Here is a 57671-nt window from a genome sequence, read left to right as displayed (position 1 = left end):
GCACTGGAATTCATGAAGCATTCGAAAAGGAGGAGTCGTTAGATGGCAGATACCTTGAAGGCGAGCCAGGGTGGGAGAAGCCGCGCCCGCGCGTCCGCCCCCGCGACGAACAACTCGGATGACGAGGATCGCGAGCAGCAGTTCGATCTTCTGACTGCGGCGCTTATCGGCGCAGCAGTCGGCGCGGCAGTGACACTCCTCTTTCGAACGGGCCCGAGCGGCCGGCGTCCGATTGCCCCGATGATTGGCGCTGCGGGGCGCGGCGCGCGCTACGCGGGAATCGCGGGGCTCGAAGGCGCACGCTGGGCGGGCGAGCAGGCCGCGCCCGGAGCACGATGGATGGCCGAGCACGGGCGCGAAGGCGCACGATGGGCCGGCAAGCGTACCGCTCGCGGCTTTCGCGTGGCACGCGACCGGGGTGCCGAGCTCATCGACGACCTTCCGCTGGACGACGTTACCGACTCCGTGCGCGAGTACGTCGACTCTGCACGGGAAGCGATCAACAATGTCGTCCGCGAAGAGATGACGGATCTGCGGAAAGCCGTACGCCGCCAACGAAAACGGATCGGGATCTAGCGAGATGGAGCGGCTGTCCATGAGACAGCCGCTCGTCTTCCTGCTCGCCGCTCTCTGCGTCGCGATAGTGTTACTCGCCGCGACGCCCACCGCGGCTTATGCATGGACGCCGGGCACTCACATCTTCCTCGGCGAAGCAGTCATGCGCTCGCTCACGCTCCTGCCTGCGTCGGTCGCCGAGCTCATCGCCGCGTTTCCGCATGATTTTCTTTACGGCAACATTGCGGCTGACACCAGCATGGCCAAGAAGTACGCCGCCGCCGGAAGGCACTGCCACTCGTGGAATGTCGGGCTCGAGATATTCGGGCACGCACGGGCGGATCGAATGCGCGCGTTCGGGCTCGGATACCTGTCGCACCTGGCCGCAGACGTAGTCGCCCACAACTATTTCGTCCCGCACCAGCTGGCGATAACCTCCACTACTACTGCCCTGGGCCACAGCTACTGGGAAAGCCGGTTCGACACGCACATCGGCGAGCGTTACAGTCGCCGCGCGCGCGAGGTGATACTGCGCGATCATTCCGCCTCTGACGAGCACCTCGATCGCATCCTGAGTCCGACCATCTTCAGCACACCCACCAACCGCCGAATCTTTCGCGGAATGGTCTATGTGGCAGACACGGAATCATGGCAGCGAATCTTCCACATGGTTTCGGAAAAGAGCAGATGGGATCTGCGCGAGCAGGATGTCTCGTTGTACATGACCAGGGCGTACGACTACATCATCGATCTCCTGAACCATTTCGAGCGCGCGGAGCCTTACGCTCTCGACCCCGCGGGTACGCGGGCACTAAGAGCCGCGAAGCGCGTGCGGCGCGCGGCGCTCAGACGAGGAGGTGACGACGATGAGATTGCCAGAGAAGCCACAACCCATTTCGGGCTGCCAAGCTCACAGCTCGCCTACGCGAAGCAGCTTGCCGAGCCGCTCTATCCCCCGCCTGCGCGCGACGCCAATAGCTGATTCACCCGCTTCGGATCGGCGCGTCCGCCCGATTTCTTCATGACAAATCCCACCAGCACGCCCTGAAGCTTCCGCTCTCCCGCGAGATAGCGCCCGGACTCCTCGGGGTGCTCGGCCAGGACCTCATCGATCCATCCCGCGAGTGCGGCATCATCGCCAACCTTGAGCAGCCCCTGCTCGTGCGCGATTTGCGCAGGCGGCTGGCCGCTCTCGACCATTGCGGCAAAGACACGCTTCGCCGCCGCGTGGCTCACCAGGCCGTCCCGTATCATGTTGATCAGCTGAGCCAGATCCGCCGGCCTCACCGAGAACTCCGATAGATCACCAGAGCCTGCGTTGAGCGCCGCCTGAACCTCCCCCATGACCCAGTTCGCCGCCGCCTTCCCATCACCGGTCGCCCGCGCAACGGTCTCGAAGTACTCAGCCACAACCGGGTGCGCTGTAAGCTGGTCGATCTCCTCCGGCGTGAGCTTGAAATCCGCCGCGATGCGTTTCTTTCGCGCAGGAGGAAGCTCGGGGATGCTCGCCTTGATGGAAGAGATCCATTCCCTGTCGAGGATGAGTGGTCCGAGGTCCGGCTCGGGGAAATACCGGTAGTCGTGGCTCTCTTCCTTGCTGCGGCTGATTCGCGCTTCACCTTTTGCGGCATCCCAGAGAAGCGTCTGCTGGCTCACCCGCTCTCCGCGGTCGAGCAGCTCACACTGCCTCGCGAACTCGAACGTGAGCGCGCGCTCTACACCGGAAAACGAATTCATGTTCTTGACCTCGGTTTTCGTGCCGAGGCGTGTCTCTCCTTTTCTGCGGGCGCTGACATTCGCGTCGACACGGAGGCTCCCTTCCTCCATGCTCACGTCGCTCACGTCGAGATACTGGAGCACCTGCCGAAGAGTTCTCAGGTACGTTCCCGCTTCCGCAGCCGAGCTGATGTCCGGCTCGCTCACAATTTCGACGAGAGGCACACCAGCGCGATTCAAGTCGATTGCGGTGATGCCCGGATACCGGTCGTGGATTGATTTGCCGGCGTCTTCTTCCATGTGAAGACGCGTGATGCCAATGACCTTTTCCTCACCGTCCGCCGCTGTGATGGCCAGTCCGCCGCCAGTCGCCAGCGGACAATCGTACTGGGATATCTGAAAGCCTTTGGGCAAATCGGGATAAAAGTAATTCTTGCGGGCGAAAATGGATGTCTCGTTGATCTTGCATCCAAGAGCGACTGCAGCTCGCGTTGCGAGCGTTACCGCCTCTGCGTTGAGAACCGGGAGCGCTCCCGGCAGCGCGAGGCAAACGGGGCAGGTGTTGGCGTTCGGTGACGCGCCAAAATCCGTCGAGCAGCCGCAAAACGCCTTGCTGCTCGTCTTGAGCTGCACGTGTACCTCGAGCCCGACCACCATCTCGTACATGTCGCTGCTCATTCGCTTGCGAAGTCGAGGGTTGCTGCAGCCCGCGTCACCGGTGCGCTTCCTCGCCGAGTGCCTGCTCGAGGGCGTAGGCAACGCGAAACATCGTCGGCTCATCGAAATGGTCCGCGAGAAGCTGCCCGCCGACCGGAAGATTGTCGGCACGACCAATGGGCATCGACATCGCGGGTATGCCGGCGAGGTTCGCTGTGGCCGTGAAGATATCGCTCAGGTACATCTCGTACGGATCGCTGATCGAGCCGATTGGAAACGCTGTCGTAGGCGTGGTCGGCGTGAAAAGTACGTCCACACCGTCGGCAAACACGTTGGTGAAATCGCGCGTGATGAGCTTGCGGACTTCCTGCGCCTTCTTGTAGTAGGCGTCGTAGTAGCCCGCGGAAAGCACGTACGTACCTAGAAGCACGCGCCGCGTAACCTCGGGGCCGAACCCCGCGGAACGAGTGGCCTCGTACATCCCGCGTAAGCTATCGCCGGAGGCGACACGCGCGCCGTACCTCACCCCGTCGAACCGAGCGAGGTTGGACGACGCCTCCGCTGGAGCGATGATGTAGTAGACAGGAATCGCCAGTGATGTGTGAGGCAGCGACACGTCGCGGACTGTTGCACCAAGCTCCCGCAGATAATCGAGAGCTCGGTCGCAGTAATGCCGGATGCCGGCGTCGAGTTGCTCGGGGAAGTATTCGCGAGGCACGCCCACCGTGACACCGGTGAGCGGTGCAGACACGGTGGCGCGCGAAACGAACTGCTCGCGATACGACGGAACGGGGACGTCGACTGACGTCGAGTCGCGGGGATCGACGCCGGCCATTACCTCGAGGGCAAGCGCGGCGTCATCGACATTTCGCGCGAACGCGCTGATGTGGTCGAGTGACGAAGCAAAGGCTACAAGGCCATAGCGACTGATACGACCGTAAGTCGGCTTCGCACCGACTATTCCGCAAAAAGCGGCCGGCTGCCTCACGGAGCCACCGGTCTCCGAGCCAAGCGCGATGGGAACGATCCCGGCAGCGACTGCAGCGGCCGATCCGCCGGAAGATCCTCCCGGCACGCGCCTGATGTCGACAGGATTCCGCGTCGGGCCATACGCGCTGTTCTCTGTCGAAGAGCCCATGGCGAATTCATCGCAGTTCGTCTTGGCGACGATAATCGCTCCCTCTTCGCGCAATCTCGTTATTGCAGTTGCCTCATAGGGACTTATGTATCCGGCCAGAATCTTCGACGCGCAGGTCGTCGGCAGGCCGAGCGTCGCGATGTTGTCCTTGACGGCAATCGGTACTCCGGAAAGGACGCCACCGATTGCCGCTCCAGCCAGCTGAGTGGCGAGAACCTCGGCCTCCTTGAGCGCCGCATCCTCGTCGCTCCAGAGGATGATATTGAGCTGGTCCCGGCCCGCGCCTACACCGCGGGCGCGTGCAAAGCTCGCGCGAACGATGTCGGCCGGGCTCGTCGTTCCGTCCCGCACCCGAGCCGCGATCATGTCAGCGGTGAGCGTCGGAAAGTCGGCCGCGCTCACGGTGCGCCGTCGATGGGATCGTCGTGCGACGCGAGCCGCGGCACAATTATGAATCCGTCGCGAGTCAACGGGGCGAACGATTCGAGCGGAAGGAGCATTGGTATTGGCCCGCTGGAATCCGCACGGAGTGGTGTGGACGTCGGTGGCTGGCCGGACGGCGGTGACTCCTCTTCGCCATTGCCCGTATCGACCTGAGCGAGCACCTCCATGTGCGTCAGGATGCCGTTGAGCTCGCGTACCAGATCATCGAGGCGCTCGGGACTCACGCCAAGCCGGGCCAGCTCGGCGATGTGGCGGACGTCATCGTGCGTTACCGCCACTACTCGTTGCCCCGCTCCAGGGTGGTATACGCCAGCTTGATCGTCTTCCGCCCGACGCCTTCATCATCGAAATCGATGACGGCTTTCACGTCTCTCCCGCGGCCGCTTACCTCCACGATCGCGCCGCCGCCGAAGAGCCGGTGCTTGATTCTTTCGCCGGGCCTGTACAGCGGCTCGTCCTGTGAGACGTCAGCTTCCACCGGCACGGCCCCGCCGCGCCACGCCGGCACCTGATGCATGCTCCGCGCGGTGTTCGCGCGCCATGCACTCGTGCTCTGGTATGCAGGTCCGTCAGCGAACCGATCGCGTGAATAGGTGCGCCCCGCCGAGCGGAGCTTGATGGTCTTGCGCCCCTCGAGCATGCCTTCCGGAATCTCGCGAAGAAAGCGTGACATGATCGACGGCATGAATTCACCGTTTCGCCGGCGGCTCTCGGCGTACGAGAAGTAGAGCTTCCGCTCCGCCCGAGTGATGCCAACGTAGAACAGTCGTCGCTCTTCCTCGAGCATGGGCGGCTGGTCGAATGACTGCGACAGCGGAAACAGGCCGTCCTCGAGTCCCGTGATGAAGACGATCGGAAACTCGAGTCCTTTCGCGTTGTGAAGCGTCATGAGGGTCACTCCGTCGGCGTCCGCATCGAGCGTATCGATACCTGCAACGAGCATCGCGCGCTGAAGGAAATGATCGAGCGGCGTGAGCCCCACCAATCCTCCCTCGTCCACCACCGTCTCCGCAGCGCCATCGATGAGGGCGGCGACATTTTCGAGGCGGTCGCGGGCACTTTCCGGCGCATCGGCCTGGAGATAGTCGGCATATCTGATTCCTTCAACGAGCTCGCGGAGCAGATCGTCCACGCTGGTGTCCTGCGCGCGCTCGCGAAGTCGGCCAATGAGAGCGGCGAATTCCTGAAGCGCTGCGCGCGCAGCGGAGCGAACATTCGGCAATAGCTCCGGCTTCGACGCCACGTCGAGCATCGGGAGCTTCGCCTTGCGAGCCGCGGTTGCAACGGCCTCGATGGTCGTCTCCCCCAGCTTTCGTTTGGGGATCGCAACAGAGCGGCGAAACGCCTCGTCGTCGGCTGGATTGGCGATCAGCTTGAGGTAGCTCATGAGATCGCGAATCTCCCGGCGATCGTAGAATCTCACCGCACCGACAAGACGATACGGAATCGCATTCTTGCGGAGTGAATCCTCCAGCGCGCGGCTCTGCGAGTTCGTCCGGTACAGAATCGCGAAATCGCGAAGCTCCCTTTGCTCCGTTGACTGCCGCGTGTGAATCTCGTCGGCGACGAAATCGGCTTCATCCCGCTCGTCGAGTGCGGCAACGAGAGTGACGGCATCGCCGCCAGGGCGCGTTGCCCTGAGCGTCTTGCCGCGCCGCGCAACGTTGGCGCTGATCGCGGCGTTGGCGACCTCGAGAATTCCCGGAGTAGAACGGTAGTTCTCCTCCAGCCGAACGACTTTCGCCGACGCAAACTCCTTCTCGAAATCGAGGATGTTACGGATGTCCGCGCCACGCCATCCATAGATGGATTGATCGTCGTCACCGACTACGGCGACGTTGCCATGGCTGCTGCCAAGAAGCTTGATGAACTGAAACTGCGCACGATTGGTATCCTGGTACTCGTCCACGAGGATGAACTTGAAGCGATCGCGGTAATACTCCAGCACCTCGGGGTTCTCGCGGAGGACCTGGACCGGAAGAACGAGCAGGTCATCGAAAGTCACCGCATTCGCCGAGCGGAGTGCGCCCTCGAGCTCGTTGTAAACCGCAGCCGCCGCACGCGACAACGGATCGAACGCAGTCGCCTGATACTCGGCAGGCGTGACGAGAGCGTTCTTGGCGTCGGAGACCAGCGATGAAATGGATTTCGGCGTCCACTGCTTCGGCGAGACTCCGACTCGCTCCATCACTCTTCTGATGAGACCGAGTGTATCGTCTTCATCGTAGATCGTGAAGTTCGACGTGCGGCCAACGCGAGCCGCGTTTGTGCGAAGCATTCTCGCGCCAATCGCGTGGAATGTGCCGCACCACATCTTGCGGATGTCGTCCGGGGACGGAGACGGCGCAGCGGTCCCCTCGCCCGGTTCGGACAGAAGCCGCGCAATTCGCTCGCGCATCTCACCGGCTGCCTTGTTGGTGAACGTGACGGCCAGGATGCGTATCGGATCAACACCGTGGTGGCGAATGAGGCGCGCAATCCGCGTCGTGAGGACGCGCGTCTTCCCCGACCCGGCGCCGGCGATCACCAGTAGTGGGCCTTCGTGATGGAGAACTGCTTCGCGCTGTGCGGGGTTGAGCCGGGCGAGGGGCTCGGCATCGCCGGCGACCGACTCGGGCGCGGCGGTGTCGCTCACTCTGTTCATCAACTCAAGATAATGTCGAACGTCGCTCCGCGTTCGGAGGGGGTGAGCAGCAGCTCGCCGCCATGGTTGTCGCGAATGATGCGCCGCGCGAGGGGCAAGCCGATGCCCCAGCCGTGGTCTTTCGTGCTGAAGCCCGGCTCGAAGATGCGCCGTCCAAGCTCTCGCGGGACGCCGGGGCCGGTGTCGGACACTCGCACGCGCACGCGGCCCTCGGGCAGCGCCGTTGCCGACATGTCCACCCGCCCATCGCGGCCGGCAAGCGCATCGATTGCGTTCTTCGCGAGGGATTCGATCGCCCATTCCAGAAGTACGGGATCGCCATGGACGACAAGCGGTTCGTCCCCGCGCGTCGAGTTCACCGTCACGCGCTGCGCCAGCGTTGGCACGCGGGCGCGGAAGTACGCTGCGACCCGGTCCACCAGCTCACCGATATCGACCTTCTCTTTTTTCGGCGGGCGTCCGATGCGCTCGAAGCGATTCGCAACGCGCTTCAGGCGCTCGAGGTCGGCATCCATGTGGTCGAGGGCGCTCAGTGTCATTTCGTCGCCACCGGCTTCACGAAGGAGCTCGATCCACCCGCTCATGCTCGAGAGCGGGGTACCGAGCTGATGCGCGGACTCGCGCGCCATTCCCGCCCAGATCTGCTCGCGGTCAGCCCGGCCGCGCGTGCGAATCGCGTACGCTCCTGCAAGCAGGAACATGCCGATGAGCAGAGACTGGAGGAGGGGGATGATTCGAAGGCCGCGAACCAGCGGGGTGTTCCCGTAATGAACCGTCCCAACATCGCCTTCGACGATGGGTCGGTTTTGCAGGTCGAGCGTTTTGACGTACTCCTTCAGCTGAGGCGAATTTAGGGGCGCTGTCATCGGGAGATTCGCCGTATCGGTGGGATTCCCGCGACTGTCGGTGAGTATCAGTGGGACACCTGACTCACGAATGTGCCTCGCGAGATCGAGCAGCGTGGTGTTGGCAGCATCGGGGTTGGGATCGTTCAGACCGTCGTACACGCGCGCGTACATCAATCCGACCCGTGACGCTTCACGACGCAGCTCGCGAACAACCCCCTGCGTGTAGATGACGTACCAGACAAGCAGCGCGGCAACGCAGACTGTGGCGATTGTGACCGGAGCCGGCCGGCGCACGCTCAGCTCAGCCGGTCGGACCCGACGTAAGGCTTCAGCGCGTCGGGGAGTGTGACGCTGCCATCCGGATTCTGGTGGTGCTCGAGAATCGAAGCGATCACTCGCGGGAACGCGAGGGCTGAGCCGTTCAACGTATGCACGAAGCGCGGCTTCCCACCTTCCGCCGGTCGATATCGGATATTTCCGCGGCGAGCCTGATACTCCGTGAAAGAGCTGCAGGACGAGACCTCGAGCCACGCGCCGACCCCTGGCGCGAACACCTCGAGATCGAATGTCTTGGCGCTGCTGAAGCCCGTATCCCCCGCCGCGAGAAGCACTCGGCGGTAGGGCAGCTCGAGAAGCTGAAGCACTTTTTCGGCGTGCGCCGTGAGAAGCTCCAGCTCGTCCAGCGAGGACTCGGGCGTCGCGTATCGCACGAGCTCGACCTTGTCGAATTCGTGAACGCGCAGAAGTCCACGCGTATCCTTTCCGGCAGCGCCCGCTTCCCGGCGAAAACATCGCGAGCACGTTGCGAAGCTCTTGGGAAGTTCGGCGGCGTTGAGAATCTCATCACGATAAATGTTCGTCACCGGCACTTCCGCTGTCGGGATCAGGAAGAGCTCGTCGTCCCGCAGCGCGTACATGTCGTCCTCGAATTTCGGAAGCTGGCCGGTCGCGGTCATCGACGTGCGATTGACGACGACCGGAACCCACAGCTCTTCGTAACCGTGGTCGCGCACGTGAAGATCGAGCTCCATGTTCATGAGCCCGCGTACGAGACGGGCACCGAGCCCGCGGTACAGGATGAATCCCGAGCCCGCGACTTTGGCGCCGCGGTCGAAATCGATCAGGCCGAGCTTTGCGCCAACCTCCCAATGCGGCGAGACACTTCCCTTTTCTCTTGGCTTGCCCCACGAAGCAACGACAGCGTTGAATTCCTCGCCTCCCTCGGGCACCTCCGCCAGTGTGAGGTTGGGTATTTCCATGAGGGCGACTGTCAGATCCGACTCGAGCGAAGCGAGCTCATCCTCGAGGCGGGCGATCTCTTCGCCAAGATTTCTCGACTGTCCGAGCAGCTCGTCCGCGCTCTCGCCGGCTTTCTTTCGGCGGGCCACCTCCTGACTGATCCTGTTGCGGGCGGCTTTGCGCTCTTCAGCAGCCTGGATCATCCCACGCCTGTCGGCGTCGATTGCCTGCGCCCGGTCTATGACGGGCGCGAGCGAATCCAGCTTCCCCCGGCGGCGCATGCCTTCGCGAAGCGTGTCCACCTGCTCCCGAAACATGCGCAGGTCATGCATTCCTACTGTCCGGGAATTCCCGGTTCGAAGGATCTAAACCCGCAGTTCGGATCCATCACGGTCCTGATGTTGATGGTCCGGCCGGGGACATCGACCGAATCGATCACGATCTTCGTGTAGATGTTCTGAGAGAGGTGAAAGGCGCAGATGTCGCCGCTTGAGCCACGATAAGCTTCGACGACAATCACCTGACCTCTGCCGGCGACAACGGCGGCGCTGTCGGGGTAAGTGCCGGTCGGGGCGATCTTCACCGAGTCGAATGGAGCGTCGACCTTCCGGAGTCCGACTGGCCTGTCGCCGCCAATCGAGGTCACGACCAGCTTCACGGGATACACGACCGCAGCGCCTTCGGCGTTGATGTCGAATGCAACATCGAAGTTGGCGTTCCCGTCCACGCGCGTGGCCGCGCGCGCAGCCGTATTGAGGCCGCTCGGATAGGCCGGTGGAGTCCCGCTCAGGGCAAAGATCGTATAGGAGTCTTCTACCGTTGGCAGTGTCGCCGCAAACGGGTCCGTGTCGTCACAGGCTGAAAGCGCGAGCACAGTGAGTGCGGCGCCGGCGATGGATTTTCTGAGGTTCATTCGTCAGGAAAAAGAGATGTCGGCGGCTGCGCCGCAACTTTCGATAATACCCTGTAAATCGTGGCAGTTCAAGCAATTGGCCGCTTGACTTCACCCTCTGCGCAATCTAGCTTCGCAACACTTTCGACGGATTTACCGATGCCGAGCATTCGCGACCTTACAGTCGCCATCCGACAGCGGCCCGGCATCGAAGCAGTGGTTGTGCTCGGCCGCGATGGGCTGCTGATCGACGCCCAATCAAAGATTCCAGTGAACGCAGAGGATTTGGCAGCACGAATCCCCGGACTGGTTGCTTCTGCGGACGAAATCGGACACACCACCCAGCGCGGCGAGATGCGCCTCGCTCTCGTCGAGCACGAGTTCGGGTATGCCATCGTTTCCTCGGTCGGCGACGACGCCCTGCTCTGTGTCCTCACCGATCAGTCCGCCGACCTCGGTATGCTGCTGTATGATGTCAGACGGCATCGGCAGGCGATTGCGTCAATCCTTTAGAGCAGACGGATGACGAGCCAGCAGCCACCCGAAGAGCGCCACATCCTTGTCGCCGACGACGAAGCGCACATTGGCCGAATCATCAAGATCAAGCTCGAGCAAGGGCCATTTCGCGTCTCGCTCGCCTACGACGGCCAGGAAGCAATAGAGATCCTCGAGCGCGAGAAGGGGGCCGACCTCGTTGTCCTCGATCTGATGATGCCGCGTCTCTCGGGGCTGGACGTTCTGGATCATATGCGGGGCCGGCCGGAGTGGAGTGCCATTCCGATCATCATTCTCACCGCCGCCGGCGAGGCCAGATACGAGCAGGATGCTCGCGAAGGCGGCGCAACCGAATTTCTCACGAAGCCCTTCAGCCCGAAAAAGCTGTACACGCTCATAGCGCGCCTTACCGGCGTTGCTCCGGACGACGGAGCGGAACTTCCCGAGGGAAGCGATTGAGCCGCTGGGGAGTCATTCTCGCCGGCGGCATCGGCTCCCGCTTCTGGCCGCTCAGCACTCAGGCACGCCCAAAACAACTCCTGCCTCTCGTTGACTCAGACCCGCTGCTGGTGAACACTCTCCGGCGTCTGTCTCCGATTATTCCCGCCGAGCAGACACTCGTTCTGACGACGCGACCTCTGCGCGAGGCAATAGCGGCTGCGGCGCCTGACCTGCCCGTGAAAAACATCATTGCAGAGCCGCGTCCGGTGGGAACCGCGGGAGCGCTCGCGTGGGCAGCCGTTCAGATCGCGCGCAGAGATGGTGAAAACGCCGTGATGATCTGCGTCCATTCCGACTGGGCGATAGGAGACGACAACGCATTCCGCGAGTCGCTGCTTGCCGCGGAGAGAGTGGCGATCGAGGAAGGCGCGCTCGTGACCGTTGGCGTGGTTCCAACTCGCGCCGATCCCGGCTTCGGCTACATCCAGACGGGAGCGGCAACGGAGACTGGAGCGCTTGCGGTGAGTCGCTTCGTTGAAAAGCCTACGCGGGAGCGCGCCGAGCGGATGCTCCATCAGGGATACCTCTGGAACTCGGGAATCTTTGTCTGGAGAGTCGCGGACTTTCTCGCCGAGGTTCGAGCGCTCACGCCCGAGGTGTCCGGAGCGCTTGCCGACGCCGGCGGCGCCGGCGACGTCGGCGGCCACGATGCGGGCGACCGGTTTTTCAGGGCGGTGACGCCAGTCTCTGTCGATGTCGGCGTGCTGGAGCGAAGCAGCAAGGTCAGAGTCCTGCCGGGAGATTTTGGGTGGGATGACGTTGGGACGTGGGGATCGCTGCGACGTGTGAAGGCGGAAGACGAGACGGGCAACGTGTCTTCCGGGAGCGTGTATGCGGTCGAGGCCGTCGGGAATGTCGTCCACGCCGAGGAGGGCACCGTCGTCCTCTATGGTGTGAATGACCTGGTGGTGGTCACTAAGGCGGGTGTGACACTGGTGACAACGACCGATCGGTCCGCGGATTTGAAGGCACTGGTGGACTCTCTTCCGGAAGACCTGAGGGATCCTGCGTGAGCGCGCTCTATCTCTACGATGACGCTCGCGCGCGGACCTTCGAGCCGTTCGCCCTCACCCGACCTGTGTCGGAGCTGATGGCCGGGGCGATGATCATCCGGGAGCGCTGGGAGCTCGCTACGGGACTGAGGGCTGCCGGATTCATCGGTGCAGGTCATCTCGCTCATTTCGACGAGGCGAATGCACCGCGGGCGGTTCCGGCAGACGCAGAGATTCCCGCCGGATCGGTGGTCGCGAATTCGAGATTCGTAACGGCCCTCGGGACTGATCTGGCCGACCCGACCTCCGGGCCGGATATCGCGGGTGCCTACCACTCAGCCGACCAGATCTGCGCAGTCAGACTTCGTGAGGCAGTCCGTGTGTCTGACCTGGCGGACGGAGCACTGGATCTGGGATCGCTGGCTCCCGAATCCCGCGACCCAAGGAAAAGGATTACGGGCCGCTGGCTGGAATATGTATGGGACCCCATAGATCAGCTCTCGCCTCAGCTCACCGCCGATATCCGGGACCTCGCCTTGAAGCTCACCCTTTCGACCGCCGGGAACGCAACTGTAGTAGGAACCAACGGGGTGTACTGCGAGGCGGGCGCCCACATCGAGTCTTTCGTTGTGCTCGACGCTTCTGCCGGGCCGATTCTCATATGCAGGGGCGCGACGATTTCATCCTTCACGCGGATTGTGGGCCCGTGCTACATCGGTGAAAACACAATAGTCGTTGGCGATGCGATCAGATCGTGCTCGATTGGCGAGACCTGCAAGGTCAGAGGCGAGATAAGCAACTCGATCATGCTGGGGCACTCGAACAAGGGACATACGGGATTTGTGGGGCACTCCTACCTCGGCCGCTGGGTGAACCTCGGGGCGGTCACGACGACGAGCAACCTCAAGAACACCTATGGTAACGTTCAGATGTGGACTCCAGAGGGCATGCGCGATACCGGCTGCCAGTTTCTGGGGACGTTGTTCGGCGATCATGTGAAGACGGGCATCGGAACGATGCTGACGACAGGAGCGGTTCTGGGTGCCGGCGCAAACGTCTACGGCGGCCACGTTGGATCGAAGTTCGTGCCTCCCTTCGCCTGGGGAGACGGCGAGCCTTACGGGACGTTCGACCTCGACAAATTCATCGAGGTCGCCGAGCGGATGATGGCGCGCCGTCACGTCGAGCTGAGCGAGAGCGGCAAGCAGCATCTCGCCGACGCATTCTACAAGAGCAGAGGAAGCACAGAGTGATAGTTCGAGTTCTTGGAAGTGGAAGCAAGGGGAACTCCGTAGTAATCGAAGCCGGCAAGACGCGCATCCTGATCGACGCCGGTTTCTCCCCACGCGGGATGGAAAAGCGTCTGGAATTCATGGACGTGCCGCCGTCGTCGATCGAAGCCGTGATAGTCACTCACGAGCATGGCGATCACGTGAAGGGAGTGGCCTCGGGGGCGAAACGCTGGGGATGGCGGATTCTCGCGACTGCGGGCACCCGCACCGGATGCGCATCTCTCGCCCGCGCATCAGTGGAAACCGTTTCGGCCAGAGGAAGGTTCACGATCGGAGATATCGATATCGCGACAATCGCTACCTCGCACGACGCGAACGAGCCGCTGGCCGTTGTTGCAACGTCACGCGAGACTGGTGCGCGCGCCGGAATCGTCTACGACCTGGGAGTCTGTACCGAAGCAGTGATGCGCGCCGTGCACGATGTCGAGATCCTGATGATCGAAGCGAACCACGACGTCGAGATGCTTCGTCGCGGTCCGTATCCGCCGGTATTGCAGAACCGCATCAGAAGCCGCTACGGACACCTTAGCAACGATGATGCAGCAGCCGTCGCGCGAAAATGCGAGCATAGGGGCCTGACTCATCTGGTGCTAGCTCACCTGAGCCAGAAGAACAACCGGCCGCAAATTGCGCTCGAAACCGTACGCGCCGCCCTCGACGGGACTGCTTTTTCGGGGCTGATCACTGCGGCGTCGCAGGGACGGCCGAGCGGGCCGTTTGAAGTCGCCGGCGCTCGCGCCGCCCGGCAGCTGGAGCTCGCGATCTAACCCGGTTCTTCCTTGCAAAGGAAGCGACCACGAAGCGCATGAAGCACAGCATTTTTTGGGGAACAGCTTCCGCGAAGACGCCTTGCACCCCAAGGTGAGTTAACCCGAAGAAAAAGTTGATTCGGTCGTAGCATTGATTTAGCCGGTAGTCTGCTTCGTGCCCTTCGTGTGCTTCGTGGTCGCTTCCTTTTCAGTGGAGAGAGCGTTCTCGACAGAGACGAAGAGAGCGCGGATGTCGTCCGTTGTCGTACGAAACCCGAGTGTGCACATCCGAAGAGAGTAGCCGCCCCGCAGACGAGTTGGAGAGATTATGAATCGTCCCTCCGCAACGACGCGCGCGTTTATTCTCTCGTTCAGTGCGTCAAGCTCGCCAGGGTCGCAGCCAGCCGGTCTCGCACGGAAGCACACTATTCCGAACTGCGCCGGCGAAAGAATCTCGAAATCAGCTGATGCGCGGACGAGCTCGTCGAGAAGACGCGCTCGATCCATAGCATCTTCGATTGCCTGCGCGATTGCGGCAGTCCCGAAGTAGCTTACCGACAGCCACACCTTCAGCGCTCGTGAATAGCGCGTGAGCTGCTCCCCCCGATCCGCGAAGTTCACCTCCTGCTCGGCAGGCTGCACGTCCTTCAGATACTCCGGGTATATCCGGAACGCCGACTCGAGCGTCGTGGGGTCGCGCACGAGAAGGCAGCCACACTCGAATGGCACGAAGAGCCACTTGTGTGGATCGATCGTGAGACTGTCGGCGCGCTCGAGCCCCCCGAGCATGCGCTTACCCTCCGGCGTGAGCACCGCAAATCCGGCGTAGGCCGCGTCGACGTGCAACCACAGCTTCTCGGCGAGACAAAAGTCCGCGATCTCGTGCAGGGGATCGACCGCGCCGGTGTTGGTAGTGCCCGCGCTCGCGACTACCATGAACGGAGAGCATCCCGATGCACGATCTGCGGCGACGGCGCGCTCGAGATCGTCGGTGAGCATCCGGTACTGGTTGTCCATGGCAACGGTTCTGAAGTTCGCGCGAGGAATTCCCGCGATCCAACCTGCGCGCGTCACGGATGAATGCGCCTGCGCCGACGTGTAGACCGTCAGGTTGGAGATGTCGGCGCCGCTCTCGACGGCGCGATGACGTGCTGCGACAACAGCCGTGAGATTAGCCGCGGACCCACCGGTCGTGAGAATGCCTCCGCTGCCGGCCGGCATGCCCATCCATTCCCTGAACCAGTCGAGCACGACGATCTCGAGCTCGTTCGGACCCGCGGCCACCGGCCACACACCGGCAAAAAAATTGTAGCCGCTCGCGATCCAGTCGCCGAGCACCGCCGGAAATGTGGGACAGCTGGGGATGTATGCGAGAAATCCGGGATGCGGCTCGCGCGCGTGATACGGGAACACGCTGCGTTGGAGCGTCGCAATAAGGTCCTCGAACTCGATGCCCTCGGCGGGCGCACTGCGCTGAAGCACCTTCCCGAGCTCCGACCGCGGGAGCGAAGCCATGACGCGCTCCCCGCGAATCGTGCCCAGATGCTCGGCGACGATGTCCGCGACCCGATGGCCGAGCCGCCGCATCGTTTCCTGGTCGAGGTCGAGCGGAGAGCGGGTCACGTCCGCTCAGAGATTATCGTGCAATCCCGGCGGACGTGGAGCCCCGCTTCAGCTTCCTCATACCGCTCAGCTTACATGACCGTGAACGGGATCGAAAACTCGGTGCGATCCCAGGCGAGCTTCAGCACTCCGCCCTGGCCCGCGGGGTCAACGCGGATCGTGAACTGCTCCGTCGGTGCATCCAGCGTCCTCGCCGTCAGATCGAGCCGGGCGACGTCGCGCTTCGGATCGTACTCCGTTCCCCACTGCCCCGTCTGGCTGTTGATGATGAGCTTTGTTCCGCTCGCCGACGGAAGCGTCCAGAGTGTGTACTTGCCTGCCTTCAGATGAGTGCTTCCGAACATCAAGTCCCGGCTCGTGGTGATCTGCGTTGCGGCGTTTGCGCCCGTTCGCCACACCCGGTCGTATGGCACGACGTTGCTGCCGAAGATCGTGCGGCCCCGGCGGAACGGGCGGCTATATGCGATCTCGATGTTCGCGGCACCGACAGTCGCGCGAACGGTGTCAGGCGGCGAAGCCTGCGCCTGAAGCCCACCTGATGCCGCGAGGCTGGTCCATGCCTGAGCCAGACGATCGAAGTCGAGGTTGCCTGCGCGTCGCGTTACCGTTCCAACCGTCGTTCCCGCGGTCGCATCGACGGAAACGATCTGTCCGCTGGGATCGGTTACAACCTGCTCGGTCCAGCCTCCGAAGAACGTGCTGTGGTACCTGTATCCGCTCGGCGTTCTGACGATCCACGTCGATGGCGCAGGCTGATTGCCGGGGGAAAGGAGCACCACCACGGCCGAGTCGCCGGCGGCTGGATGAGCGGCCATCAGCATCTGCTCATAGATCGCCGCTGAGGGCGGAATGCCAGGGAAACGACCGATTGCAAGGCCGGAGAACGTCCGATTTCCGCTTCGAGCCGTGTCTGCTACACCGCCGCGTTGCACCGCAACCGTGGCGGTTCCGTCACTGATTGTCGTGGTAGTCACTGTCGCTGGCGGTGCGTTCGCGCCGAGGCGTGCCTCCGTGTAGGACACAGATCGCACGCGCCCGTCAGGCGCGAGGTCGGCAACGTAACGAACGGTACGCCCGCCCTGGAATCGCGACACGTAGTCGCCTTCCAGCCGGTTGGCAGTGCGCCTGTAGCGCTCTATTGCGATCGTATCGGTGCCGAGTGTGGTGACGAACATTCCCGATGCGGATGTCCCCGAGCCGGAGGTGGCTGAACCGGTCGTGGCAACAGGCGTCGGTGATGCTGTGGCGCACCCCGCGACGGACAAGACGATCGCGGCGTGCCGTACGGTACAGAGTCTCATCGTGGCGCTCGCTGAATGGTGGAATTGTCTCGCGGATACTGTAGCATGCGGCGGGCCGCGGCAACCTGCCGGGCCGGACCTCGTTACGGAATGCCTTCCCTGCGGCCCCAGAGGGGAGTCGCCTTTCCCACGGAATCGTCGTAGAAGCGGATCGTCCCGGGTGCGCGCTCCTTGGTGATCAGGACAATCTGCCCGGTGTGCATGGCGAAATGCTCGACGACATGATAGATCGCGGCGAGCACGCTGGTCTCACGACCCTGGATCGTACACGATCGCGCGAGGTCTGCCTCCGTCAACCCCGCAATTACCGCATCGGCGTCGCGAACCGCGGACTCGAGATTTTCGAGCAGCGTGGCGGCGTCGGGGCCGTCGCGGGCGGAAAATTCAGCGGGGCGGTCGCGTTGAACAGGAGTTCCGCCCACGCCTCCTACTATCCACTGCCTGATGTTACCCGCCAAATGCAACAGAAGATTGCCGATGCTGTTCGATGATTCGTTGGAGTGCTTCCAGAGCTCGCCGTCAGGGAGCGCCGCGACACATAGGCGGATTTTTTCGGGGTACTCTTCAGCGAGATAGTAGCGTGAGCGCTCGAGAAAGATTTCCGCGGCGCTCACGCGTCACTTCCAGAGTGAGGCCAGTGCCAGCCCGCATTGCTCCAGTACCTTCTGGTCATTCGGGCCGAACGCGTTCAACCGGTCACTCTCGACGTCGATTGTCCCGACGACGCGTGACTGGGTGGGATCGAGAATCGGGACGATTATCTCCGAGCGAGTCCCGGCAAAAGCTGTGAGATAGCTCGGGTTTTTTGAGACGTCGTTCACGACGACAGTCTTGTTGGTCTTGACTGCCTGGCCCGTGAGGCCGGCAGTGACCGGGAACCTTACGAAGGCAGGTGGTCCGATTCCGCTCCAGGCGAAGACGTGGGCGTCCTCGGGCCCGATGTCGTAAATCCCAACCCAGCGATAGGGGCCAATTCGGCAGATTATCTCCGCGGCTCGTGTCGCGAGATATTTCCGGTCCCGCCGCTCGGCAGCAATAATCCTGAGGAGATCCACGACGGCGATGGTTCCGCTCGTGGACAAGAGCGTCTCTTCGCCGGTGGGACGTTTTGGGACGAACTCGTCCTCTGGGTAACCCGTTGATTCAGCCATTGAGCGTCCGGATTGGCGGTCGTGCGCTCCGATTGCTAAACAAATGTGGAACGTGCCTTGCGTTCAAGCAATGCATCGAACGCCGATAACCGTGGAGTGAATGAGTGATGGGCAATAAGGGTAAGATAGTCGGACTGCTTCTGCTCCCGGTCGCGGGGATTCTGATCAATGCGGCTCGTGCCGAATACCTGAAACCGCGAGACGCCGGCGCCCAGCAGCTGGCCCCGATCCGGCTCCGAGCCGACTTGTCGGACAAGATTCTCTACGTCCAGCAAGGTGGAAAAGTCGTCAAGACTTATACCTTCGCGGACGGAAGTGCGAAGTATCCGACACCGCGGGGCACATTCAGGGTCGGCAAGGTAATCTGGCACCCGGCGTGGGTGCCGCCCGAGTCAAAATGGGCAAGGAAGAAAACGGCAAAGGATCCGGGTGAGCCCGGCAACCCGATGAAGCTCGTGAAGATCTTCTTCAAGGAGCCGGACTACTATATCCATGGGACAGACCAGCTCGAGAGCATCGGCAGCTCCGCGTCGCACGGCTGCATACGCATGGACCCTGTCGAAGCGGCCGAGCTCGCTATCCGGCTGATGGAGGGGAGCGGTGCGCGGAAGGATTCGGACTGGTATCGAAACGCGATCGAGAAAGGTGAGACGCGAACGGTCGTCCTGCCGCGCCGAGTCGAGATGGTTATTACGGGCTAGGCTTCTTCGCAGCGGCGGAGGCGAGCTCCGCTCGAAACTTCGCCGCTCCATCCTTGCTGTTCAGTGCGAGCACATCGGCTACGAGCGCGTCGTCGCCGCCGGATTCTTTCTCGAGGAATTGCTGGCGCTCGCTTTCGGGACGATCGACCGTCTCGTGGAAGAGAAACTGAACACTCGCCCAGCGCTCCTGGTCCATTGCGGCTTCTCGATCAGGAAGCTCGAAGCTCGCGCGCGAGCCACGCTCTGGCGGCTCGCCAGTCGCGGAGCACAGTCGCCTCCGACACGTGCAACAGCCGGGCTGTCTCAGCCACGTCGAGTCCCGCGAAGAACCGGGTCTCGACCATCATTGCCTGTCGCGGCTGAAGCTTAGCCAGATCGGAGAGTGCCTGGTCGAGCGCGAGAATCTCGTCAGCGCCGGCATCCGTGCGCTCTGCTCCGTCGTCGAAGGTCACGATCATCGCCTCGCCGCCGCGACGACGCGCATTCCGCCGCCTGGCGGCTTCAACGAGCACTTGCCGCATTGCGCGGGCGGCCAGGCGCTTGAAGTGAAGCTCCGACATCACGGTCAATCCGCGGGATCTGGCGAGCTTCAGCCACGCTTCATTGACGAGCGTGGTGGGCGAGAGCGTGCTGTTCTGGTCCGCGCGCCTCACTGTCGACGCGAGCCTCCGCAGCTCTTCATAAGTGGCGCTGAAAAGAGCGTCAACCGTGCGCTGCTCGGGCGCGGTCAGCGCGTAATCGCCGCTCTCTACTGCTTCGTCTGTCGCCATCCCCTGAGAGTCCATGACGGTTTCTCCACCGGTTCTGCGCAATGCAAAGCGAGGGCGGACCCAGCGACCAGGGCCTGATGCCATCCTGCTGTGTTTTCTTGCCGGCGGTAACTCTACGCCGAACGAGACGGCGATGCAACCGGATCGCTGATCGGAGCCTGGCGAGGTCTAATAGAGCCGTCGAACCAGTCGCTCCGACGGAATGCCACCGTCCGGCTCCTCATGACGCGTTCCTGACGCGGGTCAGCCACCCATGATGAGCTTCGTCAATGCCGGCGTTTCCCCAGAGAGCCGGGCGTAGATCGCGAGCTGACCGCGGTGATATTCCTCGTGCGAAATGCCGTGGTGCAGCCACGCAATTCGCGAAGCGGGCACACCGTTGAACTGGCGGATTGGCTTTGAAAGCTGCGCGGCACCGGCTGCGCGAAGTGAGTGCTCACCTTCGGCATGACTGCGTCGCAGCAGCTCCACAGCTTCCTGTTTGGAAGAGGCGACATCGCTCTCTTTCACGTACTCGCCAATGAGCGCCGCATATGACTTCCGCTGGAAATCGCCGTCCGGGCGACTCAGCTCTCCCGCCATGAGCCTTCCCGATTCAACTATGTGATTCGCCAGATCCAGCGCACTACGACTCAATCCAGCCGGCGGTTCGTTGAGCTTCGATTCCGGGAGATTCACGAGCTCGGCGATTATGCCGTCGCGAGTGTACCGCCAGGCCTCCAACAGCTCCTCAAGAAGTTGCATGTCGCGAATTTCCGGTTTTCGCGGTCAATCCGCAATCCGCGGCTGAGAACAAACGATGAGCAAAAAGAGAGGGGCCGCTTTCGCGACCCCTCTCTTTCCATCCAAAGCGAGCGACTAGTACATCCCGCCCATGCCGCCCGGCGGACCACCTGCCGAAGCGTTGTTCTGCGGCTCCTTCTTCTCGACTATCAAGGCTTCGGTCGTGAGAAGCAGGCCCGCGATCGACGCCGCGTTCTGAAGCGCGGTGCGTGCCACCTTCGTCGGATCGATGACACCGGCCTCGACAAGGTTCTCGTAGTTGTCGGTGAGAGCGTTGTAGCCGAACGAGGGGTCCTTCGAGAGACGGACTTTCTCGACGACGATGCTCCCCTCCGCACCCGCGTTCTGGACGATCATCCGGATCGGCTCCTCGATCGCCTTACGAACGATCTCGACTCCGATCTGCTCGTCAGAATCCTCGAGCTTGAGCTTTTTGAGCGCGGGCTGCGCACGGATGAATGCCACGCCGCCGCCGGGGACGATTCCCTCTTCCACCGCAGCACGCGTTGCGTGCAGCGCGTCCTCGACACGAGCCTTCTTCTCCTTCATCTCGCTCTCGGTCGCCGCCCCGACGTTAATTATCGCAACACCGCCCGCGATCTTCGCCAGGCGCTCCTGCAGCTTCTCCTTGTCGTAATCCGAGGTGGTCTTCTCGATCGCCGCCTTGATCTCCTTGATGCGCCCCTGGATCTTGGCGTCGTCGCCACCGCCATCGATCAGCGTCGTGTTGTCCTTGTCCACCACGATCCGCTTGGCCTTGCCGAGGTCGGTCACGACAACGTTCTCCAGCTTGAAGCCGACTTCCTCGCTGATGACCTGTCCGTTCGTCAGGACCGCGACGTCCTGCAGCATCGCCTTCCGGCGATCGCCGAAGCCTGGCGCCTTCACGGCGCACACGCGGAGCGTTCCGCGCAGCTTGTTGACGACCAGCGTAGCCAGCGCTTCACCTTCTATGTCCTCGGCGATGATGAGCATCGGCTTGCCGAGCTGTGCCACCTTCTCGAGAATCGGGAGGAGATCCTTCATCGACGAGATCTTCTTGTCGTGGATCAGGATCAGCGCGTCCTCGAGGACGGCTTCCATCTTCTCCGGATCGGTCACGAAGTAGGGCGACAGGTAGCCACGGTCGAACTGCATGCCCTCGACGGTCTCCAGAGTCGTCTCGAGGCCCTTGGCTTCCTCGACGGTGATGACGCCGTCCTTGCCGACCTTCTCCATCGCCTCGGCAATGAGGTCACCGATTTCCTTGTCGTTGTTGGCGGAGATGGCGCCGACCTGGGCGATCTCCTTCTTGCCGGTGGTCGGGACGCTCATTCTCTTGAGCTCCTCGACTACGGCGGCGACACCCTTGTCGATGCCGCGCTTGAGCGCCATCGGATTGACGCCCGCGGTGACGTTCTTGAGACCTTCACGGAAGATGGCCTGGGCGAGGATGGTCGCGGTGGTGGTGCCGTCGCCAGCGATATCGGACGTCTTCGTAGCGACTTCCTTTACCATCTGGGCGCCCATGTTCTCGATGGCGTCGGAGAGCTCGATCTCCTTTGCCACGGTGACGCCGTCCTTGGTGATGGTCGGTGCACCGAACTTCTTGTCGATTACGACGTTTCTGCCCTTGGGGCCGAGGGTGACTCTGACCGCCTCGGCGAGCTGATCGACACCGCGCTTCAGGGCTGCGCGGGCGTCAACGTTGAAATGGAGTTCTTTGGCTGCCATGTTGGATTCTCTGTCGTTTCAGGTTAGCTGATGACCGCGAGCACATCGGACTCGCGGAGAATCAGGAGCGATTCATCGTCGATGGTGACCTCGGTGCCGCTGTACTTTCCGTAGAGGACCTTGTCGCCGACCTTGACGGTCATCGGGACGAGCTTGCCGTCCTCATACTTGCCGGGTCCGATGGCGACGATCTCGCCCTGCTGCGGCTTTTCCTTGGCAGTGTCGGGGATGAAGAGTCCGCCGCGCATCTGCTCGGTCTCCTCCATGGCGCGAACCACGACCCGATCGGAGAGCGGAGTTACCTTCGTTGCTGTTTTTGTGGCCATATGGTACAACCCTCCTGCTTGAAATGGCGGTGAACGGGAGACGAAAAAGGGCTGTTAGCACTCCTCAACCGCGAGTGCTAACAGCCCTGAAGCTACCAAGTTCTGCCGGCTAATTCAAGCGGTCAGGCCGCATTCCGCTGCGGCTCGCGCCTGCCGAACCCTCTGAGTCGGAAGCGCCTACCGGACCGGAAACATCACGTGAGCGTGAGGCGTGCCCGCCATCATCACGTATGGCCCCATCTTGCTCGGCCGAACCGGGACGCCGGCCAGCATCTTCGAATCCGGGAAGACCACCATTATGTGGGGGCCCTGGTAATGCCACTGGTTGTCCGGTGTGGGGCCTTTGGCGCCCATCGGATCGGTGTTGCTCCCCCACTCGTCGGCAGTGAGCATGTAGGCGTAGCCAACCTGGCTGATCTTCGGCTCACGAGTCTCCACAGCCGCCGCGAACCATTCCTGCCACTGCGGGTCGAGGCACATCGCGTTGTTCTTCTTGTATTTGGTCGGAGGCTCGCTGGGCAGGCAAACCCATCCATTACTGCCCTCTCGAAGGACGGCCATCTTCCCGTCCTTGCCGGGCCAGTTCTTGACCGTCGCGTTACGGGTGATCGACGCCGGGCCTGCAGCCATCGCCTGGCGGATCTTCGCCGCTTTGGTCAGCTGAGCGGCCGAAACCGAAGGTATGATGGCCGCTACGATCACTCCGACAAGAGCGATGGAAACTGCTTTCCTCCACATGTGCCCCTCCATTTGACGTGCGCCTGGAACACGACGATACCCGATGACATCCCTGCAATACCAGCGCCAGTTGCCGGTCATGCCGTCGCGAGCAGTTCGTAGCCGAGCCGGACCCCCTGCAGCGTGAGGAAAGCGTCCACTTCGTCAAAAGTTTCGCAGTAAGGACGGAGGGTCTCGGCAAGGCCGCCGGTGGCGATCACAAGGGGATTCGGGACCGCCCATTCCTTTTTGATGCGCCTGACCAGCCCGTCGATCGAATCGGCGGCGCCGTAGAGCACACCCGACTTTATGCATTCGTCTGTGCGCGTACCGATGACCTTCTTGGGCGGCGAGATCTCGGTGGCCGCAAGCTGCGCCGTGCGCCGAAAAAGCGTTTCAGCCGATGTGCCGACGCCTGGCTGAATGACGCCTCCGATGAACGACCCGCTCGCAGTGATGCAGTCGTAAGTCGTCGCGGTCCCGAGATCCACCACTATTGTATCGCGCTTGCGCAGGCGACTCACCGCAAGCGTGTTTGCGACGCGATCGGCTCCCACCGTGAACGGCTCGTCCACTTCGAGCTTGATCGGAAGCGGAGAATGAGCGTCGATGATCAACGCTCTCTTTCCGAAACACTCGAGGCAGGCGTGCGCGAGCGTCTGTGTAACCGGAGGGACGACCGAGCAGATCGCCGTGCCGGTCACCGCGGCGATTTCCATCCCCGCAGCCTGAAAGAGCGACCGCAGAAGCAGGACGTATTCGTCAGGCGTCCGCGGGAGATTGGTCGTGAGCCGCCAGTGCGGCCCGACGACGGCGCCGTCGAACATTGCGGCGGTTGTCTCGGTGTTTCCGATGTCGAATGCGAGAATCATGATGTCTGGTCGAGGATGAGGGAGCCTGTGCGGAATCTGGCGACCGAGTCGGCAAGCGCAACGAGCAGCTCCCCCGAAGCATTGATTCCGCGAACGATTCCCTGAGCGGGCTCGCGGCAGTGGTGGCCGCGCGCGAGGTCTCGTGTGTCGAATTCCAGCAGCTCGAGCCGTGTGAGCTCACCGGTGCATGGAACCGCGCTGCGCAGCGCGGGAAGCAGCTCGGTGAGAACGTCAATCCGTCGCGTGCCAGGATCGAGAGCCGCAGCGCCCGGCACATCGGTGGGTCGGGCAACGTTGATTCCAATTCCAACCGCGACCCATTCGAGCTTCTGCTCCCGCCACCTCGCCTCGATGAGGATTCCTCCGAGCTTGCTCCCGGCGACGTAGAGATCGTTCGGCCATTTCAGGCGGATGGGCTCGTCGGCAAAAACATCGAGAGCGCGCGCTGCACGAATTCCCGTGCGCAGCGAGAGCACTTCGAGCCCGGATCCGTCGGACGGGCGCTCGATCAGCGTGAGCCAGAGACCGGTCCCCGCAGGCGACACCCATGTCGATCCGCCCCGTCCCCTTCCCTCGGTCTGCCGGTCCGCAATCACGAGTGTACCCGAGGGTGCTCCTTTAGCCGCGAGAGCATGAGCGACGTCGAGCGTAGAGCGAGTCTGCTCCAGCACCTCGACTCGCGGCAGGCCCAGCTGGGCGGCGAGCTCGGTGGCCGAGTATCCGTCGAGGCAAAACTCTTCAGCCGCGGACATAGAGAAGGCCGAGCACTATTACACCGAGAATGACGCGGTACAATGCAAAAATTCCGTAGCTGTGGCGCGTTACGTAGCGTAGGAGAATCGCGATCGCTAGCCAGCTGCTCACCGCCGCAGACAGCACACCGACGACCAGTGGCGTGCTGATCCCGCTCTCGCGAATGACTTCGGGGCCCTTCAGAGCGATTGCAGCCGCAGTGATCGGCATGCTCATCAGGAAGCTGAACACGGCAGCGCTCTCACGGTTCAGACCAAGCAGCCGTCCGGCGGTGATTGTCGATCCGGATCGCGACACACCCGGCACGAGCGCGACGACCTGCGCAACTCCGATCAGGACCGCGTCGATCCACCGCATGGTCGTCAGGTCGCGTGTCATCCGGGAATACCGATCCGCCGCCCACAGAATCACGCCCATCATGATCAGGGCAGTTGCAGTCAGTGCCTGCGCCCTGAAAACCGTCTCGGCCTTTTCCTCCAGAAGCAGGCCACCGATCGCGCCGGGTATCGTCGCGACGATCAGAAAGATGACGCGCTTCTCCTCGACGGTCTCCACACGCCGCTTCCGGATCATGGAGATCGTTGCAGCAATCAACAGGGCCCATTCCTTTCGGAAAAACCAGAGCACAGCGATGAGCGTCCCGAAATGAAGTGCAACGTCGAACGCAAGGCCGCGGGCCTGCCATCCAAAAAACCACGGGGTCAGGGCCAGGTGCGCCGAGCTGCTGATTGGAAGAAACTCAGTGAGTCCCTGAATCAGCCCGAGGACGAGCGCCTCGAAGCTCGTCACGCTGCGGCGTCAGCGGCGAGAGACGTCAGGTACATCTGCTCGTACTGGCTCACGATCTCATTCTTCGAGAAGCGAGCGCGGGCATCCGCGGCGCCGATCTCGCTCATCGCCTGCCACCGCTCGGGGTCGTGCAGAATATCGAGAGCAAGTCGCGCCATCCCATCGACGTCTCCCACCTCGCAGAGAAATCCCGTCTCTCCGTCGCGCACCACTTCGGGCAGGCCTCCAGCCCTCGTGCCGATCACCGGAACCCCCGACGCCAGCGCCTCGAGCGCGCTCAGACCAAACGATTCGCTCTCCGACGGCAGCAGAAACACATCTGCGGTAGCGAGGAGAGGAGCGACATTGTCGATCTTGCCGAGAAACGATACCGACGTTTCAACGCCGAGGCGCCGCGTCTCTTCCTCGGCTGCAACGCGGTCGGGGCCGTCACCGATCATCAGCAGCCTGCTGGGTATATCCTCGTTCACGAGCGCAAAAATGCGAATGATGTCGCGAACGCGCTTTACCTTCCGGAAGTTCGAGATGTGCATCAGAACCGGCTGCGCCTTCGGGAACTGCTGGTTCATCGACGCCGCATAGCGCTCGCGGCTATAAACATCGGGGTCGATGAAATTATGAATCACTTTCACATCGCACGCGGTGCAGCCGAACGCGTTGTAAGTCTCCCGCCGCAGAAACTCCGAGACAGCGGTCAGCCTGTCTGATTTCTCGATCGAGAACTTGGTGATCGCGTTGAACGATGGATCCTGGCCCACGAGAGTGATGTCGGTTCCGTGAAGCGTCGTGATGACCTTCACGTCCTGCCGCTGCTGGCGAAGCATCTCGCGCGCGATCCAGGCGCTGGTGGCGTGCGGTATTGCGTAGTGGCAGTGAAGGAGCTCGAGACCGTGACTGAGCACTACCTCATGCATGCGCACCGCGAGCGCCAGATCATAAGGCGGATACTCGAAGAGGGGATATCGCCCGACGTCCACCTCATGAAAGAACACATTTGGTAAATACGCCGGCAGCCTGAACGGCTGACGATAGGTTATGAAATGGATCTCATGGCCGCGCCCCGAGAGAGCGATGCCGAGCTCCGTCGCGACAGCGCCCGAGCCGCCGTAAGTCGGATAGCAGGTGATGCCGATCTTCAAGTGACCTCCGCCTCCCCCGTCTTCCACCAGCGTTCCACGATCGCGCCGCTCTCGGGGTCATCCGGATCGACGCGCGTGACTTTGCCGGCACCGAGCTGATGCCGAAACCATGTTCTCTGCCGTTTGGCAAACTGCCGAGTCTCAATAATGATTCGCTCCCGGGCGGATGACAAACTTGCGCTGCCCTCCGCAAGGGCTCGTACCACACGGTATCCACTGGCCTTCCATGCGGGCGCGTCAGGCGCTACGTGGGCCATCAACGATCGAACCTCGTCGACCCAGCCCGCATCGAGCATTGCATCCACGCGGTGCTCGATGCGTTGCGCGAGACGCGAGCCGGGGTCGACCACGAGGAAGCTCGGCCGAAAACGCGGCACCGTCGCGGCCTGACTGCTTGCGGATTGCTCCTGGAGATCGGTCAATCTGCGCCCAGTGAGAAGCGCTGTCTCGATTGCACGCGAGAGCTGAACTCGGCCGAGGTGCGCCTTAGCCGGGTCGAGAGTCCGGCACCATCTCCGAAGCTCCGCGAGAGGAAGCTGATCCATAGCGCTTTCCAGCGCGTGCCTGCGAGCCGCATCGAGCGGGGGCGCGTCGAACAGCGGCTCGAACAGAGCACGCATGTAGAACCCTGTGCCGCCGGCAATCAGCGGCACTCGCCGCTCGCCCTCTGCCTCGGCAATCCACGCGCGCGCTTCGTTGGCCCACACGGATGCAGAGTACCGCTCCGTGGGTTCCGCCAGGTCGATGCCCCTGTGCGGAACAGTGCGTATCTCGGCGGGACCCGGCTTCGCTGTGCCGATGTCGAACCCGCGATAGATCTGTCTGGAATCGGCGCTGATGATCGTCGCGCTGTATTCGAGCGCAAGTCGAAGTGCAATTTCCGATTTCCCCGCGGCTGTCGGGCCGCAGATGACACGGACCCTATCGCCGGCCAAAGCGGCGGTCGAGCTCGTCCCACGTCAGCTGCACGATAGTCGACCTGCCGTGAACATCGTGCGCCGGCAGCTGAGTGTCGCGCAACGACGCGAAGAGTGAGCGCATCTCCGGAGTGGAAAGCTCCTCTCCCGCTTTGATTGCGGCCTTGCACGCAACCGTCGCGGCAAGGTGCTCGTGTCGCGTGGCGGTTCCGGCGACCCGATCGCCGGTGAGCGCATCCAGCGTCTCGCGCAGACAGCGTTCCGCATCGAAGCGCGAGTGCGGCATCGGAACGCTGTTGACGATAAGTGTGCTCCCTCCGAAACCCTCCACTTCGAAGCCAAGCTTCTCGAGGTAATCCCGATTTGCCTCGAAGGCATCGCCTTCTGCCGGCCCGAGATGCAGCGTGATCGGGAGCAGGAGACGCTGCGCCGGCGCACGTCCGGTCTCAAGCGCTCTCATGAACTCCTCGTACAAAACACGCTCATGCGCCGAATGTTGATCGATCAGAACGAGTCCGTCCGCATGCTCGAAAGCGATGTACGTTCGTTTGAACTGAAAAAGCGGCGGAATCTCCTGAGGAGATCGCACGGACAATTGCGTTTCGTCGTCTTGAAGGTCCGTCGCGCCCGAAAAAAGTGGCTCGCGGTCGACCTGTGCCGGTGAGAGAATCGAAACACCCTCGATCGAAGAGCTCCTGAAATCCATCCCGCTGCGGTTCGTCGTCGCGAAGTAGCTGCCGCCAACCATTGCCGAGCTGTCGAAGGTGCCGAGTGCCCGGCGCACAGCCGCTTCAACCGCGCGCTCGACCGGCCACCTGTCCCGGAATCGCACCTCTGCCTTCGCTGGATGCACGTTCACGTCAACCGCATTCGCCGGGAGCCGAACGTCGAGAAAGAGGGACGGACGCAGTCCCGCAGAAATCGTGGAGCGGTATGCAGCCTCCGCGGCCCTCACGATCCCGTTGTCCCGAATCGAGCGTCCGTTCACAGCGATGAACACGCGCCGCGTCGTCGTCCCCACATCCGCCGGGCGCTCAGCGAGACCGCTCACCTGAACGACACCGGCGACATCGTCCACTTCGAGCAGACTCCCGGCGTATTTCCCGCCCCAGATTCCGCTTACACGAGCGCGAAGGCTCGAAACCGGCGGAAGGGAGAGAACCTCCTTGCCGTCGTGCGAAAGCGAGAACCGAACATCGGGACGACTCAGCGCAACACTGTTCAGTGTTTCGGTGATTGCGCGCCACTCCGAGCGCGCGCTGCGCAGAAACTTTCGCCGAGCCGGAACGTTATAGAAAAGCTGTTCGACCTTTACAGTCGTGCCCTTTCGGCGAGCTGCCTCACGCGTCGCGGTCACGACGCCTCCGCTCGTCTCGATCGCCACCCCGTGTCCGTCGGCCTCGGAAGTCTCCATCGCAAAACGCGAGATCGACGCAATCGCGGGCAATGCCTCTCCGCGAAACCCGAAGCTCGATACCCCGATGAGATCGGCAGCTGTCCTTATCTTCGACGTCCCGTGGCGGACGAGCGCGAGTGACGCATCCTCCCGGTCCATGCCTGAACCGTCGTCGCTCACACGGATGAGCTTGTGACCCCCTTCCTCGACGGCGACATCCACCGTCGTCGCGCCTGCATCGAGCGCATTCTCCACGAGCTCCTTCACTACGGAGGCAGGGCGTTCGACTACCTCGCCCGCGGCGATCTGGTCGGCGACTGCGCCCGGCAGAACCTGAATCAGCGGCAAATCGCTACCAATCCTTCCCCGCGGGCGGTGGTCGCGGCACGTTCTTTTTTTGCTGCTTGCCCTGAACGTCCTGCTCTTCCTGCTCTATCGCGTTCAGGATCTGCTCTGCGCGCTGCTCGTTCATGCCGGGAATTGCCCGCGGTGCCGGCCTCGATTCCGCGTCGGCCGCAGGCGTTGGCTGTGGAGCCGGCGATTCTCCTCCCCCGCCACCGCCTCCCCCACCGCCTCCACTGCTCTTTTTCTTCCGAAGGGCCAGCTCGTAATTCCATTTGGAGTCGCGGTCGTCAGGACGCATCGTAAGTACGCGCTTGTAGACGGCAAGCGCACTGTCGAGAGGCGTCGTGGCCGAATCGCCGGTCGCGGCCAGTCCCACGGTAAGATGCACATATCCTTCGTTGAAGCCCGCGCGGTACTTCACAGCAGTATCTACCGACTCGGCCGCTCGATGGAGCAACGGCACGGCAGCGAGAAAGGAATCCGGCTTCTGGATGAGCGCCGTGCCACGATTGTACAGGTCGATTGAAGCGCGGTCGCGCTTTGCCGGAAGTTGGCAACCGCCCAGAAAAAGAGCCGCCGAGGCTGCGGCAGTCATCGCGGGTGCAGCGAGTCGGCGCCGGCGCGGCTGTCGTGCGCCGAGGAACGTGTCCAGAAGGAGAAGCAGCAACGCGGGAATGAGGAAAATCTGGAACTGCAGGCCGAGGTTTGCGCCCGTGGTGATCGAGCGCTGCTGCGTGCGGAGTGTAGAGAGCAACCGCCGGACCGCCGCAGCACGATCGGCGTTCCCTGCTTCGACGAACAAGCCGCGTCCAGCTTCAGCAGCCGCGCTGAGGAGGTCCGGATTGTAGCGCGTTATGACGACCTGCCCGCTCTGATCCCGCTTCTGCGTCACAAGCCCGTTCTGCCGTACTGGAATCGTCGATCCGGCCGGCGTACCGAATCCCACAGTGATGACCGTTGCACCGGATTCGGCGGCCTTCTTTGCCGCTTCGGTCACTGCCGATTCATCCTCGAACGCCTCTCCATCACTCATCACAATTATTGCTTTTTCGGCCTCGGATTTTGCTGACGCCAGGAGACGCGACGACATCGTGATGGCACTCGCGACCGAGCTCCCCGACTGTCCGACGACCGTCGGATCGAGATTGTCGAGAAACAAGTTGAGTGCTGCATTGTCAACTGTTAGTGGGGTAAGCACATAGCTCGACCCGGCAAACGCTACGAGCCCGAAGCGATCGTTGGGCGAAAGGTCTCTCAAACGGTCCACAACTTCCTTCATTTTCGCAAGCCGATCGGGGGTCTCGTCTCGCGCCAGCATCGATGTCGAGGCGTCGAGCGCCAGAACAATGTCGATGCCCGCCTGGTTTACTACAGTGCGCTCGACTCCCCAGCGTGGGCCAGCGAGCGCGATGGCTGCGAACAAGACTGCCAAGCCGAGCCGGACCGGGCGCCAACGCGAAGCACGCACGGTTTCCGGCGCAAGACGCGCGACCATCTGCGGTGTACCAAGATGCGCGAGTCGCCGGGCGCGAACGCGGCGCGCGTGGATGATGAGCCAAGCCGTCGCAATCGGAAGCACGACGGCGAGGGCAAGAGCCCACGGCCACGAAACGAACCGAAGATACATCATGGTATCGGCGCCTTCCACGCAACGAGAGCGAGCTCCCCGAGCAATGCAATGAGCGCAATCCCGACGAACCAGCGGTAGAGCTCCGTGTAGCGCACGTACGATCGCGATTGAACCGGAACGCGCTCGAGCAGATCTATCTGTCCGTAGATCCGCTCCAGGGCTGCTGCGTCCCGGGCGCGGAAATATCTGCCCCCGCTCAAGGCAGCAACCTGGCGCAGCAGCGTCTCGTCGATTCGAACCGGCTGCAGCTCGAAGCGAAGGCCGAAGACACCTCTCCCTACGGGTACGGGGGCAAGTCCTTCGCTGCCGACGCCGATTCCGTAAATCTTTATCCCGTAAACCGCGGCTGCCCTGGCCGCCGAGAGAGGATCGACGTCTCCGCGGTTATTCACTCCGTCGGTGAGAACGATCATCACTCGCGACCTTCCGGGGGCATCGCGGAGACGATTGGCGGCCGTCGCGATTCCCATCCCGATGGCGGTCCCATCCTCCAGCTGCCCCGCCTGAAGATTGTCCACGGACTTGAGAATCACGTTGTAGTCGGTCGTGAGCGGCACCTGTGTGAGCGCTTCCCCGGCGAACGCGACAATTCCGATGCGATCCGACTGTCGTGCCATGATGAACTGCTTCACCTTCGCCTTCGCTACCTCGAGACGATTGTTCGGACGGAAATCCTCCGCGAGCATCGAGCTGGAGAGGTCGATCGCGATGACGATGTTGATGCCCGATGTCGTGATGTTCTCGACGCGCGCGCCGGTTCGCGGGCGCGCAAGCGCGATGATGAGTGACGCGAGAGCAAGATTGCGCAGCACGAAGATCGCGCGGGCGATAGCGCGCCCGGCCCGAGGCCCTCGTGCGAGCACGCCCGTGCGAGAGAAGACAATCGCACCCGGTGCATGGCGCCGGCGCCAGAGCCACCACAGCGGGAGCAATAGCAGGAGCGGCAGCGCTTCGGGAGTCTGAAGCTCGAGACCAAGAACGTTCATGCGGCCTTTTTCTCCACCGTTTCCTTCTCGAGCTGGAGGAAATGGTCCTCCACTGTCCGCACGATCGTTCGCGCGTGCGCGCCAATCGCCTGCGCATCCGCGGGCGACACTCGCTGGCGCGCGAATTTTACGAGGTCCGCGTTTGTAAGCAGGTGCTCGATTCCGCTAGCGTGAGGGCGAATTGATGCGGCGGCAGCCAGAAGCTCGCTTGTCGTCTGCGAGCGCTGAACGCCTTCAACTCTTGCTGCGAGGTAGTCGCGCATCACATCGGTCATGAGCGCGACGTGCCTCTCGGGCTCGCCAGTCTCTGCAAGCCGCATTGCCTCGATGCGCGCGAATTCGCGCTCCGCAGCCTCGAATGGAGGCAGTGGTGCGGCGCGCCGGCGCCGGTACCAGCGCCACAGCCACCAGGCCAGGAGCGCCAGCAATATCGCCGTGAGCAATGCGAGCCACGGCAGCCAGTTGAACGGCGGAATTACAATAACCGGACGAGGTGGCTTCGGTTGTCGAAGCGTCGTATCCGCCGGCAGCACCGAGCGAACGAACACTGTCTGCGAGTTGAGCGAGATGTACGCAGTTCGTCCGCCTACGGTGACCGCGATATTTCCAAGACCGAGCGGCTGTGGTCCCACATCCCACGCAGCGAATCGGTAGGCAGCGGAGCGGGTGGTACCGATGGAATCAGTCCTCGCCGAATCCACGAAAGGCGCGCCAACGATCTGCGCGGCGGTGGGGGACGTGGCAACTCCACTGTCCACGGCAAGTGGGAATTGAATGTTCGCGCCAGCCGGTGCACGAACCTTGAGCAAGACGATGAACCTCTGCCCGACCGTCACGGTGTCAGGCGTCACTCGCGCACCGAGCTGCACAGGGAAGAGCGAGCTGATCGGCGGCGCTATGGGCGGACGCGACTGCGGCGCAATCTGCAGCAGCCAGAAAAGCACGAACGACATCATCGCCGGCGGGCCTGTGTTTCCCGGGACCGGAAGAATCTGAGCAGCGGCTCGATGTAGTTGCCGTCGGTGCGAACCGGCACTTCGTCGATGGCGAGGCGGCGAAGAAGGTGGCGTCGCTCATCGCGCTCAGTCGTCACGCGCTTCGCGTACTCGTCGCGTACAACGGCTGAGCTCGTATCTATCTCGATGTGCTGACCGGTTTCCGGGTCAACGAAGCGCGCCAGACCAATGTCCGGCAGGTCCCTCTCACTCGGATCGTCGACTGTGACTGCCACAACATCATGACGCTGCGACAGAATCTTCAGCGAATGCTCGATGTTGTCGGCCACGAAATCCGAAATGAGGAAGATGATCGCCTTCTGCTTGAGCGTCCGCGCGAGGTGATCGATGACCGCGACAATGTCCGTTCCCTTCCCTGCGGGCTCGAACGACAGGAGGTCACGCATGATTCGAAGGACGTGCTTGCGTCCCTTCCTCGGCGGAACGACGTACTCGATGCGGTCTGTGAAGAGTATGACGCCGACTCTGTCGTTGTTGCGCACCGCCGACATCGCGAGCACGGCGGCCAGCTCGCTTGCCAGTTCGCTCTTGAACCGGTTCACAGTTCCAAAGCGCTCAGAGCCGGAAAGATCCACTGCAAGCATCACTGTGAGCTCGCGCTCCTCGACGTAGCGTTTGACGAACGGCCTTCCCATGCGCGCAGTGACATTCCAGTCGATGATCCGGACCTCATCGCCGGGCTGATACTCGCGGACCTCGGAGAATTCCATCCCCTGGCCCTTGAACACGCTGCGGTATTCACCGGTAAACACCGAGTTGACGAGTCCGCGCGTGCGCAGCTCGATGAGCTTTACCTGCCGGAGTATTTCTGCGGGAACTCCCTTTCGGATCGCCTCTCCGCCGGCTTGCGCGGCGTGTCCGGTGGTGCTGAGCCGCTCAGCCGGGGAAACGGCGGGAGAAGCAGAGCGGGGATCGAAAACCTGGGCGACGCGAGCGGGTTTCTGGCCCCGGCGCCACCGGGCGATCGAGAGGCGGCGCGGGCTCACGGCGTTGCGATGGCGTCCAGCACACGCGTCACGATCGCGTCGCTGGTCACCTCTTCGGCCTCTGCCTCGTAAGTCGTCAGCACGCGGTGCCGCAACACGTCGGGCGCAATCGCCTTCACGTCTTCGGGGGTCACGAACGCTCGCCCGCGCAGGAAGGCGTGTGCTCTCGACGCCTGTGCAAGCGCCAGTGTCGCACGTGGGCTCGCTCCGTACTCGATGAGCGGCGCCAGATCCTTGAGTCCCGACTCCGCGGGAAAGCGAGTCGTGTGGACGATCTGGACGATGTAATCAACAATGCGCTCATCCATGTACATATCGGCAATGCGATGGCGAGCTGCCATGATCTCCTGCGGAGTCGCGACGTGGCGGACCGGGATCGCATCCCCGCTCGCCATGCGGCGAAGAATTTCCTTCTCCTCTTCTCGCGACGGGTAACCGACGTGAAGCTTCAGCATGAAACGGTCGACCTGCGCCTCGGGGAGCGGATACGTTCCCTCCTGCTCGATGGGGTTCTGCGTCGCAAGAACCAGAAACGGCTCCTCGAGCTTGTACGTCGTTCCACCGATCGTGACCTGCTTCTCCTGCATCGCCTCGAGCAATGCCGACTGGACCTTTGCCGGTGCGCGGTTGATCTCGTCCGCAAGAATGATGTTTGCGAAGATCGGACCTTTCTTGATGCTGAACGTTCCCTTTGACTGATCGTAGATCTGGGTGCCGAGTATGTCGGCAGGGAGCAGATCGGGGGTGAACTGAATTCGCTGGAAGCTCGTGCTGATTGTCTCGGCGAGAGTGCGCACCGCGAGCGTCTTGGCGAGTCCGGGCACACCCTCCAGGAGAACGTGCCCGCCCGTGAGAATGCTGATGACCAGTCGCTCGATCATGTAGTTCTGGCCGACAATTCGTCGGCCCACCTGGTCGACGACGTCGTGCATCAGCGAGGTATCGGCTGTGGGCGGCGCTTGTGTTGCCACGTTGCTCTCCAGGTGTGGGTTAACCCGTATGTTTTCCCCTTATGTGCTACTCTATGATCGCGGCAATGATATCGCGTTCCCGCCCGGTGAGTGCACGAGTCGCGCCGGACGGAAGGTCGCCCAGCTTGACGGGACCAAATTGCGTGCGCACGAGTCGTTCGACGCCCAGCCCGAGTGCCTCGCACAGCCGTCTCACCTCGCGCGTGCGGCCCTCGGCAAGCGTTATCTCCAGCTCCCAGAGACCCCTGCTCAAGTTGTGCGCGCGAACGTCTAGCGGCTTCACCCAACCGTCTTCGAGTTCTACACCGGTTCGTGCCGCGCGGACCGCCGCCGCCCCGTCCCCGCGCACGGTCACGAGATAGGTCCGTTCGACCTCCTTGCTCGGATGTGTCAGCTTGTGTGCTGCTTCCCCGTCGGTCGTGAAGAGAAGCACGCCTTCCGTCATGTAATCGAGACGGCCTACATAAGTGAGCCCGGGTTTCTGGGGGACCAGGTCGAAAACGGTGCGACGCCGGCGAGGATCTGTCTTCGTTGTGAGAACTCCGGCGGGCTTGTTGAGGACAATCCAGAAATCGGCGCCCCGCGTCGCGAGCGGCTTTCCGTCGACCGTTATCGTGTCAGCGTCGAGGTCGACGGTCTGGCCCGTTTTTGCCGTTTCGCCGTTCACCAGAACGCGCCCGGCAGCCACCAGCTCTTCGGCGCGACGGCGTGAGGCGATACCCGCTCTCGCGAGCGCTCTCTGAATCCGCATTACGTCAGGCATCAGGCCTGAGCGTCCGCCAGCCGGTGCTGCTCTGTGTTTTCGTCTGCGGGTGAATCTTCAGACTCGGCAAGCTTCAGCGGCTCCGCATGCGGCTCGCGCGGAATTGGTGTGTCGCTCTGCGGCGTAACGGGTGGCGCGTTCGGATCACGCAGAGCAATTGCGAGCTCGGCTCCCCGCGGGAGCTCCCCGAGATGGCGCAGCGCGAATTGCTCGAGGAACAGTGAGGTCGTCCCGTAGAGCAGCGGCCTCCCCATTCCCTCGCCGCGCCCGACGACTTCGATCAGCTCCCGCTCGTGAAGCGACTTGAGCATCTGGCCGGCGCCGACGCCGCGAATCTCTTCTATCTCCGCGCGTCCGATGGGCTGTCTGTAGGCGATGATCGCGAGCGTCTCGAGGGCGGGCGCCGAGAGTCGCTGCGGACGCGCGGCGAGCTGCGCGCGCTCGATGACTTCGGTGAACTCCGGGCGCGTGAGTATCTGCCATCCGCCCGCCACTTCCATCAGCTCGACACCATGTCCATCCTCGTCGTAGTGCTGCCTAATCTCTCCCAGGGCAGCGGTGACGTCTTCCGGAGAGGTCTCATCGTCGGCGACCATGGCTCGAAGGTCGTCGATGGGGACAGGATGCGCGCTCGCGAAGAGCGCGGCCTCAAGCAGCTTCGCTAGTGCCGTCACCTGTTATCTCCACTGAGCCGAATGGGCGCGGCTGTGCAATTCGCAGCTCACCCGCTTTTGCAAGCTCGAGCAGGGCGAGCAGAACGGAAAGGACCTGCCACGGCTCGGCGTCGCTCGGAATGACGTCGCGCCATCGTGCGCGCGCGCGCAACGCGAGCACGGCGCGGACCGTCGACATCGCACCCTCGACGTCGAGAGCGCGAGGAATAACACTGTGCATGTCCGGAATCTTCGCACCTCTCAGCACGCGATCGACGGCGCCAAGCAGCTCGCTCACGGAAACCGAAAGCGGGCCAACCGGCGCAGTCGCGAGAAGGTTCTGCGGAAGGTACGCGCGAGCGAACCGATTGCGCCGGTCGTTGCTGCGTACCTCGAGAATGTCGACGACCTCGCGCATCTGCTGGTACTCGAGCAGGCGTCGTACGAGCTCCGCGCGGGGATCCTCCCACGGCTCGTCGCCTTCGCGGCGCGGCAGGAGCATCTGCGCCTTGATGCGCACGAGGCGGGCAGCCATCTCGAGATAATCCGCAGCCTCGTCGAGTGCGAGCGTCGAAATCCTCGCGAGGAACTGCTCCGCGATTCTCGCCACGGGAATATCGTAGATGTCGATTTGCTCGTCGCGGATGAGCGACAGGAGGAGATCGAGCGGACCCGAAAAGTGAGTGAGCTCGACCACGAAGACCTCGTCTTCGTGGCTCAGCGGCTGCATCACGTAGTCCATTGGCTCGGAATTATGTAAGGAGAAACAATGCTCATCAGAGCCGAGTGGACGGCGTAGACCGGAAAGAACCAGAGGTTGAGAATCGGCCTGCCGATCGCGATCAGAATAAAAAGTATGATCATCCCGTACCTGCCGAGCTCCTGATACTTGAGGGCCCATGCCGGTGGCAGGAGGTACTTCATCACATGCGATCCGTCGAGCGGAGGAATCGGGATCAGGTTGAACGCCGCGAGCGCGAGATTGAGCAGGATGCCGTACATGAGCATGAGCTGCAGCACCGACGCCCCGGCACTGAGTCCGGGAATTCTGCCGCCCAACAGGCCCACGATGAGAATAAGCGGGACGCAGAGGAACGCGATGACGACATTCGTCGCGCATCCGGCGAGTGAGACGATGATGTCGCCTCTCTTGAAGTTGCGGTAGTTTCGCGGATTCACCGGAACAGGCTTCGCGCCGCCGAATGCAATACCCGCCGTGATGAACGTGAGCAGCGGCAGGATGATCGTCAGAAAAGGATCGATGTGTTTGGCCGGGTTCCACGTGAGCCGGCCGAGCTGGTAGGCAGTGGGGTCACCATTCCTGAGTGCCGCGTACCCGTGGGCATATTCGTGGGCGACCATCGAAAAGAGCAGGACGGGCGCGATCAGAACGAATGTCTGGAACTTGTCCAATGTCGCTCGTGTGAAGGTCCGGTATTATTGCGCGTGGAAGTTACGCAATTTATCCCCGCGTAGCATGTGAAACCTGGAGGATCCATGTCGAATCGATCGCGCGGCATCCCGGAGCTTGCGGGCGTCTCGACCTACGCCGACGCAGCCCGCATTGGTTTCTCGGTCGAAGAGAACGTTCGACAGCTGCTGCGCCTCCACTGGGCGGAGCGCAAAGTGATGCGGGCCCTCGTCGCGCATATCACTTCGACACCCGAGTGGGAGGTAAAGTGCGCGATGTGTCTGCATCAGTGGTACTGCGCCGAGCATGCAGACCTTTTGCGAAAACGGATTGGCGAGATGCGACACCCTGCACCGCCGCTCGACAAAGCGCCTGATGCAGCTCTCGACGCATTTCTCGAGGAGCTTCTGCGACCGGAGAATACCGTGGAGCTCCTGAGCGGGATATACGGTGTGGCCCTGCCCGCCATCCGCGATGCTTACCGCGCTCACATCGCGCGGACGAACCCTCTCGTCGATCAACCGACAAAGCGTTTGATGCGGACCATCGTTACGGATCTCGATGAGGTAATCGAATGGGGCGAGCGCGCAGTCGCGGCTACTGTGAGTCGCGGCGACAAGACGGATCTTCGCGAGCGCGGCGCTCGATGGGCGTCTCATCTCCAAGCTTATCTCGGAGCGGCGGGAGGAGTTGCCGGCGATGCCGACCTCGTCTCGGGAGAGGCGGAGTCGCTGCCTTCCCCGCGGGCCACGGAACCCTTCGCAGCGGATTTCCACCCAGCCAGAGACGACCGATTCTCAGGACTCTACAACTTCAACTTTCCGCCGCATCTCGTTTACAACGCCGAGGGAGTTCCAGCTGACGAGCGAAACCTCGCGCTGCTCTGCAAGCGAACTCTCGAGATGGACGTCCCCGAGATGATGGCGTCGTTCATGTCGGAGCGTACGGATCAGCCGTGGGAATTCCATCATGACTACTCGCGCCAGCTGTGGGACGAAGCGCGTCACGCAATGCTGGGAACTGTCGCGTTGGCTTCACGCGGGCTCGATTGGACCGGCCTTCCCCTCAACGTCAGCTTTGCCCTCCGGCTGAACCAGCACGCGACGCCACTCGAGCGGCAGATTGTTCTATACGCAATCGAGCAATCGCTAATGCCGGGAGAGACCGGGAAGCGCTTCGAGTATGAGACGGCGATTGAATCCGGCGACGCGTTGTCAGCGCATTTTCACGATTACGACTGGGCCGACGAAGTCCTCCACGCGCAGATCGGGCGGCGAGCCATCGCGCGAGAGGGAATCTCACAGAAGGAAGCCATGGAACGGGCTCAGGAAATTCATGAGCGAACGTGGGCGACGCTCTCTCAGTACGCCGGTCGTGAGCCTCAGGTTGACTGGTGGCCCGATTTTGTGAGGGAAGCACTCGGGAAGGAGAGCGCAGCTCGTGCTGAGGAGCTGGGAGAGCCACAGATTTTCGCTGAGTAGAACGAAGTTCTACACAGAGAAACACGGGTGCGAGGTGACGGGAGCCGAGGCGAGAGGCGGCAGGTGAGGCACCAGGCAATTCTGAAACCTCGCCTGCAACCTCGCGACCTGGATTCCTCGTGCCCGGCACCTGTGGTTCTCTTCCTGGTTGTGCTGTTGCGGCGAGTTTGACCCTGCAAGCCAATCCCGATAGCTTTAAGGGTTACAAAGTTGTGTGCATTCAACACCGTTAAGAGAGATCGAATTGCCTAATATTGCGTCCGCCAAGAAGAACATGCGTAAGTCCCGCGCCGCTATGGCGCGCAATCGCGCGCAGCGCTCGGCGCTCCGCACCGCCCTCAAAAAAGGTCATTCACCCGAAGTCGACGCGGCCGACCGACTCACTGCCGTGAAGCTTCTCGACCGCGCAGCGCGCAAGGGACTGATCCATCCTAATGCAGCCGCTCGTCACAAAAGCCGGATGGCGAAGAAAGCCGCGAAGTAAGAACTCCTGTTCGACAGTCATTGAAAAGGCGCCCTGAGGCGCCTTTTTGTTTTTGCCGCAGCTACATCGTCGCGAGCTCGCCCCCGCAACGCTCGCAATACCACTCCGTCGGATAGTTCGCCGTACCGCACTCGGGACACTTCAGTGTCTTGTTGACCTCCGGCCGCGCATCGGCCGGGGTGCGAATGGGCTTCGAGAATCCAGATGATATCTGCGCGTCCTTACCGGTTGGGGTGTGGCGCTTGTTCCGCGGAGGCGTAGGCGTCCGCGGCGGTGCCACAGGCGTGGCGGACGGACGTGGCTCGGCGAGCGCAGCGTCCATGTTTGCAGAAATCGGCGGCGACGCTGTTGGTGCGGCCGCACCGGGAGTATCCGCCGCAGCCGGCTGTGCGCGTGGCGGAGCGGACGCCGGTGAATCGAACGGACGCTGGCTCGTTTTGGCCGCGGCAGGCTCTGGACGCGCCGCAGCAGCAGGCGCCTGCTCCACTATGTCTCGGGCGGGCCAGCCCGCATCGCTGAATTGCTTTCGGGGCGCGGGCTCCTCGATTCGATCAGCTCGGACGAAAGCGGAAGGTCCTGCTGTCGTTGGCTCGGTTGCCTGAGCCGCCTCTGCGGGCTCTTCCTTCTCGGCTTTCGGCGCGTCAGCTCGCGCCGAGTCAGTCTTCGCGGGTTCAGAAACCGGCAACGTTGCCGCGCCGCCTTCGACCGAAGGCGCCGTAACCTCGCTCAACTTTCTGATGCTCTCCAGCTCGGCGAGCTGAGCCTCGAGTGAAGCCCGATCGGCGGCAATCTTGTCGAGCTGGCGCTTCGAATCCGCCTGCATCGACTCCCATTGAGCCACGTCGTACTCGCCTACTGCGGCGCGCAGCTCCGCCTCAGACATCGCGTCGCGTTTGGCTTCTTCTTCCTTGGCGACTTCGCCGAGGCGCGACGAAAGCGCCGCGATGCTGAGCTGCAGCTCCTCGGCGTGGCCTCTGATCTCGCCAACTACCCTGTCGAGCCTGCTGCGATAATCAGAGTAAACGCGATTGAAAACGTGCTCGACGGTCCCGTCGCGCTTCGACTCGAGCGTCGAGATCCATTGATCGTACTGCTGCCGCTCCGCTATCAGGGCGCGCAGAGCATCGAGCGCGTTTGTCTTCGACTTGCTCATCCCTCTACCTCATGATCGCGCCGGCTGCAAACGCGCCGCCGCTGGGCTCTCCATTTGATAAACAATCCTGCCTCCAACAATTGTACATACGGCGCGGCCGGAAAGCGTCATGCCGGCATACGGAGTATTGCGTCCCTTGCTCAGCATCTCTGAAGGATCGACGGTCCATTTCATGGCCGGATCAAACACCGTTATGTCCGCCTCCGCGCCGCGGCGCAAGGTCCCTCCCTCGAGATTGAATACCCGCGCCGGTGAGCAGGACATTCGCTCGACCAGCATGGCGAAGTCGAGGGTTCCTGAATCGACGAGGTGAGTGACTACGACTCCGAGCGCCGTCTCCAGCCCGATTATTCCGTTTGGTGCATCGGCGAACTCCCGCTCCTTTTCGTCGTAATGATGCGGGGCGTGATCCGTCGCGATGAGATCGATTGTGCCGTCGCGCACCGCCTCACGCAGCGCCTCGACGTCCGACGTCGTGCGCAGCGGAGGGTTCATCTTTGCGTTTGTATCGTACGCGCCAACACGCTCCTCGGTGAGTGAGATGTGATGTGGGCACACCTCCGCCGTGACATTGATGCCGCGCTCTTTTCCCCAGCGAATGAGCTCCACCGACCCGCGCGTGCTCATGTGAGCCAGATGAACGTGACCGCCCGTGCGGCGAGCGAGAAGAATGTCACGTATCACCATGATCTCCTCCGCTTCCGCCGGAATGCCCTTCAAGCCGAGGCGGGCGCTGACGATCCCTTCGTTCATCGCGCCGCCGTGCGCGAGAGTCGGCTCCTCGCAGTGGTCGATTACCGGAATGCCGAAAGTTCGCGCGTATTCGAGCGCTGTCCGCATCAGCTGTGCGCTCACCATAGGGCGCCCATCGTCACTCACCGCCACCGCGCCAGCACCGACCATCTCTCCGAACTCGGCCAGCGTCTCTCCACGCTGGCCAACCGAGATCGCGCCGATCGCATACACTCTTGCAGCAGCGGCTCGATTCGCTTGTCGGATGACGAATCCCACCGCTGCCTGATTGTCAGTGACCGGATCGGTGTTCGGCATCGCGCAGACTGCGGTGAAGCCGCCGGCGGCTGCGGCCCGGGCACCTGTCGCAATTGTCTCGACGTCCTCCCTGCCCGGCTCGCGAAGATGGCAATGGACGTCTATGAAGCCCGGCGACACGATGCATCCCGAGCAGTCGATCACCTCTACGTCGTCGGCGTGTCCGACGCGACCGCTGACCGCCTCCACCTTTCCGTTTTGAACCAGGAGATCGCCAGATTCGTCGAGATTCTGAGAAGGGTCGAGAATGCGGCCGCCTGTGAGAAGAAGCGGCTTCGACTCGCGCGTCAATTCAGGCATGCGCGGTGGCGTTTCGATGAGCTCATGCCGCTTCTGTCATTTCCGCGCCGCCCCGGCGCCCCGTGCCGCCCTTCGCCGCTTCGGCGAGCTCCGGTCGCCCACCCGAGAGCAGGTACAACACAGCCATTCGAACCGCGATGCCGTTGGTCACCTGATTCAGAATCACGCTGTGCGGTCCGTCGGCAACGTCGGAGTCGATCTCGACGCCGCGGTTCATCGGGCCAGGATGCATTATGAGAATGTCGCGCGGCGCGCGCTCGAGCCGCTCACGGGTTACCCCGAATACGCGGTTGTATTCGCGGCTCGAGGGGATGTAACCGGCTGTCATACGCTCGAGCTGCAGGCGGAGTACGTTCAGTGCATCAGCCCACTCGATCGCTTCCTCGATCCTGGGGATGACGCGCACGCCGAACTCCTCGATTGCGTTCGGCAGCAGCGAACGAGGGCCGCACACCGCGACCTCCACGCCGAGCTTCTGAAGACCCCATATGTTGGAGCGCGCGACACGCGAATGGAGGACGTCCCCGCAAATGCAGACGCGGCGACCCTTCAGGTCCCCGAAATGATCGCGGAGCGTGAGGAGATCGAGCAGGCCCTGTGTCGGATGCTCGTGCGTGCCGTCCCCGGCGTTTATCACGTTCGACTCGATGCGCTCGGCCAGAAACTGGGCGGCGCCGGAAGCTCCGTGGCGCATAACCACCATGTCTATCCGCATCGCTTCCAGATTTCGCGCCGTGTCCACCAGCGTTTCGCCTTTGAGGACGCTCGAGCCGGACGCGGCGACGTTCACCGTGTCCGCGGACAGCCTCTTTTCGGCGAACTCGAAGGAGATGCGTGTTCGCGTCGAGCTCTCGAAGAAGAGATTGACGATCGTCTGGCCGCGGAGCGCCGGCACTTTCTTTATCGCGCGCTCGCTGATTTCCTTGAACGGCTCGGCGGTATCGAGAATGAGGAGTATCTGTTCGCTCGACAGCGGCTCGAGGCCGAGGAGATCCTTGCCGAGCGCGCTTGTCACGGCTCGTCTTCGCCTGCGGCCGGGACGATGACGACGGCCGTGCGACCGTCGAGGTCATCGACCATCACGTCCACGCGGTCGCCCGGCTCGATGAGCACGCGCTTGCCTACGATGTCGGCATGAATCGGTAGCTCCCGGCCGCCCCGATCGACGAGGACTGCGAGTGCAATGCGAGCGGGTCGCCCGAAATCCGCGAGCTCGTCAAGAGCCGCGCGCACGGTGCGGCCGGTATAGAGAACGTCGTCGACGATGACGACGTTCATCCCTTCGATGCCCCATTGAAGACTGGTGGGGCCGACAACCGGGCGTGGACCGATCGTCTGGAGGTCGTCGCGGTAGAGCGTTATGTCGAGTGAGCCCTGAGGAACTTCGACGCCCTCGCTCTCCTCGATGAGATTGACGAGCCGGCCGGCGAGCTGCACACCGCGCCTCTGAATCCCGACGATTATGAGATCGGCCGTACCGTCATTCAGCTCGACGATCTCATTGGCCATTCGCTTCAACGTCCGCTCGACCGCGTGTGCAGAGAGGACGGTTTTCTGTTCGGTTGTCCGGGCTGGCATCAGCTCACAATATGGCTGGAAACGGGGCGTAATCAAAGCATTCGTGCGCAGCCACAAAGAAGCGTCCCATCCCTATTGGATCGTCACCCCAGCCCGTTTCTCGACGACCTTCGCCGCTTCGACATGATCTGCCTCCTCGCCCAGCTCGACATGAGCTTCGTGAATCAGCTGCGCGGCCAGATCGATCAGTGGAATCGGTGTGCCCGCCTCTGATGCGAGCTTCGTCGCGATGCCAATGTCCTTGTCGAGCAATGCGAGCCGGAACGTGCGCGGAAATGCGCGCGTGAGAACGCGCTCCGGGAAAAGGTTCTGAGACGCATTCGAGCGGCCGGCAGAAGCGTTGATGACGTCCAATGCAACTGAAGCGCTCACTCCGAGTCGCGTCAGGGCCGCGAGCGCTTCGGCCGTCGACAAGACGTGCACCGCGAGAAGCGCATTGCTTACCGCCTTGACCGCGTGGCCAGATCCGACGGGCCCGCAGAGCACAATCTTCTTTCCGAACGTTTCGAGCACCGGCCGCGCTCTCTCCAGCATTTCCGAACCACCACCGCACATCACTGTGAGGGTGCCGGCCTTCGCGCCGACGACGCCACCACTCACCGGTGCGTCGATGAACGCTACGCCCTGCCCCGCCAGGGTCTTTGCAAAGCCTCGTGACTCAGCGGGGTCGCCCGAGGTGCAGTCGACGAGTATCGAGCCCCTCACCACCGCGGCGAGGAGACCGTCCGGGCGCTCGAGGACCTCGCGGACCTCGCGTGAAGATGGCAGACAGGTAATCACGACTTCCGCTGTTCTTGCGGCATCCGCAGGCGTTGCCGCCGCTCGAGCTCCATGCAATTCCGCGAACTCAGCCGCCTTGTCCGCAGATCGATTCCATACGACGAGGTCGAACGGCGGCTTTGCGAGATGCTGCGCCATCGGCATCCCAATCGCCCCGAGACCTATGAACGCGACTCGCGTCATCTTCCGCGGGTCGCATGTGTGTAAACCAGACGCGAAACGTCGGCGATGAGCGCCGAGGAGGCCTTGCCTTCCCTTATTCCGCGCGTGAGCACCACGAGCACGTAGGGCCTGCGGCCGGCGGGATAGACAATCGCTGCGTCGTGCGACACCGCCGTTATCTCGCCTGTCTTGTGCGCGACGCGCGTGCCGGGCGGAACGCCTGCCGGAATCTTCGTGTTGAATTCCTGCGCGAGCAGAATGTCGCGCATGAGTGCCGAGCTCGCGGCAGAAAGCATGCGACCGTTCTCGATCGCGGCGAGCAGAATCGCCATGTCGGCTGCAGTTGTCGTATTGATCATGCCGGCGTCGAACGCTTTCTGGTCCTCGACACCGCGCAATACCTTGGTACGCGTTGCCCCAAGCGAGCGGGCGGCCGCCGTCACGTTGGCGGCTCCGACAACCTCGATCAGCTCGTTCGTTGCAAGATTGCTCGACCGCGTGATCATCAACCTCAGCAGCTCGCGTATAGGGACGCGCTCTCCGACGCGCAGGTACAGAGTGCTGTCGCCATCGTCCTCGGGCTTCAGCGAGAAGGGTGATCCATCGGCCAGTGACCGGAATCGATTGGTCAACAGAATGCCCTGATCGAGACTGAACGCTCCCTGCTGGCTGCGCCGCAACACCTCGATCATCACAGGGATCTTCATGGTGCTCGCCGCGTGAAATACCGTGTCCGCAGCCAGCAAGAGCTGGTCACCCGTCTCCAGATCGGAGTATGCAACACCGGCGATCGCTCCCGCGTTACCCGCGATACGCTGCAGTATCGCTTCACGCAGCTGGGCGACCGAGGTCGGGGGCGACTGACTCGAACCGACGCGGGGCGCGACGCTGATCGCCATCAATGCGGCAAAGCACAGACGCCCCGACCGAGGGAGAGGCATCAAACCTTTGCGCGCAGGTCGCCTGCCGGGCGACGAAAGCTGCTCACGCAGCGTCGGGCCGCAGCTCGTCGATCTCGTCCCAGATGCGATGCTTGTGGCTCTCCTTCAGGTAGAGCGACCCGACAACAAAAGTCAGCAGCGCGACCACGATGGGATAGATGAGACCAGCGTAGATATTCCCCGTGCGCGCGACAAGCGCAGTCGAAATGAGCGGAAGAAACCCGCCGAACCAGCCGTTGCCGAAATGATACGGCAGTGACAGCGACGTGTACCTGATCTTCGCCGGGAATGCTTCAACCAGAAACGCCGCGATTGGACCATAGACCATCGTTACGAAGATCACCTGAATGAAGACGAGTGCAGTCAGCATCGGAGCGTTCAACGGCTCGGAGAATGCCTTCATCGCCATGTAGATCGGGTAATACGAGAGAGCGGCAATAAGATTTCCCGCCATCATGATCTTCTTGCGCCCGATGCGATCCGAGAGCGATCCGAAGAAAACAAACAGCGGAGCGCCAAGCAGAAGCGCGATCGCAACAATTACATAGGCCGTGCCCAGCGGCACCTTGAGAACGGTCTGAAGGAAAAACAGCGCGTAGAACTGACCCGTGTACCACACGACCGCCTGCCCGGCGGTTGCACCGAACAGAACGAGCAGGAATACCTTCCACTTCGGCCAGGTCCCGAAGCTCTCCTGAATCGGACGTTCTGAAGTCATGTTGGCATCCTTCAGCTTCGTGAAGAGCGGCGACTCCTTAAGGCGCACCCGGATGTAGTAGGACATGCCGACGAGCACGATCGACAGCAGAAATGGAATTCTCCATCCCCAATCGGCGAACGCTTCCTCTCCGACGGCGCGCCGCACTACGAGGATCACCACCAGAGAGACAAAAAGTCCGAGAGTTGCGGTCGTCTGAATGAAGCTCGTATAAAATCCGCGCTTGCCGTCCGGCGCATGCTCGGCGACGTAGACGGCCGCTCCGCCGTATTCTCCACCGAGCGCGAGTCCCTGCAGCAACCGCAGAAGAACGAGAATGATTGGAGCCGCGAGGCCAATGCTCGCGTAGGTCGGCAGCATACCGATTGCGGCGGTGGAGCCGCCCATTATCAGCAGGGTCAGCAAGAAGGCGAATTTCCGCCCGATCATGTCACCGATTCTTCCGAAGACCAGCGCCCCGAGCGGGCGCACCGCGAAGCCAACCGCAAAAGTCGCGAGAGTCTTCAGGAAGTTCACGGTGGTACTTCCCTCGGGATAAAACTGCGTGGCGAGAATCGTCGCCAGACTTCCGAAGATGTAAAAGTCGTACCACTCGATCATCGTGCCGGCCGAAGAGGCGGCAATCACCTTCCAGATCTTCTGCACCGGCTCCACGAATCGCTCCCGCTGAGAGGAATCAGTCCGGCGGCTGGGTGCGGCCGGATGGGTCAGCGATAAATGTGCGAACTCTTCATGGCGTGCGCACTACGCCGTAAACGCCCTTCCTCCATTCTCCGCTCAGCAGCTTGCGGAGCGTGATGATGATCCGTCGAACGACAAGGATCAGAAGAATTAGAACTAGGATGGCAATGGTGAGCGTGATGTAGGGATGCGTCCAGATGAAGATTCCGATGCTCGCGATCGTGCCAAGCTCGGCCATGTTCGCAATTCCGTTGGAGACGGGCTCGGGAGAGCTGTCCACCGCGTAGCGCAAGCCGAGCTTCGTTCCATGCGTCGTGAGGGCGAGACCGCCTCCGAGCAGGCCCGCAGCGACGAGAAACACGGGATTGAGATTGTAGGCTGTCGCTACCGCGAGAAAGGCAGCCGCCGGTGGCCTGATGACGCTCTGCGCCGTTTCCCACGCGCTTGCCAATCCAGGCACGAGTGTGACCAGGAACTCGAGAGCGTAGAGAATCACTGCTATCGAGATGACCCAGAGGTTCCCGACAACGCCCAGCACGCCGGGAAGAGGCTCGATCCATCCGACGCGCTCCGAAACGCCGAGAACCGCGACAGTGGCCGGAAGATTGATGCCGGCCGCATAAGCGACGCCGAGCGATTGAACTACAGTGGTGACAGAAGTCATCCGGGGCCTCCGTGAGATGATCTCTACGGAGCATGATTCACACCGGTTTCGGCCCTACATCCATCCGAGCTGTTTGTACCGAATGGTCCCGGCAGTCTCGTAGAGCCATCCCTGGAACGCTCTGACTCGATCCTCAGGCTTCCTCAACGTGTTGAGAGCGATCTCGCGCGATTCCGCCGCATGGCAGCTCACGACGATTCCGAGCTTCTCGAAGGTCGCGCATGTACGCCGAGTGTGAAGCGGTGACGTGACGACTACAACACGCTTCCACGCCCTTGTGCGAAACAGCATGGCGGTCCTCACCGCTTCGTCGCGGGTGCTGTGCGTGAGGCCGGAGAAGACGACCCTCGATTGCGCGCCGCGCACGAGCGAAACGATCCGGTGGTGATCGTCGCGCTGAGTCACGAGGCGCGTCCCGACGCTGTCCGCCTCACGCGGAAGAACGAGCACCGGTGCAACGCCCCGGTTCAGCAGCTCGAGGCCTTTCAGCAGGCGGTCCGTTGCCTGCGGCAGTATGAGCCCGTCGTCGCTGGTCCCGGCGGCGAGCACGACAATCGCATCGGCATGGGAAGGCAGCGGATCGCTGCGAATGAGCGAGCGCGCCGGCTCGACTATCAGCGGAGTGTATCCGACGATGACGAGCAGCACCGCTTGCGCGACGACAACGGCCGCCAGCACGCCTCGCAATCCGGCGAGGCCCATGACGATCCCGAGAAGCGTAGCCGGAAACAGTCCGTCGAACGCGCCGATATGAAACACCCACGGAACGCCGAGCGTTAAGAGGAGAAGCCAGAACGCGACGCCGAGAATTCCGCCGTCGATCGCCATCATCCACCGGGGCCGCGGTCGCTTCGTGGCGCTCGTGGTGTGCGTAGCAGCACCCCTCGGTGACCCATAGATTTCATCGCGGGAGCTTCGCGCAGGGTCGTTCACGATTGGAGTTGTCACGATGTACAACCTAAGCCTCAGTCAAGCGCCAGCCGAGGGCATCACGCGGGATCAGCTGCGCGAGCAGATCAGGGCGCAAGTGGAGCAGGCAACCCGGGAGGCTCAGGCGGCAGTGCGCGAGGCACAGGCGGCGCGCGCCCGCGCGGACGCTCAGGGAACCGGAGTCGCCGGCGGTCCGGAAATGCCGGCGCCGCCCATCGGAGTGCCGACGATCTCCGTTAAGGGAATGCCCTGGGAAGCCGATATTCCGCCGCGGGTGAAGGACGTTTCAATTGCCTTCTTCGTGACGTGCGCCGTGATCATCGTCGGATTTCCAATCATGCGCGCCATCGGAAGGCGCATCGAGCGCGCCGCCCCGGTTCCGGCCGCCATACCGGCCGAGATGCAGGCGCAGATGCAGCATCTGATGCAATCGGTCGACGCAATTGCGATCGAGGTCGAGAGAATCTCCGAGGGCCAGCGTTTCGCTGCGAAGATGCTGGCCGAGCGAAAGCCCGAAGCCTAGCTCCGCGCCGTCGCGCGCTCTCTGCAAATGAGCGCGTTGTGCGCCTTGATGTAGCCCGCCCGCAGGATGTCGAAGCCATTCTCCCACGCGTACAGCGCGAGCTGTCGAGTATCCATCAGCTCGCGATACCCGTAGTTCATGTAGTCCGAGAGAATCGTGTAGAAGGCGCGGCCGCGAACCTGGTTGCGCGGCGTCGTAATGATCACGTAGCCGCCCGGTTTCAGAAACCGGCGATGAAACTCGAACGCCACCGGTTTGTGCTCGTCGGGAAAATGCTCGACGAGTCCGATGCTGACGACGATGTCGAATTCCTTTCCGTAGCTAAGGTCGCGAATGTCGGCGACCTCGTAGTGAATCGGCATTTCCTCCCGATACCAGACGCGCCTGTGTCCAGTTGCGGGATCGACGCCAAGGAACGGATATGCCTCCGGGAAGAGTCCGAACCTGTCGGTCTTGCAGAACTCGTCGTAATCGACCAGAACGACTTCTCCGCCCGGATACATCGCGTTGAGCTGCATCGCCTCGTACCCCTCGGCGGCGCCGAGGAAAAGGATGCGCGGACGCTTCACGTCGAGGCCGTCGAATAGGGCACGCTTCCCCCGCGGATCCCAGACGGCATCCTCTACTCTGTGAACACGATTCCAGATGGCGAGACACAGGAGCTCATGCATCGTTTCACGCGCACCATGAACGTCCGCGTGCGCGAGCTGCGCAAGGATTGCCGAGCGCACCCGTGCCTGTTCCTGGGGAAGGTCGGTGATGAAGAAATGATGGAAGCTGCGATTGAAGCGCTCCCACCCTTCCTTCACGGGCATCGGCGCGCCGTGCTCTTCTTCCCAATCCTTTCGACCTTTCGCCCACCGCTCAACGCGATAAGGGCGCCCGACATCCCGCCACGCAAGACGAGACCAGTCGGTGGCGCTGAGATCCTCGAAGACATCGGGTGGAGTCTCACGCAGGTCCACCATGTAGCGGTCGAGGCGGCGATGCTCGCCGATGCGATGACGTCCAGTCGTTTCAGGCATCCGCGACCGCGACCTCCCTCGCAGCGGCGCGCGGCTGAGGAGCCGACGCCTGCTCTTCCGGCTCTGCTGCTTTGCGAAACAGAGACTTCCGGATTGCGGCTCCGACGAACGAGGCGCTCCAGGCGAGGAGCGCGGCATAGATGATCGTAACGGCGATCAGTGCGACGGACGGAAATCCGAGGACTTCGCCAAAACGCGCAGCCACAATGTCAACCGGGCCACGCGCGGCATCGAGCAGCAGGACAGCGATCCATGCCGACGTTGCGCACATCGTCGCGAACAGCACGGGCCTTATGGTGTCGACAAGCGCAGCCCATGCGAATGCAAGAAGCGGGACCGCCCACCAGCCGAACGCAAACGTCGTGACGGCGAATGCCTCGGTCAAAAGCAGGAACTTCACCGTTGCTCTGAGCATCGCTAGCGCGGGTCGAGTCGGAGGATTGAGACTATTCGCTTCGGGTCGAGGTCCGCGCGCGTCTTCGGAAACAACACCGGAGCAAGCTCGCCTTTCTGCCACATCGGAAGCCTGTCCTTGTATCGTGGACTCGCGGGATTTCCGGACTGGCCGCCCGGATAGGTTGCCCACGCTCGAACTTCGGGACCGAGCTCGACCACCATGCGCCAGCTCGCTCCTTCCTTTCCGGAACCACCTGACGGACTCAGCGTCGAAGGCCCACCCTGGACAGGAACGCGGAGCGCCGACAGAGCGGGAATTTGCGTGAGATGATGAATGTTGGCGTGGCGCACGTTGGACCACTGCCATCCTGATCCCGACGGATCACCGTGAATCTTGAGCGCGGCAACAAGCGCGGCGCGCAGACTTGCCGCGACGATTGCATCACGTGTCTCGACGACGTCACGGGTGCGGCGGTCGTCCCACCACTGGCTGGCTGGGTCTTGCATGAGCTCCAGCAGCACCTGGCTCTCCGGCAACCCGAGCGCCTGCGCCGTAGTGCCCTTGTCGCGCTGCGGGCGCAGCTCGTCCCACGTCCGGGTTGCGAGGTCGTCCATTGCCATGTCGAAGAGCACTGCGCGTCTGTTGTCCGTGGTGTAGCGGCGGTCCCACTCCGCGAGAATGGCGGCTGCTCTTTTCAGCGTGGCGTCAGCTCGGCCCGCGCTGTCCTCGCGCGCGGCGGCGGCAAGAAACAGGGGAACGAATGCGTCGGCGCGCGCGCTTCCTGGATCGGTCTGGAAGCGGCGCATTGCGTCCGGGGTCACTGCGGAATCTGCGCGCAGCAGCTCATTGATGCGCATCGCGCGCCACGGTGAGAACCAGTCCGATCCCATGAAGCTCGGGTTCACGCGCGGATCGACGGGCTGCTGGTTAGCAGATGCCAGATAGCCCTGCGCAGGGTTCATCGCATACGGGTACTTCGATGGAGGGAGATACCCGAGCCAGTCGCTCGAAGACTTCGAGCCGTCGCGAACGACGTCGCCCCGTCCGTCGCCGGGACGAATCGGGTAAGCACCTGTGGAGCGAATCGCAATGTTGCCCGATTTGTCGGCGACCAGGCCGTTCTGAGTCGGCGCAAGATAGCCGCTCATGGCGTCGAGCCATTCGGTCGCGTTTCGCGCGTATCCCAGCCTGATGAAGTTGCTTGCCTCGTCCGACGGCTCCTGCGCAGTCCATCGCATCGACATCCATTTGCCGAGCTGCCGTGCCATCGCGCCGCGATGCGTGAAGTAAAGTGTGTCGGTGCGGATGACCGTTCCCTTCTGGTCACGGTAGGATTCGATCCTTTTTTCGAGCGGGCGCCAGACACCGTCAACCCGATAACGATTCGGCCGCACCGTGTCGTCGACAACTTCCGCGTAGTAGTCGTTCACGTCCGATCCGGTGTTCGTGAACGTCCACGCGACCTCGCGGTTGAAGCCGATGATGACGCCGGGCACACCTGGAAACCCGACTCCGGCAACATCGAGCTTCCCCGGCACGACGACGTGCATCTCGTACCAGATGGAGGGCAGAGTCAGCTCGAGATGCGGGTCGCCGGCAAGAAGCGCGTGACCGGCTGCCGTCCGTTTCGGAGAGACCGCCCAGTTGTTGCTGCCAAGCGCGTCACCGTTGTGGTTCGGCTTTTGTCGACCGAGGGCGGCGAGAACTGACTGTCGCGCGGCAACGGCCAGCATTGCGGCGCTGTCGGGAGCTCCGGGTGCAGGAATCGCCGCAACGTCGAATCGTGGCGCGCGCTGACCGTTCGGCTGGATTGGCTCCTGAATCGGACTGTTTACTGGATAAAGAGCGTCAGCCGCCGCACGACCGACCTTTGCCTGAGCGGCGAGACGGTTGTAAGTCGCGTCATTGAACGCCAGCGTCAGAGACATCTTCGAGAAGAAGCTCAGGGAATATATGGGCTCCCATTTACCCGGGGTTACTCCCAGCAGGCGGTATTCCATCGGCAGATCGCGCGGACGCATCGATGTAATCCACGCGTTGACACCATCGGCGTACGCAGAGATCGCTCGATGACCGATTGTATTTCGATTCGCCGCGGCGTACTTGCGCTCGGCACCCCAGCGGAGCCCGAGAGCGCGGGTTCGGCGATCGACGTTGAGAACATCAGGACCGATCCACTCGGTGAGTCGCCCCTCAGCCGCTCGCGTCTGAAGCTCCATCTGAAACAGCCGGTCGCGCGCCATGACGAAGCCGAGCGCGCGGAACGCATCCTCTTCCGTTGCGGCATACACGTGCGGTACGCCGCGATCGTCGAACACCACCTCTACCGGCTTGCTGAGGCCGGGAATTCTTCCCTGCTCGAGTGGCGGAAGATTCGCCGTCCTGGCAGTCGCCCAGACACCGTTGGCCGGATCCAGCAGCTTCCCGACCGGCGGCAGCTGGCCCACCGGCCGAAATCCCACGAAGAGAAGCGCGGCGAGCAATATCGCCGCGAGGCCCGCGCGCATCAGTAGTCTGCTCCCGATGCCGGCGCGATCACTACTGAGGCGTGATCGTAACGGGACTGGCCTTCACGTGAAGATTGTGATTCACCCTCAGGCCCGCGATTCCATCCGTGAGGAGCCCGACCTTGCTGACCGACGCGACTTGCTTCCCGTTCACCATGAATTTCACTGCGTCACCGGTCACCTGCGCCGCAAGCGCGTACGATGCTTTTCCCGACGCATCGGCCTTTGGTACATCGCGGGACGCCGTCCATTTGAGAACGTCGCGCGTCTTGTCCCCCTCGCGCACCTTCACGAGCAGCTCACCGGTTCCAGCGACGACGAAATACGTGTACGCCTGCGTCGGCTGGTCGAGATCCTTACCGCCGATAATCAGACCAAAGGCTTCGCGATGGGCGGGCTTCTCGAGTTGCTCGATCGTCGCCGACGCAGTGTAGTTCCCGCTCGCCGCATCCTGCGGCCGATACACGATGTGAGCCGGTCCGGTCACAATATCCCAGCTGCCTCCGCTCGCCGTGTATTTCGCGGCTGTGATCTGAGCTGACGGGTTGTCAGTGCGGCCGACGAATCCCGCCGGAAGGCCAGACCCGCCCGTCGCGCGGTCGGGATCGGAGCCCGCGGCCATCGTCGCCAACGTGTCCTGGCCGTCGGCCATGCCCGTGTCCGCCGCGGGGACGGTTTCTTTCGCCGTACACGCGTTGATGACGGCGAGACTAAAAATCGTTGCACCTAGGCCTATCGTGCGCATACCCGTTCTCCTCTGGTTTATAAGGTGAATATACGCGGGCTACCGCCCGCGCTCTATCGCCCGGGTCGCGATGCCATCGACGACGCCGGGTGCAACGAGCTTCATCCACTGCCCGATCCGGGCGCGTCTCGTCATCACAACATCACGATCACGATCAGCGGCAGCTTCGATTATCCGACGCGCGCATTCTTCAGCGGACATGACAGCCGCGTTGTCGATCGGGCGATGGCCGAGAGTCTTGCCCCCGGGTCCAAGCCCGCGTGAAGCGATGTCGGTGGCCACAAAGCCGGGATACGCGACGGTAACGCTCACACCGTCATCGGCCAGCTCGATGCGCAGTGAGTCGAAGAAGCCGGCCATTGCGTGCTTGCTTGCGGCGTAGGCGCTCCGCGTTGGAACGCCGGTTTTCCCCGCGAGACTCGATATCGCGACGATTCTGCCCCGCGTCCGCTTGAGGTGCGGGAGCGCGTAGTGCGTGCAGTAGACGCTGCCGAAGTAATTGATCTGCATCACGCGCTCGAGTGGCTCGACGCTTCCGAGCTCATCGAACCGTGCATGCATGCTGATGCCGGCGTTGTTGATGAGGGTGTCGATGCGGCCGTACTCCGCAATCGCCCGCTGGATCAATGCGTCACATTGCGCTTCCACCGCGACGTCTGTGGGAACGGCGACGGCTCGCGCGCCGCGATTGCGGACTTCCAGCGCTGCTTCTTCGAGGAGGGAGGCTTCTCGCGCGGCCAACACGAGCCATGCGCCCTGCGCCGCGAGCTGACACGCGAGCTCCCGGCCAATCCCGGCAGAGCCGCCGGTGATGACGACTACGTTCTCGCGGAAGACGTCCTCAGCCATGGGCGCTCGTAAATAACGAGCGCCCAACAAACGTCGCTAGTGCGCTTTCGGCTTCGCCTGCTGTGCTGAAACGGCGGCAATCTGCTTTGCGAGCATCTCGAGCGCTGCCGCGAGCGTGGCTGCCTGCTGGTCAACGACGAGCCGTGCCGCATTCACGGCGTTGGTGGCGACGGTGAGTGCAGCGACCTTCAGCTCGGGATCTTCGCTGACTCGCTTTACAGCCGCCTGGACTGTGCGGGCGAGCTCGTCGGCAGCGCGCTGGACGTCGGCGATCGTGACGGAATCGCGCCCTTCCAGCGTCGTGCCTTTCTGAATCCTGACCGGTTCCTGCGTTTTCTTGACGGACTGCTGCGGCTGCGACGTAGCCTGTGCCCGTAGCGCGGAGCTGCCCGCGAGGGAGACGGCAAGAACAACATATGCTGAGCGTTTCATTATGATATTCCGGGGGGAAATAGCGGGTTCAATGGTCGCGCGGAAAGTGCGCGATTCTGACGCTACACCTTTGACACCGGAGTGCCCAAAAGGGTTCGGAACCGGCCTGGGCGCACACGCGCCCGTCGCACCGGGACCCGGGGTCGAAGCCCCGGAGATGCTTGTTGAGGGGCTAGCGCTTTGACGCGGCCCGCGCGGACGCAACGCGCTTGGCCTTGGCACGGCTGGACTTCGCGGAGCGCGAGCGAGAACGCCGCCCCTTGCTGGACTTTCCGCGAAGAACCCATCGCGCGCGCTCTCCGCGAACGTCGATGTGAGCGAACGGACCTGCAGGTCCACTCGAGGGATACAGTCCAACACCACCGACCAAGTCGGGATATGCGCGGTCCACGCGCTCCACAGAAGCGAGCACCACGCGGACGTCCGCGAAATTTATCCGACCATCGCGATTCAGGTCGTCCATGCGGCCGTTGCCGTCACTATCTATGATCACGTCCGCGGCATCCCCGAACTGATGACGGCTGTCGCGCGCGCGCCCGCTGCCGTCCCCGAGCTCGAGGTTGTAGTGAGGCGTGCGAAAGCCGGAGAGAACGTGCATGCCGGCCGCGTGAATTCCGCGTCGCTCGAGATCCTGAATGACGAGCTCGAGCTTGTCGAGCAAAGGCTCACGCAGAACGACGTACTTGGGCCACACGTTAGCCTGGTCATGCGTGAGAAAATCGTGAAGGGAAAAATGCTCGGAGACACGCATGAATTGATTCTCGCGCGTCACCTCGATGAACCCGACAGGATTCTCGTACGCCTCGGAGCGCAGGCGACCTTTTTCCTCCGGCCAGTACCCTACCCGATATCCGCCGACCGAACCGGCAACTTTGTCGCCGAACGACTTCATGGTGATCATGGAAAAACGACCGACCTTGCTGGCGCCAGTGATCTCCTGAACCGTGGGGATGAGCTTGGAGGTGAACGCGAGGTTCTTGGAGAGAACCGGAATCCTGAGGGCGCGCGGCGGCAGAACGAACCTTGCCAGAAGCTTCCCGCTCTTTCCAGCCATGTGGACGACCATCCGGCGGAGGTTCGTGCTGTCGACGACGGGGAGCTTCGCCAGCGCCGCGACCTCGGCGTGAACGTCGCGCTGAGCACTCGCCTGGTCGGGCGCGAGGATCGCGGCGATCGGAATTGCAACGGTGGCAGCCGTGCGACTGCAGTATCCGAGAACGTTCAAAAAATAAATCTCCAGCCGGCCTGTGCCGGCCGGAGGTGAGGTCCGCCGTACTGACGGATCGAACGACGATTTGGTCACGCCCGAGTGGATCGGCGGACGCAAAGGAGGTCCCAACATAACAGTCGAGTGCGGACGACGACAGAAGTTTTTCACGCGAATTCCAGGTCGTAACCAAAAAAAACCCGCCGGGCCCAGGTCCCGGCGGGTTTTCCTGCTGTAAAGCTCAGCCAGTTATGTGCAAGTGATCAGGCCGTTGACTGAAGACGAGCAGGTCTTGGTCGTGAGCGAGTGCGTCGCGACAGCCGACCATCCGGCCGGCGGACCGGCAACCGCCGTCGCCGCCATCGTCACGTTCTGCGACGCCGTGAAGCCCTGCGCCGTGCCGTCGCCCGAGAAGTACGTGCCGGCACTGTCGGCAGCATAGCTCTCTTCGTACGTGGCGAGGTTGCGAAGGTCAGCCTTCATCGATGCGAGGTAAGCCTTCTCCTTCGTATTCGCGAACTTCGGGATCGCGATCGCGGCAAGAATGCCGATGATGACGACGACGATCAGAAGCTCGATCAGCGTGAAGCCCTTCTTGTTGCGTACCATGATCTCTCCTTTAGAGAGTTGAAATTCGCCAATGCGGTGCAGATCGGGGGGTCGGTCCGCCGGCATCTGAGGCCACTGTAGGCACGGCACGGACCACTTCAGATCCAGGAGCTCAAGTGCGCCGCCTGCAACGAGTTGACACGCTTATCGAAAAGCTCTGGCGTTGAAAAATTGCCGCATTCTGCGGCCAATCGGGCATTCCGCGCGTGGCCCGAGAAAGAAAACGAGCCCGCGGGAGAATCCACGCGGGCTCGCAGTGCAGTCGCGCACTCCGTTGCGATCAGGTGCAGGTGATAAGACCGTTCACCGAGGACGAGCAGGTCTTGGTCGTGAGCGAGTGCGTCGCCACCGCCGACCATCCGGCCGGCGGACCGGCAACCGCCGTCGCCGCCATCGTCACGTTCTGCGACGCCGTGAAGCCCTGCGCCGTGCCGTCGCCCGAGAAGTACGTGCCGGCACTGTCGGCAGCATAGCTCTCTTCGTACGTGGCCAGGTTGCGAAGGTCTGCCTTCATCGATGCGAGGTAAGCCTTCTCCTTCGTGTTCGCGAACTTCGGGATCGCGATCGCGGCAAGAATGCCG

General features: G+C 62.5%; 62 protein-coding genes (1 of these 62 running past the window's edge). 12 read left to right on the top strand and 50 right to left on the bottom strand.

Annotation, left to right across the window (positions count from 1 at the left end; translation table 11 throughout):
- The 3 genes in view from VES88_02020 to VES88_02010 are tightly spaced (at most 19 nt apart) and all read left to right on the top strand, a layout consistent with a single transcriptional unit that may run on beyond the window.
- Positions 1-122: the final stretch of a hypothetical protein gene (locus VES88_02020; GenBank protein ID HYN80253.1), read on the top strand. It extends 481 nt beyond the left edge of the window; only the last 122 of its 603 coding nucleotides appear in the window; its start codon lies off the left edge, out of view; it ends in the stop codon at positions 120-122.
- Complete coding sequence (locus VES88_02015) at positions 43-576, top strand: hypothetical protein (protein HYN80252.1); 534 nt, start codon at positions 43-45, stop codon at positions 574-576. The genes VES88_02020 and VES88_02015 overlap by 80 nt, the downstream gene beginning before the upstream one ends.
- A 19-nt stretch (positions 577-595) precedes the next feature.
- Positions 596-1537 (top strand): zinc dependent phospholipase C family protein, encoded by a 942-nt coding sequence (locus VES88_02010; GenBank protein HYN80251.1) that lies wholly within the window; start codon positions 596-598, stop codon positions 1535-1537.
- Here the strand turns inward: VES88_02010 and gatB are convergent.
- Genes gatB through VES88_01975 form a run of 7 tightly spaced genes read right to left on the bottom strand, consistent with a single transcriptional unit; the run spans position 1504 to position 10154 of the window.
- Positions 1504-2949 (bottom strand): Asp-tRNA(Asn)/Glu-tRNA(Gln) amidotransferase subunit GatB, encoded by a 1446-nt coding sequence (gene gatB, locus VES88_02005; protein ID HYN80250.1) that lies wholly within the window; start codon positions 2947-2949, stop codon positions 1504-1506. The genes VES88_02010 and gatB overlap by 34 nt on opposite strands.
- Positions 2950-2983: 34 nt before the next feature.
- On the bottom strand, positions 2984-4468 hold the full coding sequence (gene gatA / locus VES88_02000; protein ID HYN80249.1) for an Asp-tRNA(Asn)/Glu-tRNA(Gln) amidotransferase subunit GatA: 1485 nt from the start codon (positions 4466-4468) through the stop codon (positions 2984-2986).
- Positions 4465-4788 (bottom strand): Asp-tRNA(Asn)/Glu-tRNA(Gln) amidotransferase subunit GatC, encoded by a 324-nt coding sequence (gatC, locus tag VES88_01995; protein ID HYN80248.1) that lies wholly within the window; start codon positions 4786-4788, stop codon positions 4465-4467. The genes gatA and gatC overlap by 4 nt, the downstream gene beginning before the upstream one ends.
- Positions 4788-7154 carry a UvrD-helicase domain-containing protein gene (locus VES88_01990; protein HYN80247.1) on the bottom strand — a complete coding sequence of 789 codons (2367 nt, stop codon included), beginning with the start codon at positions 7152-7154 and terminating at the stop codon, positions 4788-4790. The genes gatC and VES88_01990 overlap by 1 nt, the downstream gene beginning before the upstream one ends.
- On the bottom strand, positions 7154-8296 hold the full coding sequence (locus VES88_01985; protein ID HYN80246.1) for a HAMP domain-containing sensor histidine kinase: 1143 nt from the start codon (positions 8294-8296) through the stop codon (positions 7154-7156). Before VES88_01985 ends, VES88_01990 begins: the two co-directional genes overlap by 1 nt.
- A gap of 2 nt (positions 8297-8298) precedes the next feature.
- A complete protein-coding gene (gene serS / locus VES88_01980; protein HYN80245.1) occupies positions 8299-9573 on the bottom strand; it encodes a serine--tRNA ligase in 1275 nt (424 codons plus the stop codon).
- A 2-nt stretch (positions 9574-9575) separates the two neighbouring features.
- Entirely contained in the window at positions 9576-10154 is a 579-nt protein-coding gene (locus tag VES88_01975) for a hypothetical protein (GenBank protein ID HYN80244.1), read from the bottom strand.
- 138 nt (positions 10155-10292) lie between these two features.
- Between VES88_01975 and VES88_01970 the strand changes: the two genes are divergently transcribed.
- From VES88_01970 to VES88_01950, 5 genes are read left to right on the top strand one after another with little or no spacing between them, the layout of a single operon-like run.
- Positions 10293-10646 (top strand): roadblock/LC7 domain-containing protein, encoded by a 354-nt coding sequence (locus tag VES88_01970; protein HYN80243.1) that lies wholly within the window; start codon positions 10293-10295, stop codon positions 10644-10646.
- A gap of 9 nt (positions 10647-10655) precedes the next feature.
- Positions 10656-11087 carry a response regulator transcription factor gene (locus VES88_01965; protein HYN80242.1) on the top strand — a complete coding sequence of 144 codons (432 nt, stop codon included), beginning with the start codon at positions 10656-10658 and terminating at the stop codon, positions 11085-11087.
- Positions 11084-12142, top strand: a complete 1059-nt coding sequence (locus VES88_01960) for a mannose-1-phosphate guanylyltransferase (GenBank protein ID HYN80241.1) — start codon at positions 11084-11086, stop codon at positions 12140-12142. Before VES88_01965 ends, VES88_01960 begins: the two co-directional genes overlap by 4 nt.
- Positions 12139-13374 carry a putative sugar nucleotidyl transferase gene (locus VES88_01955; GenBank protein HYN80240.1) on the top strand — a complete coding sequence of 412 codons (1236 nt, stop codon included), beginning with the start codon at positions 12139-12141 and terminating at the stop codon, positions 13372-13374. Before VES88_01960 ends, VES88_01955 begins: the two co-directional genes overlap by 4 nt.
- A complete protein-coding gene (locus VES88_01950) occupies positions 13371-14180 on the top strand; it encodes an MBL fold metallo-hydrolase (GenBank protein HYN80239.1) in 810 nt (269 codons plus the stop codon). Before VES88_01955 ends, VES88_01950 begins: the two co-directional genes overlap by 4 nt.
- A 138-nt stretch (positions 14181-14318) precedes the next feature.
- Here VES88_01950 and VES88_01945 read toward each other — a convergent pair whose 3' ends face one another.
- The 4 genes from VES88_01945 to VES88_01930 all read right to left on the bottom strand — a co-directional run bounded on the left by VES88_01945 (position 14319) and on the right by VES88_01930 (position 18237).
- Positions 14319-15785: a pyridoxal-dependent decarboxylase gene (locus VES88_01945; protein HYN80238.1), complete on the bottom strand. Its 1467-nt coding sequence runs from the start codon at positions 15783-15785 to the stop codon at positions 14319-14321.
- Between the two features lie 71 nt (positions 15786-15856).
- Entirely contained in the window at positions 15857-17086 is a 1230-nt protein-coding gene (locus VES88_01940; GenBank protein ID HYN80237.1) for a DUF2911 domain-containing protein, read from the bottom strand.
- A gap of 83 nt (positions 17087-17169) precedes the next feature.
- On the bottom strand, positions 17170-17700 hold the full coding sequence (locus VES88_01935) for a DinB family protein (protein ID HYN80236.1): 531 nt from the start codon (positions 17698-17700) through the stop codon (positions 17170-17172).
- Between the two features lie 3 nt (positions 17701-17703).
- A complete protein-coding gene (locus VES88_01930; GenBank protein ID HYN80235.1) occupies positions 17704-18237 on the bottom strand; it encodes a GAF domain-containing protein in 534 nt (177 codons plus the stop codon).
- Positions 18238-18344: 107 nt separating this feature from the next.
- Here VES88_01930 and VES88_01925 point away from each other — a divergent pair, with 107 nt between their 5' ends.
- On the top strand, positions 18345-18938 hold the full coding sequence (locus tag VES88_01925) for a L,D-transpeptidase (protein HYN80234.1): 594 nt from the start codon (positions 18345-18347) through the stop codon (positions 18936-18938).
- Here VES88_01925 and VES88_01920 read toward each other — a convergent pair.
- The 21 genes from VES88_01920 to VES88_01820 form a co-directional block, all read right to left on the bottom strand.
- The gene (locus VES88_01920; protein HYN80233.1) at positions 18928-19134 is read right to left on the bottom strand and encodes a hypothetical protein; all 207 of its coding nucleotides are present in this window, start codon (positions 19132-19134) and stop codon (positions 18928-18930) included. The two genes, VES88_01925 and VES88_01920, sit on opposite strands and share 11 nt — an antisense overlap.
- Positions 19135-19147: 13 nt before the next feature.
- Complete coding sequence (locus VES88_01915) at positions 19148-19723, bottom strand: ECF-type sigma factor (protein HYN80232.1); 576 nt, start codon at positions 19721-19723, stop codon at positions 19148-19150.
- A 228-nt stretch (positions 19724-19951) separates the two neighbouring features.
- On the bottom strand, positions 19952-20452 hold the full coding sequence (locus VES88_01910; GenBank protein HYN80231.1) for a DinB family protein: 501 nt from the start codon (positions 20450-20452) through the stop codon (positions 19952-19954).
- 114 nt (positions 20453-20566) lie between these two features.
- The gene (gene groL, locus VES88_01905; GenBank protein HYN80230.1) at positions 20567-22204 is read right to left on the bottom strand and encodes a chaperonin GroEL; all 1638 of its coding nucleotides are present in this window, start codon (positions 22202-22204) and stop codon (positions 20567-20569) included.
- 23 nt (positions 22205-22227) lie between these two features.
- Positions 22228-22530 carry a co-chaperone GroES gene (locus VES88_01900; GenBank protein ID HYN80229.1) on the bottom strand — a complete coding sequence of 101 codons (303 nt, stop codon included), beginning with the start codon at positions 22528-22530 and terminating at the stop codon, positions 22228-22230.
- 177 nt (positions 22531-22707) lie between these two features.
- Entirely contained in the window at positions 22708-23268 is a 561-nt protein-coding gene (locus VES88_01895) for a hypothetical protein (protein ID HYN80228.1), read from the bottom strand.
- Between the two features lie 77 nt (positions 23269-23345).
- A complete protein-coding gene (locus VES88_01890) occupies positions 23346-24119 on the bottom strand; it encodes a type III pantothenate kinase (protein HYN80227.1) in 774 nt (257 codons plus the stop codon).
- A complete protein-coding gene (locus tag VES88_01885; protein HYN80226.1) occupies positions 24116-24871 on the bottom strand; it encodes a biotin--[acetyl-CoA-carboxylase] ligase in 756 nt (251 codons plus the stop codon). Before VES88_01885 ends, VES88_01890 begins: the two co-directional genes overlap by 4 nt.
- Positions 24858-25661 (bottom strand): undecaprenyl-diphosphatase UppP, encoded by an 804-nt coding sequence (gene uppP, locus VES88_01880; protein ID HYN80225.1) that lies wholly within the window; start codon positions 25659-25661, stop codon positions 24858-24860. Before uppP ends, VES88_01885 begins: the two co-directional genes overlap by 14 nt.
- Complete coding sequence (bshA, locus tag VES88_01875; protein HYN80224.1) at positions 25658-26800, bottom strand: N-acetyl-alpha-D-glucosaminyl L-malate synthase BshA; 1143 nt, start codon at positions 26798-26800, stop codon at positions 25658-25660. Before bshA ends, uppP begins: the two co-directional genes overlap by 4 nt.
- Complete coding sequence (miaA, locus tag VES88_01870) at positions 26797-27735, bottom strand: tRNA (adenosine(37)-N6)-dimethylallyltransferase MiaA (protein ID HYN80223.1); 939 nt, start codon at positions 27733-27735, stop codon at positions 26797-26799. The genes bshA and miaA overlap by 4 nt, the downstream gene beginning before the upstream one ends.
- A complete protein-coding gene (gene mutL, locus VES88_01865) occupies positions 27722-29461 on the bottom strand; it encodes a DNA mismatch repair endonuclease MutL (protein ID HYN80222.1) in 1740 nt (579 codons plus the stop codon). The genes miaA and mutL overlap by 14 nt, the downstream gene beginning before the upstream one ends.
- Positions 29462-29465: 4 nt before the next feature.
- A complete protein-coding gene (locus VES88_01860; protein ID HYN80221.1) occupies positions 29466-31088 on the bottom strand; it encodes a VWA domain-containing protein in 1623 nt (540 codons plus the stop codon).
- Complete coding sequence (locus VES88_01855; protein HYN80220.1) at positions 31085-32074, bottom strand: VWA domain-containing protein; 990 nt, start codon at positions 32072-32074, stop codon at positions 31085-31087. The genes VES88_01860 and VES88_01855 overlap by 4 nt, the downstream gene beginning before the upstream one ends.
- On the bottom strand, positions 32071-33030 hold the full coding sequence (locus VES88_01850) for a hypothetical protein (GenBank protein ID HYN80219.1): 960 nt from the start codon (positions 33028-33030) through the stop codon (positions 32071-32073). The genes VES88_01855 and VES88_01850 overlap by 4 nt, the downstream gene beginning before the upstream one ends.
- The gene (locus tag VES88_01845) at positions 33027-34076 is read right to left on the bottom strand and encodes a DUF58 domain-containing protein (protein ID HYN80218.1); all 1050 of its coding nucleotides are present in this window, start codon (positions 34074-34076) and stop codon (positions 33027-33029) included. The genes VES88_01850 and VES88_01845 overlap by 4 nt, the downstream gene beginning before the upstream one ends.
- Complete coding sequence (locus VES88_01840) at positions 34073-35047, bottom strand: MoxR family ATPase (protein ID HYN80217.1); 975 nt, start codon at positions 35045-35047, stop codon at positions 34073-34075. The genes VES88_01845 and VES88_01840 overlap by 4 nt, the downstream gene beginning before the upstream one ends.
- A 46-nt stretch (positions 35048-35093) precedes the next feature.
- A complete protein-coding gene (locus VES88_01835; protein HYN80216.1) occupies positions 35094-35810 on the bottom strand; it encodes a pseudouridine synthase in 717 nt (238 codons plus the stop codon).
- Positions 35810-36484: an SMC-Scp complex subunit ScpB gene (gene scpB, locus VES88_01830; protein ID HYN80215.1), complete on the bottom strand. Its 675-nt coding sequence runs from the start codon at positions 36482-36484 to the stop codon at positions 35810-35812. The genes VES88_01835 and scpB overlap by 1 nt, the downstream gene beginning before the upstream one ends.
- Positions 36459-37205 carry a segregation/condensation protein A gene (locus tag VES88_01825; protein ID HYN80214.1) on the bottom strand — a complete coding sequence of 249 codons (747 nt, stop codon included), beginning with the start codon at positions 37203-37205 and terminating at the stop codon, positions 36459-36461. Before VES88_01825 ends, scpB begins: the two co-directional genes overlap by 26 nt.
- Entirely contained in the window at positions 37193-37876 is a 684-nt protein-coding gene (locus VES88_01820) for a site-2 protease family protein (protein HYN80213.1), read from the bottom strand. Before VES88_01820 ends, VES88_01825 begins: the two co-directional genes overlap by 13 nt.
- A gap of 84 nt (positions 37877-37960) precedes the next feature.
- Between VES88_01820 and VES88_01815 the strand changes: the two genes are divergently transcribed.
- Positions 37961-39355, top strand: a complete 1395-nt coding sequence (locus tag VES88_01815; GenBank protein HYN80212.1) for a hypothetical protein — start codon at positions 37961-37963, stop codon at positions 39353-39355.
- A 244-nt stretch (positions 39356-39599) separates the two neighbouring features.
- Positions 39600-39839: a 30S ribosomal protein S20 gene (gene rpsT / locus VES88_01810; GenBank protein HYN80211.1), complete on the top strand. Its 240-nt coding sequence runs from the start codon at positions 39600-39602 to the stop codon at positions 39837-39839.
- 61 nt (positions 39840-39900) lie between these two features.
- On the opposite strand, the gene VES88_01805 is transcribed toward rpsT, so the two are convergent.
- From VES88_01805 to VES88_01765, 9 genes are all read right to left on the bottom strand, one after another.
- Positions 39901-40992, bottom strand: a complete 1092-nt coding sequence (locus VES88_01805) for a hypothetical protein (GenBank protein ID HYN80210.1) — start codon at positions 40990-40992, stop codon at positions 39901-39903.
- Between the two features lie 9 nt (positions 40993-41001).
- Entirely contained in the window at positions 41002-42342 is a 1341-nt protein-coding gene (locus VES88_01800) for a dihydroorotase (GenBank protein ID HYN80209.1), read from the bottom strand.
- A gap of 22 nt (positions 42343-42364) precedes the next feature.
- Positions 42365-43357: an aspartate carbamoyltransferase catalytic subunit gene (locus VES88_01795; GenBank protein ID HYN80208.1), complete on the bottom strand. Its 993-nt coding sequence runs from the start codon at positions 43355-43357 to the stop codon at positions 42365-42367.
- The gene (gene pyrR / locus VES88_01790) at positions 43354-43920 is read right to left on the bottom strand and encodes a bifunctional pyr operon transcriptional regulator/uracil phosphoribosyltransferase PyrR (protein HYN80207.1); all 567 of its coding nucleotides are present in this window, start codon (positions 43918-43920) and stop codon (positions 43354-43356) included. The genes VES88_01795 and pyrR overlap by 4 nt, the downstream gene beginning before the upstream one ends.
- 72 nt (positions 43921-43992) lie before the next feature.
- A complete protein-coding gene (locus VES88_01785; protein ID HYN80206.1) occupies positions 43993-44883 on the bottom strand; it encodes an NAD(P)-dependent oxidoreductase in 891 nt (296 codons plus the stop codon).
- On the bottom strand, positions 44880-45803 hold the full coding sequence (locus tag VES88_01780; protein ID HYN80205.1) for a serine hydrolase: 924 nt from the start codon (positions 45801-45803) through the stop codon (positions 44880-44882). Before VES88_01780 ends, VES88_01785 begins: the two co-directional genes overlap by 4 nt.
- Before the next feature lie 43 nt (positions 45804-45846).
- Positions 45847-47175, bottom strand: a complete 1329-nt coding sequence (locus VES88_01775) for an MFS transporter (protein HYN80204.1) — start codon at positions 47173-47175, stop codon at positions 45847-45849.
- Between the two features lie 76 nt (positions 47176-47251).
- Positions 47252-47866: a DUF4126 domain-containing protein gene (locus VES88_01770; protein HYN80203.1), complete on the bottom strand. Its 615-nt coding sequence runs from the start codon at positions 47864-47866 to the stop codon at positions 47252-47254.
- Between the two features lie 54 nt (positions 47867-47920).
- Complete coding sequence (locus VES88_01765) at positions 47921-48814, bottom strand: YdcF family protein (protein ID HYN80202.1); 894 nt, start codon at positions 48812-48814, stop codon at positions 47921-47923.
- 1 nt (position 48815) lies between these two features.
- Between VES88_01765 and VES88_01760 the strand changes: the two genes are divergently transcribed.
- Entirely contained in the window at positions 48816-49319 is a 504-nt protein-coding gene (locus VES88_01760; GenBank protein ID HYN80201.1) for a hypothetical protein, read from the top strand.
- On the opposite strand, the gene VES88_01755 is transcribed toward VES88_01760, so the two are convergent.
- From VES88_01755 to VES88_01715, 9 genes are all read right to left on the bottom strand, one after another.
- The gene (locus VES88_01755; GenBank protein ID HYN80200.1) at positions 49316-50344 is read right to left on the bottom strand and encodes a methyltransferase domain-containing protein; all 1029 of its coding nucleotides are present in this window, start codon (positions 50342-50344) and stop codon (positions 49316-49318) included. The genes VES88_01760 and VES88_01755 overlap by 4 nt on opposite strands.
- Positions 50337-50759: a hypothetical protein gene (locus VES88_01750; GenBank protein ID HYN80199.1), complete on the bottom strand. Its 423-nt coding sequence runs from the start codon at positions 50757-50759 to the stop codon at positions 50337-50339. Before VES88_01750 ends, VES88_01755 begins: the two co-directional genes overlap by 8 nt.
- A gap of 2 nt (positions 50760-50761) precedes the next feature.
- Positions 50762-53248, bottom strand: a complete 2487-nt coding sequence (locus VES88_01745) for a penicillin acylase family protein (protein HYN80198.1) — start codon at positions 53246-53248, stop codon at positions 50762-50764.
- Positions 53249-53279: 31 nt separating this feature from the next.
- Positions 53280-53993 carry a hypothetical protein gene (locus VES88_01740; protein ID HYN80197.1) on the bottom strand — a complete coding sequence of 238 codons (714 nt, stop codon included), beginning with the start codon at positions 53991-53993 and terminating at the stop codon, positions 53280-53282.
- A gap of 39 nt (positions 53994-54032) precedes the next feature.
- On the bottom strand, positions 54033-54842 hold the full coding sequence (locus tag VES88_01735) for an SDR family oxidoreductase (protein ID HYN80196.1): 810 nt from the start codon (positions 54840-54842) through the stop codon (positions 54033-54035).
- Positions 54843-54878: 36 nt separating this feature from the next.
- Positions 54879-55274, bottom strand: a complete 396-nt coding sequence (locus VES88_01730) for a hypothetical protein (protein HYN80195.1) — start codon at positions 55272-55274, stop codon at positions 54879-54881.
- 172 nt (positions 55275-55446) lie between these two features.
- A complete protein-coding gene (locus VES88_01725; GenBank protein ID HYN80194.1) occupies positions 55447-56499 on the bottom strand; it encodes a hypothetical protein in 1053 nt (350 codons plus the stop codon).
- Between the two features lie 231 nt (positions 56500-56730).
- Entirely contained in the window at positions 56731-57090 is a 360-nt protein-coding gene (locus VES88_01720) for a prepilin-type N-terminal cleavage/methylation domain-containing protein (protein ID HYN80193.1), read from the bottom strand.
- Between the two features lie 280 nt (positions 57091-57370).
- The coding region (locus VES88_01715) for a hypothetical protein (protein HYN80192.1) at positions 57371-57671 on the bottom strand (301 nt) is incomplete at its 5' end.

It is taken from the genome of Gemmatimonadaceae bacterium (assembly GCA_035633115.1).
Classification (GTDB): Bacteria; Gemmatimonadota; Gemmatimonadetes; order Gemmatimonadales; family Gemmatimonadaceae; genus UBA4720.
The sequence above is the reverse complement of the archived record's forward strand: the minus strand, read 5'-3'. Positions and strand labels throughout refer to the sequence as shown.

Coding starts and splice junctions, on each gene's coding strand:
- VES88_01755 (HYN80200.1), bottom strand. CDS start 50,344: ATGCCTGAAACGACTGGACGTCATCGCATCGGCGAGCATCGCCGCCTC.
- VES88_01920 (HYN80233.1), bottom strand. CDS start 19,134: ATGGACCAGGAGCGCTGGGCGAGTGTTCAGTTTCTCTTCCACGAGACG.
- VES88_01965 (HYN80242.1), top strand. CDS start 10,656: ATGACGAGCCAGCAGCCACCCGAAGAGCGCCACATCCTTGTCGCCGAC.
- VES88_01900 (HYN80229.1), bottom strand. CDS start 22,530: ATGGCCACAAAAACAGCAACGAAGGTAACTCCGCTCTCCGATCGGGTC.
- VES88_01860 (HYN80221.1), bottom strand. CDS start 31,088: ATGATGTATCTTCGGTTCGTTTCGTGGCCGTGGGCTCTTGCCCTCGCC.
- VES88_01735 (HYN80196.1), bottom strand. CDS start 54,842: ATGGCTGAGGACGTCTTCCGCGAGAACGTAGTCGTCATCACCGGCGGC.
- VES88_01835 (HYN80216.1), bottom strand. CDS start 35,810: ATGCCTGACGTAATGCGGATTCAGAGAGCGCTCGCGAGAGCGGGTATC.
- VES88_01720 (HYN80193.1), bottom strand. CDS start 57,090: ATGGTACGCAACAAGAAGGGCTTCACGCTGATCGAGCTTCTGATCGTC.
- VES88_01800 (HYN80209.1), bottom strand. CDS start 42,342: ATGCCTGAATTGACGCGCGAGTCGAAGCCGCTTCTTCTCACAGGCGGC.
- VES88_01850 (HYN80219.1), bottom strand. CDS start 33,030: ATGATGTCGTTCGTGCTTTTCTGGCTGCTGCAGATTGCGCCGCAGTCG.
- groL (HYN80230.1), bottom strand. CDS start 22,204: ATGGCAGCCAAAGAACTCCATTTCAACGTTGACGCCCGCGCAGCCCTG.
- VES88_01855 (HYN80220.1), bottom strand. CDS start 32,074: ATGAACGTTCTTGGTCTCGAGCTTCAGACTCCCGAAGCGCTGCCGCTC.
- VES88_02010 (HYN80251.1), top strand. CDS start 596: ATGAGACAGCCGCTCGTCTTCCTGCTCGCCGCTCTCTGCGTCGCGATA.
- VES88_01740 (HYN80197.1), bottom strand. CDS start 53,993: ATGCGCACGATAGGCCTAGGTGCAACGATTTTTAGTCTCGCCGTCATC.
- VES88_01805 (HYN80210.1), bottom strand. CDS start 40,992: ATGAGCAAGTCGAAGACAAACGCGCTCGATGCTCTGCGCGCCCTGATA.
- VES88_01990 (HYN80247.1), bottom strand. CDS start 7,154: ATGAACAGAGTGAGCGACACCGCCGCGCCCGAGTCGGTCGCCGGCGAT.
- VES88_01895 (HYN80228.1), bottom strand. CDS start 23,268: ATGTGGAGGAAAGCAGTTTCCATCGCTCTTGTCGGAGTGATCGTAGCG.
- VES88_01760 (HYN80201.1), top strand. CDS start 48,816: ATGTACAACCTAAGCCTCAGTCAAGCGCCAGCCGAGGGCATCACGCGG.
- VES88_01975 (HYN80244.1), bottom strand. CDS start 10,154: ATGAACCTCAGAAAATCCATCGCCGGCGCCGCACTCACTGTGCTCGCG.
- VES88_01890 (HYN80227.1), bottom strand. CDS start 24,119: ATGATTCTCGCATTCGACATCGGAAACACCGAGACAACCGCCGCAATG.
- VES88_01780 (HYN80205.1), bottom strand. CDS start 45,803: ATGCCTCTCCCTCGGTCGGGGCGTCTGTGCTTTGCCGCATTGATGGCG.
- VES88_01930 (HYN80235.1), bottom strand. CDS start 18,237: ATGGCTGAATCAACGGGTTACCCAGAGGACGAGTTCGTCCCAAAACGT.
- VES88_01970 (HYN80243.1), top strand. CDS start 10,293: ATGCCGAGCATTCGCGACCTTACAGTCGCCATCCGACAGCGGCCCGGC.
- VES88_01910 (HYN80231.1), bottom strand. CDS start 20,452: ATGCAACTTCTTGAGGAGCTGTTGGAGGCCTGGCGGTACACTCGCGAC.
- VES88_01730 (HYN80195.1), bottom strand. CDS start 55,274: ATGAAACGCTCAGCATATGTTGTTCTTGCCGTCTCCCTCGCGGGCAGC.
- VES88_01915 (HYN80232.1), bottom strand. CDS start 19,723: ATGGACTCTCAGGGGATGGCGACAGACGAAGCAGTAGAGAGCGGCGAT.
- VES88_01745 (HYN80198.1), bottom strand. CDS start 53,248: ATGCGCGCGGGCCTCGCGGCGATATTGCTCGCCGCGCTTCTCTTCGTG.
- VES88_01750 (HYN80199.1), bottom strand. CDS start 50,759: ATGCTCAGAGCAACGGTGAAGTTCCTGCTTTTGACCGAGGCATTCGCC.
- serS (HYN80245.1), bottom strand. CDS start 9,573: ATGCATGACCTGCGCATGTTTCGGGAGCAGGTGGACACGCTTCGCGAA.
- VES88_01940 (HYN80237.1), bottom strand. CDS start 17,086: ATGAGACTCTGTACCGTACGGCACGCCGCGATCGTCTTGTCCGTCGCG.
- VES88_01885 (HYN80226.1), bottom strand. CDS start 24,871: ATGTCCGCGGCTGAAGAGTTTTGCCTCGACGGATACTCGGCCACCGAG.
- gatB (HYN80250.1), bottom strand. CDS start 2,949: ATGAGCAGCGACATGTACGAGATGGTGGTCGGGCTCGAGGTACACGTG.
- VES88_01770 (HYN80203.1), bottom strand. CDS start 47,866: ATGACTTCTGTCACCACTGTAGTTCAATCGCTCGGCGTCGCTTATGCG.
- VES88_01785 (HYN80206.1), bottom strand. CDS start 44,883: ATGACGCGAGTCGCGTTCATAGGTCTCGGGGCGATTGGGATGCCGATG.
- VES88_01925 (HYN80234.1), top strand. CDS start 18,345: ATGGGCAATAAGGGTAAGATAGTCGGACTGCTTCTGCTCCCGGTCGCG.
- VES88_01815 (HYN80212.1), top strand. CDS start 37,961: ATGTCGAATCGATCGCGCGGCATCCCGGAGCTTGCGGGCGTCTCGACC.
- VES88_02015 (HYN80252.1), top strand. CDS start 43: ATGGCAGATACCTTGAAGGCGAGCCAGGGTGGGAGAAGCCGCGCCCGC.
- VES88_01825 (HYN80214.1), bottom strand. CDS start 37,205: ATGGACTACGTGATGCAGCCGCTGAGCCACGAAGACGAGGTCTTCGTG.
- pyrR (HYN80207.1), bottom strand. CDS start 43,920: ATGCCAGCCCGGACAACCGAACAGAAAACCGTCCTCTCTGCACACGCG.